General features: G+C 62.0%; 47 protein-coding genes (2 of these 47 running past the window's edge). 31 read left to right on the top strand and 16 right to left on the bottom strand.

Going from position 1 to position 57,671, the window contains the following annotated elements; all coding sequences use genetic code 11:
• From AC1DON_RS07865 to arsN2, 14 genes are all read left to right on the top strand, one after another.
• A protein-coding gene (locus AC1DON_RS07865) for an ATP-binding SpoIIE family protein phosphatase (RefSeq protein WP_476934226.1) crosses the window boundary here: on the top strand, positions 1-855 show its 3' portion. Its footprint begins 150 nt before the window's first position; 855 of the gene's 1,005 nt are visible here — the last part of the coding sequence; its start codon lies off the left edge, out of view; it ends in the stop codon at positions 853-855.
• 4 nt (positions 856-859) lie between these two features.
• On the top strand, positions 860-2,647 hold the full coding sequence (locus AC1DON_RS07860; RefSeq protein ID WP_476934225.1) for an ATP-binding protein: 1,788 nt from the start codon (positions 860-862) through the stop codon (positions 2,645-2,647).
• On the top strand, positions 2,640-4,193 hold the full coding sequence (locus tag AC1DON_RS07855) for a response regulator (RefSeq protein ID WP_476934224.1): 1,554 nt from the start codon (positions 2,640-2,642) through the stop codon (positions 4,191-4,193). The genes AC1DON_RS07860 and AC1DON_RS07855 overlap by 8 nt, the downstream gene beginning before the upstream one ends.
• A gap of 178 nt (positions 4,194-4,371) precedes the next feature.
• Positions 4,372-4,686, top strand: a complete 315-nt coding sequence (locus AC1DON_RS07850) for a hypothetical protein (protein ID WP_476934223.1) — start codon at positions 4,372-4,374, stop codon at positions 4,684-4,686.
• A 46-nt stretch (positions 4,687-4,732) separates the two neighbouring features.
• Positions 4,733-4,921: a hypothetical protein gene (locus AC1DON_RS07845; protein WP_476934222.1), complete on the top strand. Its 189-nt coding sequence runs from the start codon at positions 4,733-4,735 to the stop codon at positions 4,919-4,921.
• A 324-nt stretch (positions 4,922-5,245) separates the two neighbouring features.
• Entirely contained in the window at positions 5,246-6,520 is a 1,275-nt protein-coding gene (locus tag AC1DON_RS07840) for a hypothetical protein (RefSeq protein ID WP_476934221.1), read from the top strand.
• 9 nt (positions 6,521-6,529) lie between these two features.
• Complete coding sequence (locus AC1DON_RS07835; RefSeq protein ID WP_476934220.1) at positions 6,530-8,914, top strand: CHAT domain-containing protein; 2,385 nt, start codon at positions 6,530-6,532, stop codon at positions 8,912-8,914.
• Positions 8,915-8,987: 73 nt separating this feature from the next.
• Positions 8,988-9,662 (top strand): OmpA family protein, encoded by a 675-nt coding sequence (locus tag AC1DON_RS07830; RefSeq protein WP_476934219.1) that lies wholly within the window; start codon positions 8,988-8,990, stop codon positions 9,660-9,662.
• 93 nt (positions 9,663-9,755) lie between these two features.
• A complete protein-coding gene (locus AC1DON_RS07825) occupies positions 9,756-10,379 on the top strand; it encodes a hypothetical protein (protein WP_476934218.1) in 624 nt (207 codons plus the stop codon).
• A 100-nt stretch (positions 10,380-10,479) separates the two neighbouring features.
• On the top strand, positions 10,480-10,809 hold the full coding sequence (locus tag AC1DON_RS07820; protein ID WP_476934217.1) for an ArsR/SmtB family transcription factor: 330 nt from the start codon (positions 10,480-10,482) through the stop codon (positions 10,807-10,809).
• Positions 10,809-11,477, top strand: coding sequence for an aquaporin (locus tag AC1DON_RS07815; RefSeq protein ID WP_476934216.1), 669 nt, complete (start codon positions 10,809-10,811; stop codon positions 11,475-11,477). The genes AC1DON_RS07820 and AC1DON_RS07815 overlap by 1 nt, the downstream gene beginning before the upstream one ends.
• The gene (locus AC1DON_RS07810; RefSeq protein WP_476934215.1) at positions 11,447-11,668 is read left to right on the top strand and encodes a hypothetical protein; all 222 of its coding nucleotides are present in this window, start codon (positions 11,447-11,449) and stop codon (positions 11,666-11,668) included. The genes AC1DON_RS07815 and AC1DON_RS07810 overlap by 31 nt, the downstream gene beginning before the upstream one ends.
• Entirely contained in the window at positions 11,646-12,386 is a 741-nt protein-coding gene (gene arsH / locus AC1DON_RS07805) for an arsenical resistance protein ArsH (RefSeq protein ID WP_476934294.1), read from the top strand. Before AC1DON_RS07810 ends, arsH begins: the two co-directional genes overlap by 23 nt.
• Positions 12,387-12,393: 7 nt before the next feature.
• The gene (arsN2, locus tag AC1DON_RS07800) at positions 12,394-12,837 is read left to right on the top strand and encodes an arsenic resistance N-acetyltransferase ArsN2 (RefSeq protein ID WP_476934214.1); all 444 of its coding nucleotides are present in this window, start codon (positions 12,394-12,396) and stop codon (positions 12,835-12,837) included.
• A gap of 41 nt (positions 12,838-12,878) precedes the next feature.
• Here arsN2 and AC1DON_RS07795 read toward each other — a convergent pair whose 3' ends face one another.
• The gene (locus AC1DON_RS07795) at positions 12,879-14,045 is read right to left on the bottom strand and encodes an alpha/beta hydrolase-fold protein (protein ID WP_476934213.1); all 1,167 of its coding nucleotides are present in this window, start codon (positions 14,043-14,045) and stop codon (positions 12,879-12,881) included.
• A 224-nt stretch (positions 14,046-14,269) separates the two neighbouring features.
• On the opposite strand from AC1DON_RS07795, the gene AC1DON_RS07790 reads away from it, so the two are divergent.
• Positions 14,270-15,448 (top strand): helix-turn-helix domain-containing protein, encoded by a 1,179-nt coding sequence (locus tag AC1DON_RS07790; RefSeq protein WP_476934212.1) that lies wholly within the window; start codon positions 14,270-14,272, stop codon positions 15,446-15,448.
• Positions 15,449-15,531: 83 nt separating this feature from the next.
• A complete protein-coding gene (locus tag AC1DON_RS07785; RefSeq protein ID WP_476934211.1) occupies positions 15,532-16,245 on the top strand; it encodes a DUF4386 domain-containing protein in 714 nt (237 codons plus the stop codon).
• Positions 16,246-16,328: 83 nt separating this feature from the next.
• On the opposite strand, the gene AC1DON_RS07780 is transcribed toward AC1DON_RS07785, so the two are convergent.
• Together AC1DON_RS07780 and AC1DON_RS07775 are read right to left on the bottom strand one after the other, a co-directional pair.
• Positions 16,329-16,865, bottom strand: coding sequence for a MarR family transcriptional regulator (locus AC1DON_RS07780; RefSeq protein WP_476934210.1), 537 nt, complete (start codon positions 16,863-16,865; stop codon positions 16,329-16,331).
• Positions 16,858-18,180: a S41 family peptidase gene (locus tag AC1DON_RS07775; protein ID WP_476934209.1), complete on the bottom strand. Its 1,323-nt coding sequence runs from the start codon at positions 18,178-18,180 to the stop codon at positions 16,858-16,860. Before AC1DON_RS07775 ends, AC1DON_RS07780 begins: the two co-directional genes overlap by 8 nt.
• Positions 18,181-18,418: 238 nt before the next feature.
• On the opposite strand from AC1DON_RS07775, the gene AC1DON_RS07770 reads away from it, so the two are divergent.
• Positions 18,419-19,234, top strand: a complete 816-nt coding sequence (locus tag AC1DON_RS07770) for an NIPSNAP family protein (RefSeq protein WP_476934208.1) — start codon at positions 18,419-18,421, stop codon at positions 19,232-19,234.
• Between the two features lie 115 nt (positions 19,235-19,349).
• Here the strand turns inward: AC1DON_RS07770 and AC1DON_RS07765 are convergent, their stop codons facing one another.
• Positions 19,350-21,725, bottom strand: coding sequence for a glycoside hydrolase family 95 protein (locus AC1DON_RS07765; RefSeq protein WP_476934207.1), 2,376 nt, complete (start codon positions 21,723-21,725; stop codon positions 19,350-19,352).
• 318 nt (positions 21,726-22,043) lie between these two features.
• Here AC1DON_RS07765 and AC1DON_RS07760 point away from each other — a divergent pair, with 318 nt between their 5' ends.
• The 4 genes from AC1DON_RS07760 (at position 22,044) to AC1DON_RS07745 (ending at position 28,671) form a co-directional block, all read left to right on the top strand.
• A complete protein-coding gene (locus AC1DON_RS07760; protein WP_476934206.1) occupies positions 22,044-24,671 on the top strand; it encodes a glycoside hydrolase family 2 protein in 2,628 nt (875 codons plus the stop codon).
• A 205-nt stretch (positions 24,672-24,876) separates the two neighbouring features.
• On the top strand, positions 24,877-26,856 hold the full coding sequence (locus AC1DON_RS07755; protein ID WP_476934205.1) for an alpha-L-arabinofuranosidase C-terminal domain-containing protein: 1,980 nt from the start codon (positions 24,877-24,879) through the stop codon (positions 26,854-26,856).
• 139 nt (positions 26,857-26,995) lie between these two features.
• Complete coding sequence (locus AC1DON_RS07750; RefSeq protein ID WP_476934204.1) at positions 26,996-28,201, top strand: glycoside hydrolase family protein; 1,206 nt, start codon at positions 26,996-26,998, stop codon at positions 28,199-28,201.
• Positions 28,202-28,320: 119 nt separating this feature from the next.
• A complete protein-coding gene (locus AC1DON_RS07745) occupies positions 28,321-28,671 on the top strand; it encodes a DUF1304 domain-containing protein (protein WP_476934203.1) in 351 nt (116 codons plus the stop codon).
• Between the two features lie 272 nt (positions 28,672-28,943).
• Here the strand turns inward: AC1DON_RS07745 and AC1DON_RS07740 are convergent, their stop codons facing one another.
• Positions 28,944-31,175, bottom strand: coding sequence for an alpha/beta hydrolase family protein (locus AC1DON_RS07740; RefSeq protein ID WP_476934202.1), 2,232 nt, complete (start codon positions 31,173-31,175; stop codon positions 28,944-28,946).
• 56 nt (positions 31,176-31,231) lie between these two features.
• Complete coding sequence (gene galA, locus AC1DON_RS07735) at positions 31,232-34,105, bottom strand: beta-galactosidase GalA (protein ID WP_476934201.1); 2,874 nt, start codon at positions 34,103-34,105, stop codon at positions 31,232-31,234.
• 722 nt (positions 34,106-34,827) lie between these two features.
• On the opposite strand from galA, the gene AC1DON_RS07730 reads away from it, so the two are divergent.
• The 3 genes from AC1DON_RS07730 (at position 34,828) to AC1DON_RS07720 (ending at position 40,519) form a co-directional block, all read left to right on the top strand.
• The gene (locus AC1DON_RS07730; RefSeq protein WP_476934200.1) at positions 34,828-37,839 is read left to right on the top strand and encodes a TonB-dependent receptor; all 3,012 of its coding nucleotides are present in this window, start codon (positions 34,828-34,830) and stop codon (positions 37,837-37,839) included.
• Between the two features lie 233 nt (positions 37,840-38,072).
• The gene (locus AC1DON_RS07725; RefSeq protein ID WP_476934199.1) at positions 38,073-39,602 is read left to right on the top strand and encodes a tryptophan halogenase family protein; all 1,530 of its coding nucleotides are present in this window, start codon (positions 38,073-38,075) and stop codon (positions 39,600-39,602) included.
• A gap of 149 nt (positions 39,603-39,751) precedes the next feature.
• On the top strand, positions 39,752-40,519 hold the full coding sequence (locus AC1DON_RS07720) for a response regulator (RefSeq protein ID WP_476934198.1): 768 nt from the start codon (positions 39,752-39,754) through the stop codon (positions 40,517-40,519).
• 83 nt (positions 40,520-40,602) lie between these two features.
• On the opposite strand, the gene AC1DON_RS07715 is transcribed toward AC1DON_RS07720, so the two are convergent.
• A complete protein-coding gene (locus AC1DON_RS07715) occupies positions 40,603-41,034 on the bottom strand; it encodes a hypothetical protein (RefSeq protein ID WP_476934197.1) in 432 nt (143 codons plus the stop codon).
• Positions 41,035-41,152: 118 nt separating this feature from the next.
• Positions 41,153-41,590 carry an EamA family transporter gene (locus AC1DON_RS07710; RefSeq protein ID WP_476934196.1) on the bottom strand — a complete coding sequence of 146 codons (438 nt, stop codon included), beginning with the start codon at positions 41,588-41,590 and terminating at the stop codon, positions 41,153-41,155.
• Positions 41,591-41,737: 147 nt separating this feature from the next.
• On the opposite strand from AC1DON_RS07710, the gene AC1DON_RS07705 reads away from it, so the two are divergent.
• Positions 41,738-42,469: a hypothetical protein gene (locus AC1DON_RS07705; RefSeq protein WP_476934195.1), complete on the top strand. Its 732-nt coding sequence runs from the start codon at positions 41,738-41,740 to the stop codon at positions 42,467-42,469.
• A 24-nt stretch (positions 42,470-42,493) separates the two neighbouring features.
• Here the strand turns inward: AC1DON_RS07705 and AC1DON_RS07700 are convergent, their stop codons facing one another.
• Both AC1DON_RS07700 and AC1DON_RS07695 read right to left on the bottom strand, forming a co-directional pair.
• On the bottom strand, positions 42,494-43,069 hold the full coding sequence (locus AC1DON_RS07700) for a YdeI/OmpD-associated family protein (protein WP_476934194.1): 576 nt from the start codon (positions 43,067-43,069) through the stop codon (positions 42,494-42,496).
• Between the two features lie 363 nt (positions 43,070-43,432).
• On the bottom strand, positions 43,433-43,810 hold the full coding sequence (locus tag AC1DON_RS07695; RefSeq protein WP_476934193.1) for an endonuclease domain-containing protein: 378 nt from the start codon (positions 43,808-43,810) through the stop codon (positions 43,433-43,435).
• Positions 43,811-43,939: 129 nt separating this feature from the next.
• Between AC1DON_RS07695 and AC1DON_RS07690 the strand changes: the two genes are divergently transcribed.
• Positions 43,940-44,146, top strand: a complete 207-nt coding sequence (locus AC1DON_RS07690) for a ParD-like family protein (RefSeq protein ID WP_476934192.1) — start codon at positions 43,940-43,942, stop codon at positions 44,144-44,146.
• Positions 44,143-44,910, top strand: coding sequence for a type I methionyl aminopeptidase (gene map / locus AC1DON_RS07685; protein WP_476934191.1), 768 nt, complete (start codon positions 44,143-44,145; stop codon positions 44,908-44,910). Before AC1DON_RS07690 ends, map begins: the two co-directional genes overlap by 4 nt.
• 226 nt (positions 44,911-45,136) lie before the next feature.
• Here the strand turns inward: map and AC1DON_RS07680 are convergent, their stop codons facing one another.
• Both AC1DON_RS07680 and AC1DON_RS07675 read right to left on the bottom strand, forming a co-directional pair.
• Positions 45,137-45,544: a DUF2000 family protein gene (locus AC1DON_RS07680; protein ID WP_476934190.1), complete on the bottom strand. Its 408-nt coding sequence runs from the start codon at positions 45,542-45,544 to the stop codon at positions 45,137-45,139.
• 67 nt (positions 45,545-45,611) lie between these two features.
• Complete coding sequence (locus AC1DON_RS07675; protein WP_476934189.1) at positions 45,612-46,523, bottom strand: fatty acid desaturase family protein; 912 nt, start codon at positions 46,521-46,523, stop codon at positions 45,612-45,614.
• Positions 46,524-47,356: 833 nt separating this feature from the next.
• On the opposite strand from AC1DON_RS07675, the gene AC1DON_RS07670 reads away from it, so the two are divergent.
• The 4 genes from AC1DON_RS07670 (at position 47,357) to AC1DON_RS07655 (ending at position 54,009) form a co-directional block, all read left to right on the top strand.
• Positions 47,357-50,731 (top strand): hypothetical protein, encoded by a 3,375-nt coding sequence (locus tag AC1DON_RS07670; protein WP_476934188.1) that lies wholly within the window; start codon positions 47,357-47,359, stop codon positions 50,729-50,731.
• 172 nt (positions 50,732-50,903) lie between these two features.
• Positions 50,904-51,494, top strand: coding sequence for a gluconate 2-dehydrogenase subunit 3 family protein (locus tag AC1DON_RS07665; protein ID WP_476934187.1), 591 nt, complete (start codon positions 50,904-50,906; stop codon positions 51,492-51,494).
• Positions 51,495-51,506: 12 nt separating this feature from the next.
• Positions 51,507-53,222, top strand: a complete 1,716-nt coding sequence (locus AC1DON_RS07660) for a GMC oxidoreductase (protein WP_476934186.1) — start codon at positions 51,507-51,509, stop codon at positions 53,220-53,222.
• A 301-nt stretch (positions 53,223-53,523) separates the two neighbouring features.
• Positions 53,524-54,009, top strand: a complete 486-nt coding sequence (locus AC1DON_RS07655) for a hypothetical protein (RefSeq protein WP_476934185.1) — start codon at positions 53,524-53,526, stop codon at positions 54,007-54,009.
• Positions 54,010-54,039: 30 nt separating this feature from the next.
• Here the strand turns inward: AC1DON_RS07655 and AC1DON_RS07650 are convergent, their stop codons facing one another.
• The 4 genes from AC1DON_RS07650 to AC1DON_RS07635 form a co-directional block, all read right to left on the bottom strand.
• Entirely contained in the window at positions 54,040-54,192 is a 153-nt protein-coding gene (locus tag AC1DON_RS07650; RefSeq protein WP_476934184.1) for a hypothetical protein, read from the bottom strand.
• A 136-nt stretch (positions 54,193-54,328) separates the two neighbouring features.
• On the bottom strand, positions 54,329-55,411 hold the full coding sequence (locus tag AC1DON_RS07645) for an alpha/beta hydrolase (RefSeq protein WP_476934183.1): 1,083 nt from the start codon (positions 55,409-55,411) through the stop codon (positions 54,329-54,331).
• A gap of 109 nt (positions 55,412-55,520) precedes the next feature.
• A complete protein-coding gene (locus tag AC1DON_RS07640) occupies positions 55,521-57,107 on the bottom strand; it encodes a GH39 family glycosyl hydrolase (RefSeq protein ID WP_476934182.1) in 1,587 nt (528 codons plus the stop codon).
• A 115-nt stretch (positions 57,108-57,222) separates the two neighbouring features.
• Positions 57,223-57,671, bottom strand: partial view of an acyltransferase family protein gene (locus AC1DON_RS07635; protein ID WP_476934181.1) — the final stretch only. Its footprint extends 682 nt past the window's final position; 449 of the gene's 1,131 nt are visible here — the last part of the coding sequence; its start codon lies off the right edge, out of view — the gene reads right to left on this strand; its stop codon occupies positions 57,223-57,225.

The following is a 57,671-nucleotide window of genomic DNA, read 5'->3' as shown; positions in this document are numbered from 1 at the left end:
CTGGGCGGGAATCTGGTCAAACACGCCGGCGGCGGCACCCTGGTGGTGCGCGTCATCGGCGCGGACGATGCGCCGGGCCTGGAGATCATGTCGATCGACGACGGGCCAGGCATGGACGTGTATAAATGCCTGGAAGACGGCTATTCGACCGCTGGCAGTCCCGGCACTGGATTAGGCGCCGTCAAGCGCCTGGCCGGCAGCCTCGATATCTATTCGTATACAGGTAAGGGGTCAGTCATTGTCTCAGAGCTGTGGCAAGGCGCACGGCCGCAATCCTCATATGACGTCGGCGCGGTCTGCCTGCCGGTCGCGGGCGAGCATACCTGCGGCGACAGCTGGGCGGTAAAGGCCTGGCCGAGCGGGCTCGATATCGTCGTCAGCGACGGCCTGGGCCACGGCCCGATCGCCGCTGAAGCCTCTTATGCCGTGCTCGATATTTTCCACCGGCGCGGTGAACTGCCGCCCGGACCGATGCTCGACGCGATGCACGCGGGCGCCAAGGGGACACGCGGCGCGGCGGTCCTGGCCTGCCGGCTCGATGCGTCGGCCAATGCGCTGTCCTGTGCCGGCATCGGCAATATAGGCGGATACGTCATGGCGTTCCCAAAGCCGCGCGGCATCGTGTCGATGAACGGCATTGTCGGCCATCAGATCCACAAGGTGAAGGAATTCAGCTATGATTGCGGCGGCGATGACCTGATCATCCTGCATTCCGACGGGCTGACGACAAGCTGGAAGCTCGACGACTTCCCGGGCCTGACGTCACGATCGGCGGCCGTCATCGCGGGCGTCATGTACAAGGCCTTCAAACGCGGCCGCGACGACGCCACGGTTGTGGTCGTACGGAGGCGATAGGGTTATGAGCGTATCGCTGCTGAAAGTCGAAATCCGCTACGAACAGGACCTGATCCTGGCGCGCCGCCGCGCCCGCCAGATCGCCCAGCACCTGGGTTTTGCGTCGCAGGACCAGGTCAGGATCGCCACCGCCCTGTCGGAGCTGGTGCGCAACGTCTTCCAGTATACCCCCGGGGGCCGCGTCGAATTCGCCGTCGAAACCACCCCACCCCAGGCCATGGTGATGCGTGTGTCGGACCGCGGCCAGGGTATCAATAATCTCGATGACATCCTGTCCGGCCGCTACGTTTCCAAGACCGGCATGGGCGTTGGCCTTGCCGGCGCGCGCCGGCTGGTCGACCGCTTCGACATCGAAACCGGCGCGCAAGGCACCACGATCGTGCTCGGCTGCGACCTGCCGAAAGGCAGGCCGGTCAATGCCCGCGATATCAGCGCCAGCGTTTCCGAGGCCCTGGCTTCCGAAACGCCGCAGAACCCGTTCGAGGAGATGCAGCGCCAGAACCAGGAACTGCTGGCCGCGCTCGACGAGGTCCAGCGCCAGCAGGTCGCCTTGAGCCAGCTCAACCTCGAACTGGAGGCGACCAACCGCGGCGTCGTTGCCCTGTCGAGCGAACTTGAACAGCGCGCCGACTACCAGAAGCGCGCCTCTGAGCTTAAGACCGAATTCCTGTCGACCATCACCCACGAACTGCGCACGCCACTCAACTCGATCATCAGCATTTCGGGCATTCTCATCGACCGCCTGGACGGCGAACTGACCGACGAACAGGAAAAGCAGATCGTCTTTATCCGCAACAGCGCGCGCGAGCTGTCCGGCATGGTCAATGACGTGCTCGACCTCGCCAAGGTCGAGGCCGGCAAGGTCGTCATCCGGCCGCGCCAGTTCGAGATTTCCGAGATGTTCCGCGTGCTGCGCGGCATGCTGAGGCCCCTGCTCCAGGCTGACCACGCCGTCGAACTGAGCTTTGCCGACTGGACCGACCACGCGCCCTTGATCAGCGACGAAGGCAAGGTGTCGCAGATCCTGCGCAACTTCATTTCGAACGCGCTGAAATACACGACGAAAGGCCGCATTGAGGTGTCGGCCCGCGCGATCGACGCCGACTGGTTCGAATTCGCCGTCACCGACACCGGCATCGGCATCGCGTCGGAAGACCAGGGCCGCATCTTCGACGACTTCACCCAGGTCGAAGGCGACCACCAGATGCGCATCCAGGGCACGGGTCTCGGCCTGCCCCTGTCGCGCCGCCTGGCGGAAATGCTGGGTGGCCAGGTTGTCGTCAAGAGCACGCTGGGCGAAGGGTCCACCTTCGCCCTCATCCTGCCCAGCCGCTATCAGGGTCCCGAAGAGGTCGAATATCGCGCGCCCCAAACCGAGATGACCGGCGTGCGCCACGACCGCATCCTGTTGATCGACGATCACACCCCCGATCGTTACATCCTGCGCAAGGCCATCGAGCGCCACAGCGACGCCATCATCGAAGCTTTCGATGGCGCCAGCGGCCTGAGCGCGGCCTTGGCGTCGCAACCGGTCGCCATCTTCCTCGACCTCGGCCTGCCGGACATCGCGGGCGAGGACGTGCTGAAAGAACTTAAACGCCTGCCGGAAACGCGCGACATCCCCGTCATCGTCAACAGCAGCAAGGCCCTCACCGAAGCCGAAACCTCGGCGTTGCTTACCGACGCCTCTGCTGTCCTGTCCAAAGCGCTGTCGCACCCCGAGCGCCTGCGCTGCATAGCCGAAATTTTCCGCCAGATCGAAACGACAAAGAAGACGCCTGCCAATGTCTGAAACGATCCTGATCATCGACGACACCGAAACCAATCGGTACGCCTTTTCGCGGCTGCTGAAAAAGGCCGGCTACGAGACGCTGCAGGCAAAGACCCTGGGCGAAGGCCAGGCCTTGCTGGACGATCATGCCACCCCTGTCGACCTCGTCATCCTTGACGTCAACCTGCCGGACGGCACGGGCTTCGACATGTGCCTCAGAATCAAGGGGCACGCCGAACACAAATCCACACCTGTGCTGATGACCTCGGCCCTGTTCATCGAAGGCCGCGACCGGGCGCAGGGGCTGGAATGCGGCGCCGACGGCTATCTGACGACGCCGATCGACGGACTGGAATTGGTGGCGACCGTACGCTCACTGTTACGCGTGCGCGACGCCGAGCGGCAGTTGAAAGAGGCGCTGGAAAAGGCCGAACAGGCCAATAACGCCAAGAGCGAATTCCTGGCCAATATGAGCCATGAGATCCGCACGCCGATGAACGCTATTGTCGGCCTGGCGCACCTGCTGGGGCGCACAAAGCTGGACCCGCAACAGAACAGGTTCGTCTCGACCCTGCAACAAAGCGCCGACAGTCTGCTGGCCCTGGTCAACGACCTGCTCGACATCTCCAAGATCGAGGATAACCGCATCGAGTTGGAAGATGTTGTCTTTTCGCCTGGCGAGGTCGTGATGCGCGCCGTCAAGATGCTGAGCCAGCAGGCTTCGGACAAGGGCATCTATCTCGATTTCGCCCCTGAACCCGCCCCCGGTCTGTTCAATGGCGACCCCCAGCGCCTCTATCAGATCCTGCTCAACCTGGTCAGCAATGCGGTCAAGTTTACTGACACGGGCGGCGTCACGATCGCGGTCACACATGCGGCTGAGGCAGATGGGCTGACGCAACTTTCCTTTGTGGTCACTGATACCGGCATCGGCATCTCGGAAGACAATTTTGGCCAGATTTTCGAGAAATTTGTCCAGGCGGACAGCACGACGACCCGCCGCTTCGGAGGCACGGGGCTGGGCCTGCCAATCGCCCAGAGCCTGGCACAGCGCATGGGGGGTGCCGTCACGGTTTCAAGCTCGGTCGGCGAAGGCTCGACCTTCACCCTGTCCTTGCCCTTCGCGCTCGCAAGCGCTGATGGCGACCCCTTGGAGGCTATATCGGAGAAATCGGTCAATACCCAGCGCCACGGCAGGGTGTTGCTGGTCGAAGACAATGCCGCCAATATTCTGGTGGCAACCACCCTGCTCGACAATCTCGGCTATCAGTCACTGACCGCCGCCAACGGCATCGACGCACTGGCGCTGATACAGGGAGGCGGATTCGACCTGGTGCTGATGGACATCCAGATGGAAGGCATTGACGGGTTCGAAACGACGGCGCGCTTCCGCAAGTGGGAGAAGGCGCAAGGCGAAGGTCGGCTGCCTATCATCGCCATGACTGCCTTCAGTATGCAGGGCGACCGTGAAAGATGTCTGCGCGCTGGTATGGACGACTATTTGTCCAAGCCAATCGATTTTGCGGCATTTGAGGGACTATTGAATAAGTACCTGCCGAATTCCTGACAGTCTCTCAACGCTCCCGCCGGGAAAATCATCCCGGGAGGAACGACGCTTGGCGAGCTCCGCTTTTGCCGGTGGACGACCAACCATGACTGACGTTGTCACATTTCCGCTTCTGGCGCTTTCAGTCCGGGTGACGCGATCGATTGCCAGCGATGACGGTTCGCTATAAGATCGCGCAATGCTCCCGCGTCTGCTCAAAGCCGTTTCGATGATCGCAGGCCTGATGGCGCTGCTGCTTTGCATGGCCGCGCCGGCTGTGGCGGGGCCTGACGCGCATCATATGCCCCAGGTCTCCGCGTCGATGCCGGACATGCCGTGCTGTCCCGAGAAGGCTCCGGCGGCTGCCAAGGCGTGCGGCCAGCAATGTCCGCTGCTGGCCGAGGCCGATTTCCGTTTCGAATATGCCGCCCGCGCATTGCCGCTAAGCTTCGCGCTCAGGCAAGATGCGTTCGCCGGGCTTTCCTATCCCCCGCAGGCGCCCCCGCCGCGCTGACACTCCCCAGGATCGAAAACCTCAATCATCTTATGGAGTTATACACATGAAATCTATCATCATCGTCTCGGCACTTGCCCTGTTCGCCGCCGGCGGCGCCTATGCCGCCGCACCGGAAGCGGTCAAGGATGCCGTCAAGTCCTGCTGCGAAGCTATGGAAAAGTGCTGCTGCTGCGACAAGGACAAGGCCGCCGGCAAGACGGACGGTCACGAAGGCCACGCCGGCCACGACTAGGCCGGTTTGAAGTGTGAAGGAAATGCCCGCGCCTCGAAAAGGCGCGGGCATTTTCATGCCGGTCGAAGGCGTGGCGACGAGGGTCTACGCAGGCGCTGCGTACACGCCTGAAGTCAATACCCCCGCCGTACCGGTGCGCCAGGCGGCCCGGAAAGAACGCGCCTTGACATCCCCTGAGTCGCGGGCATAACGTCGTAATCAGGGAATTTTGGCAGGGGACAGTGTCCGTATCTGGGGTAGAATTTGCCCCGCCTGACGCGCCGGCGCTTGACCGGCACGCCCAATGCAATCGCTTTAATTCGTTGTTATTTCAGGAATTTATTCATGAGAAGTTTCATTCGCGCTGCCTGCGGCTCGGCGATCCTATTTGTCGCATTCACCGGCGGGGCGCACGCCCAGGACCTGTACCAGGTTAATTATGGCTACATCGATACGCCCGACGCCTCCCGCAAGACGGTGAGCTTCACCAAGTTCGAGGACCTGGCGGACCTGGCCGAGGGCGAGACTGGCTTCGACGGCTTCGATTACAGCGTCAAACCCGTCCTCACCTATTTCGATTTCCGCGGCGCGACGGGCACCTTCACCTTCGATGAAACGCAAGCTGGCCAGGGCACGCTGGGTGTCAATTTTCCGGGACTGGGCCTCAGCGGACTAAGCTTCACCGGCGTTGACATCGACGACGCGGCCGACAAGTTTCTCGACTACGTCAAGGCCAACGGGTTGAGCTTCGAAAGCCGCCTGGGCCAGTACGCCGCCGGCAATACCGCCGTCGATCCGGTGGCCGGCAACCCGGCCAGCCTGCTGTCGCAGATGGTCAGCATCGACGGTGATACGGCCACCAATATGGGCGGGTTCGGCGACGACGGCGGTGAAGGCGACGGCAGCGCCGCCTCCATCCTGCCGCCGATGACCTCGTTTTCGCCCAGCATCGGCCGTTTCGACACGGGCCGGTATGACGTGACCCGCGTCACCGTGCCGCTCGACACCATCCGCCCCCTCACCTCCGGCGGCATCGCCCTGGGCGTCAGCGGCGTCTTTGCCTATACCGACGCTGCCGGATCGAAGTCCTACCTGGCCAACGGCGGCATCTCGCTGAAGGTGCCGGTGGTCAAGGGACGCCAGGTGAACTGGAGCGTCATCCCCTCGGTCCGTATCGGCGCCACGCTCAGCCCGGACATGAGCAGCGCCGCCATCCTCACCTCGACGGCGGTGTCGAGCGTCCTCAGCTGGCGCAAGAACAGCTTCAAGGCGACGTGGACGGCCAGCGTGGCATCGCTCAAGTCGAATGCCATCGAGGTCGATGACTTCAAGCTCGACTACGACATCGACGTCAAATCATTCCGCAACGGCTTCCGCTTCGAGAACGACCTGCCGATGAACATGTTCGGCCGCAAGGCGACAATCGAGGTCGACCTGGTCAGCAACAAGCTGGACGGCGACAACCTCTACATCAAGACCTACAACGAATATTCGGTCTCTGTCGGCACGCGGCGCATCCAGAAGGGGCTGCAGACCAATTCGGTGCGCTTTGGCCTGACGCTCATCGACGGCGAGAAGGACTACAAGGGCGCCCTGCTCAACTTCGGCTACAACTTTTAGCAGGCCGTCATGAAGCCCTTCGCCCCTTTTATTGCCCTGACGGTCGCGGCCGGCGTGGTCCTTACGGGCTGCGCCGCCGCCCCCATCATCGACCACAGCCTGGCCCAGGCCAAGGTCAAGGCGGCCGGCTTCACCGACGAAGACATCGCGCAGATCGAGGGCGGGCAATATACGCCGCTCATCGTCCGGCTGAAGGCGAAGGGTTACCCCAACCTGACGCCCATCCAGCTGAAATTCCTGTGCAATAGCCTGATCCGCGCCGATGTCGGCGAAGAGGCTGAGCTGTGTCTCGACCAGGCGGTCAAGGCGGGCGCGATGACGGCGGAAACGGTGCGCGAAAAGCGTGCCCTGATCCTGCTGCAACGCGGCGAGTACGAACTGGCCGAAAGCCTGTCGGCGGGCGTTAAAACCCGTTCGGCGCAATATATCCACGCCCTGGCCGCCGTGGCGATCGAGGACTCGAATGGCGTCGCCAGCGGCCCCGGACGCGCCGAGGCGCTGAAGCTGGCCAAGCAATGGCAGAGCGACCCTGAGCCGACCTGGGCCTATCTTTCGGCTAACCTGTTTATCGCCGCCAAGGATTACCGTGCCGCCGAGGACATGCTTTTTCATTCCGAAGCGCTGCTGTCCGAGCGCTACAGCCTCGTCCCCAAAAAGACGATGGGCATGAAGGCCGAGGTCGAGCCCTTCCGGCTGGATCCGTTCGATGAATTCCGCTTCGGCGTCACCGAAATCTCGGTCATCGCGCCAGGCGCTAATGCGCTGGTCGACATTTCGATCGCCAAGGTCCTGATCGCCAAACAGGACTATGCCGGGGCCGAAAAGCACCTGGCGGCCGTGTCGTCCGCGCCGGACACCGCCAATCAGCTGAACCTGAGCTGGATGGTCTACGCCCTGTTGGGCGACACCAAGGCGAAGCAGGGCCGCACCGACGAAGGGCTGGCCTACTACAAAAGGTCCGCCGATGTGATCGAGCGCCTGCGCGGCTCCATCGGTTCCGAAGGCGGGCGCATCGGCTTCCTGCGCGACAAGCAGTATGTCTATCGCGCCGTGGTCGACTATTCGCTGAAGGCCGGGCTGACCGACCAGGCCATCGACTATTCCGAACGCGGCAAGAGCCGGGCCCTGGCCGATCTGGTTAATTCGCGCTCGAAGGTCATTTTCAACAGCCAGCCCCAGGTCGCGACCGTCGTGGCCAGCCTGTCCGAAAACGAAGCCTATGCGCGCATGGCCATGGGCGACGGCAATTCGGCCGAAGTCATCCGCTACCAGGACAGCGCCACGAAGGAAAAGCAGACCCTCCAGGCCCTGTCGCCCAAGGTGTCGGGCCTGATCAGCCCCGCGCCGGTGACGGTCGCCTCGGTCCGCGCCGACCTGAAGCCGAACGAAGCCGTCCTGCTCTATTCGCGCACCAATGACGGCTATGCCCTGTTCTTCGTATCAAAAGCCAGGGTGAAGCAGTACCCGCTCAATTCGACCGCCGTAGAGGCCGGCACGAGCGAATTCATCGACCTGTTCAGCGACATCGGGCAAAAGAACGCCACCGACGACGGCGCGACAATCAAGACCGTGCTGACGCGCGGCGCCGACGTCTCGAGCCGCTTGTACGACAGCCTGATTGCCCCCGCTGCCGCCGATATCAAGGGCATGGACCTGATCATCGTGCCGACCGGCGACCTGTTCTACGTGCCGTTCGGCGGGCTGAAAGGGCCGGATGGCTACCTGATCGAAACCCACGCCGTCGCGGTCATACCCAACCTGACCATCCTGCGGTCGCTGAAAGCCCAGGGCAAGGCCCGCAAGGCGCGCAGCCTGGTGCTGGGGGATCCGACGCTGGCCTTCGCCAATGCGGTTGCCCTGCCGAACGCCAAGGCCGAGGCGACCGACGTCGCGGGCATCCTCAAGACCACGCCGCTGCTCAACGCCGCCGCCTCCGAAGCCAGCTTCAAGCAGCAGGCGCCGGGCACCGACCTGATCCATCTGGCGGCGCACGCCACGTATAACTCCAAGGTGCCGCTCGAATCGGCGGTCCTGCTGGCGGCATCGGGCAGTGAGGACGGGCTGTTGACGGCCGAGGAGCTCTACGGCGTCCAGCTCAACGCCTATCTGGTCGTGCTCAGCGCCTGCGAAACCGCGCGCAGCAAGGTCATGACCGGCGACGAGGTGATGGGGCTGATCCGTGGCTTCATGTTCGCCGGGGCGGACAATATCATCGGCAGCCTGTGGCAGGTCGAGGATACCAGCACGCGCGAACTGATGGGCTATTTCTACCAGGAACTGGCGCGCGGCGCGACACCGGCGGCGGCGCTCAGGGTCGCCCAGCGCAAGATGATCAAGACGAAGAAGTCGAACATGTTCTTCTGGGCGGCGTTCCAGACCTATGGCGGGCTGTAACGCCGGTATTACGAATTGACGGACCACTCGCCCTGGAGGAGAATGGCCGAAACATTACTTGCGGGGTCGAACCATGTCCAAAGCCTATGTGACCGCCAGCTTGCTGACGGTATTGCTTGTCGCCAACAGCGCCGCCCTGGCCCAGACACCTGCCGACAAACCCGGCAAGACGACCACCCAGGACGTCATCTGCGCCATGACGGACACCTGCGCAAGCGACAGCGCGCCGGCGGAACCTGACGCCACGGCGGCTGGCGAAGACGGCGAGATCAAGCTGCGCATGTTCTCGCTCCAGGACCAGTCCAAGGCCCAGAAGACGTCCGCTCCCGCCCCGCAGCTGACCGCAAAGCCCCAAGCCAAAACAAGCACGCCTGCAGTCGTCAAGGCCAAGCCCCGCCCTGCCGGCGCCAAGCGCGCCATCGCCATCAAGGTCAACTTCGACAAGGGATCGGCGGTCATCCCGCAGGAGTCCTTCGAAGAGCTGAACACCTTTGCCACGGCGATGAAGTCGCCCGAGCTTCAGGACAAGACCTTCTGGGTCGATGGCCACACCGACATGTCCGGCGCCCGCAAGACCAATAAGCAGCTGTCGCAAAAGCGTGCGCAGGCGGTGGTCGAGCACCTGGTCTCGGCCGGGGTAACGCCCGACCGCCTCAAGTCACGCGGCTTTGGCCCGGATCAGCCGCTGACCGGCGTGTCGCGCTACGCGGCGCAGAACCGCCGCGTCGAACTGGTGCTGGCGAAATAGCCGGCGGCGCCTCCGCTTCAACGGCAAATTACCGAACAGTAACTTGCCCGGGCGGCAGTCATATGGCGAGATGACGGCCAACGGAGGGGAAACATGCAGGACCATCAGGCCGTCCGCCGGACGCGAGACACGGGCGGCGCCATTGCGGCAATCGCCGGGACGATATGCGTCATCGGCTCCGTGGTGGTCGGCATCCAGCTCATGACCGCCATGAGTGCGGGCAGCCTGGTTGACGCCGGTGGGGACCAGAGGCTGGGACAACATGTGCAGCTTCTGACGGCAGCGGAGGCGCTGAAATTGGCCTCGGCCGTAACCGCTGCGTGGGTGGCGGCGTCGCTCGACCGGCGCTTTAATATCATCGCCGGCAAGGCGCAGCCGATAGCCCTTGCTGTCGGCATCCTGTCCGCTGTCCTGCTGGCGGCGTCCGCCGTCACGGGTCTGGCGCCGCTGCATTTTGGCATCGGCGATCCGGAAAAGATCACCCCGCTGGCGCACGGGCTGGGCCTGGCCTCGGTGGCGCTCAATGGCGTCTGGGCCGGATGGGTCGTCCTGTCGGCCTGGCACAATAAGGTATTGCCGCGCTGGCTGTGTTTCGTCGGCGGAGTGCTGGCGCTCGTGTCGCTGACAGTGCTCGCCCTGCCACCGGCCGGACTTCTGATGGCCGCAGCCGGCGTGGTCTGGTCGACCGGTCTGGCGCTTACCTTCCTGCGCAAGTGATTTCATTTGTCTAGGGGGTAGATCGCATCAAAGTCGTCGTGCAGGGCCAAACAGGTCGAACACGGTTGACGTCGCCATTTATATCGTTATATCGTGATATATGGATAAAAAATCAGCCCTGACCGCGTTCGATGCCCTTAGCCAGGAAACCCGCCTCGATGCGCTGCGCCTGCTGATCCAGGCCGGACCCGAGGGTCTGCCCGCCGGAGAGATAGGCGAGCGGCTGGGGATCAGGCAGAACACCATGTCGGTCAATCTCAAGATCCTGGCCCAGGCGGGGCTGATCACCAGCCTGCGTGACGGGCGGATCATCCGCTATGCCGCCAGTTACAGCGCCGTGCAGGGACTGATACTGTTTCTGATGGAGGACTGCTGCGGCGGCCGCAAGGCGGTATGCCAGCCCGTCCTCGACCAGGTACGGCGCTGCTGATGTACAGTCTCAATCGACGTCTGTTTGCCGAATTCACCGGCACGCTTCTGCTGCTGGCGACCGTCATCGGCTCAGGGATCATGGGCGAGCGCCTGGCGGGCGGGAATGTCGCCATAGCGCTTTTCTGCAATGTGACGGCGATCTGCGCCATGCTGGTCGTACTGATCACCATGCTGGCGCCGGTTTCGGGTGCGCATTTCAACCCGGCTGTGACACTGCTGATCGCCATGAAGCGGCAGTTGCCCGTGCGCCAGGCCGTTGCCTATACCGCCGTGCAGGTCGCGGGGGCGGTTGCCGGGGTCTGGCTGGCCCACGCCATGTTCGGCGAGGTTATCCTGCAGACCTCGCTCAAGGTCCGCGCAGGCCCGGGGCAGTGGCTGTCCGAAGGTGTCGCGACCTTCGGCCTTATCCTGACGATCTTCGCCACGCATCGGACGCGCCCCGATTTCGTGCCGGCGGCGGTCAGCCTCTATATCATGGCCGCCTGCTGGTTCACCGCCTCGGCCTCGTTCGCCAATCCCGCGGTGACGCTGGCCCGATCCTTATCGAACACCTTTGCCGGCATCAGGCCGGTAGACGCGCCGGCCTTTATCGCCGCCCAGTTCGCAGGCGCGCTGCTGGGGCTTTGGGTCTGTACGTGGTTTCTCAAGCCGGAGACGCACGCGTGACGCCTGTCATCGAATCCCCCGGATACCAGCCCTTTGTCGTTGAATATCCGAGCGGCGGGTGGACGCACGAACGGCTGCTGGCCGGACTGACCGCGCGGCAGGCCCTGGGCGAGCCCAAGTCGCCTGCCAGGGAACCGGGCCTCCTGGAAGACGGCAGCGTGATGAATGATGCGGAGGGCAAGCGTGGCTGACGATCTTCCCAATATCGATACCCGGAGTTTTCGGGCCATTGACCGCGAGGCCTTGCTTTCTCCAGTCCGTTCGACCCACATGCCGAGGATCCTGCTGCTCTACGGTTCGGTGCGCAAGCGCGCCTTCAGCCGTCTGGTGACTGAGGAAGCCGCGCGGCTGCTGGAAGCCTTCGGCGCCGAGACGCGCATCTTCAATCCGTCCGGCCTGCCCCTGCCCGACGACGCAGACCCTTCGCACCCCAGGGTGCAGGAACTGCGCGATCTGGTGCAATGGTGCGAAGGCATGGTGTGGTGCTCGCCCGAGCGCCATGGCGCCATGACCGGCATCATGAAGGCGCAGATCGACTGGATACCGCTGGCGCTGGGCGCGATCCGACCGACCCAGGGCAAGACCCTGGCGGTCATGCAGGTCTCCGGCGGCTCACAGTCGTTCAATGCGGTCAATCAGTTGCGCATTCTGGGGCGCTGGATGCGCCTGATTACCATCCCCAACCAGTCGTCGGTCGCGAAGGCCTATGACGAGTTCGACGACAATGACCGCATGAAGCCGTCGAGCTATTACGACCGGATTGCCGACGTCATGGAGGAGCTGGTCAAGTTCACCCTGATGACGCGGGACAGTGCGGACTATCTGGTTGACCGCTATTCCGAACGCAGGGAGGCTGTCCCGAAGCCGGTCGCATGCGTTACGCCGGCCGCGACCTGCAGCAGATGTTGAGGGTGCCATGACTATCGAAGCGATCAGCGCGATGGATGAGGATCTGCATGCAGCCCTGGCTGCCGAAGGCCTGCCGGTGAGCGACCTCGGCGCCGGTCATCAACGGATGTGGCGCTGTGTGATGGACGGCGAAACCGTGGGCTATGGCGGCATTGAGCGCTACGGCGATCATGCGCTTTTGCGGTCTCTGGTCATACTGCCGGATTACAAGGGCCGGGGGCACGGCGCGGCGCTTGCCGGGCGGATCGTCGCCGAAGCCGGTGTCGTGGAGCTGTGGCTGCTGACCAATACGGCGGCGGCGTTTTTCACACGCCTCGGATGGACGGTACGCGACCGCGGCGATGCGCCCCCCGCCATCGCCGCGTCTGCGGAATTCGCCAGCCTGTGCCCGGCAAGCGCGACGTGCATGTCCTTCCGGCGACGGGCCGGTCAGCCTGCCGCCGAAAAGTGAAGGTGTCACAGCGCAGGGCGCAGGCCTAAGCGATCGCCTTATCAATCCCTGAACAATAACGGTGCGAATTCACGCAGGGCGCGCCGCCATGACTGGAACTCGTGCCCCGTATCGGGTGACACGTAGAAGACGCTGTTGAAACCGGATGCTTTCAAAGCCTCGGCTTGCGCCACCACATCGATGCGTTTGGCGCCCGGAGGGCCACCAAAGCGTCCGCCTTCGAGTTCACGGCCGCCAACACCGACGAAGACCAGCTTGATCCTGTCCCTGAAGCCCGGCGTCTTATTGACGTCGTCGACCGAGAAGGTGCCGCCGCTGAACAGGCCGATATGGCTGAACTTGTCGAGGTTCGCCGTGGTGATCATCTTGGTTTCCATGCCGCCCATCGAAAGCCCCGCCATGGCGCGGTGCGGCTGGTCGGCAAGCGTGCGGAAATGGCTGTCAACATAGGGAACCAGCTCGTTCAGCAGAACCGTCTGAAACGGCTTGATATCAAAGCTGGACAGCCCGCCAAAGCCGGTGTCATTGGTCATGCCGTAGGTCATCACGATGATGAACGGCTTCGACTTCCCGGCTGCGATCAAATTGTCCATGATCAGGTTGGCGCGGCCCTGGTTCGGCCACGAGGTTTCGTCCTCGCCCCAGCCGTGCTGCAGGTAGAGCACCGGATATCGCGTGCTGGCATTCTTGTCGTAGCCGGGAGGCGTATAGACAAAGGCGCGGCGCTGCGCGTTTGTGCTGGGCGAGGCAAACAGGATCTGGCTGACGTGGCCGTGGGGCACATCCTTGAGCGCATAGAAATCACCGTCGTGCGCCGGAATCTCGATGCCGCTCGAGGTCTGGAAGCTTAACGCACCCGGGTCGTTGAAGGAACCGCCATCGACGGTCAGGTGATAATAATGAAAGCCCTCGTCTTCCCGTCTGGCCGTCGTGCCCGTCCATGCGCCGTCCGCGCCCTTGGTCAGGACTGTGCCGCCCTTCCCGCCCAGACTGACGCTGACGCTTTTAGCGTCGGGCGCGACGACGCGAAACCGGGCATAGCCTTGTGAATTGACCTGAGGAAATTGCTGACCGGGCTGGTTCAGCGCGGACGGTTTGAAATCCTCGGTGATGGCCGGTGCAGCCGTCTCGGCAGGCGTGGCCGTTTGCGCCGCCACGGGGCCGGCGATGAGGCAGGCGGCAAGGGCCGCAGCTAGGGTGCGTTTCATTTTGATGTCTCCCAATACCTCGCCGTCGTTCGTATCGCGGCGCATTATATTACTCAGACTATTGCAGGAATTTTCAGGGCCTGCAACACGTGTTTGGCAGTTGTTTTTATTAGTGGCAAATCAACACATGGCCTCGCCGCGACTGGCCCGGCCAGTACGTGGCCTTCCCTTCAACAGGGCGCCATGCAACAACATTCGCCGAGCGGTCATGTCCGGGAGGGAAAATGACAACAGGCCATCTTGTCGAGGTGATCGCCGTCGCGATGACCGTCGCCGCGACGCTGTTTGCGGCGGGCCTGCTATGCGTGCAACGGATTGGCCGCAGCGACCAGACCCTGTCCTTCGCGGTCTTCCTGGGCCTCTATGCCCTCACCAAGGCGGACTGGCTGGTCTACCTGGTGGGAGGATACGCCGCGGCGCCGCACCTGGCAGGCCTGCTGTTTCCGTTGAAGACACTACTGGCCCCCGCCTTCTATGTTTATGTGCGATCGGTGACCGCCCCGTCGCCGCAGGGCTTAAGGCCCCGCGATGCCTGGGCGCTATCCGGACCGGTGATGATCTTCGCGATCATGTCGCCCTTCTTCCTCCTGTCGAGCGAAGCCAAGGCCGGACTTCTATCGCTGGAATATCCCGATCCCGCGCTGCGCGACTGGGCGTTCATGGCATGCAAGCTGACGTTTGTTGTCTTCCTTGGCGTGTCGCTCGCTTATCTCGCCGCCGCCTTCCGGCTTGTCCTGACTCACGTATCGCGTCTCCGCGACCTGCTCTCGAACATCGAGGACCGGTCGCTGGACTGGATACGCTGGGCTTTGTTCGTCCTTGGCGGTGCCTGGGCGTGGTACAGCCTGGGCGAAATCTGGGGCATTTCCGGTGGCCGGCCGGCCTGGTACCCTGCGCTCACCGCCTGTTTCGAGCTGATCTGGATTGGCTTCATCGCGTTTTTCGGCCTGCTGCAAAAGCCGGTCTTCGATCCCGTCGCGCCTGCCAGCCCGCCACCGGAAAAAGCCAGCTACGCCCGCTCGCTGCTCGAGGATGAACGCCTCGCCGCGATCGAAGCGCGACTGGCGCAGGCCATGACACAATCCGACCTTTATTCCGATCCGCAACTTTCGCTGCGCCGGCTGTCCGATCGCCTGCGCATATCGGAAGATCATCTGTCGCAGACCTTCAGCCGTCGCATGGGGACGAATTTCTTCGACTACGTGAACTCCTATCGTGTCGTGGCAGCGCAAGGGCGGCTTGCCGGCAGCGACGACGCCATCGTGACCATCGCCTATGATGTCGGCTTCAATGCGCGGTCGACCTTCAACGCTGCGTTCAAGAAACATGCTGGAACCTCTCCAAGCGCGTTTCGCCGCGCGGCAAGGCCAGCGGCGCCCACGCCTGCGCACGAAGCCTCATAGTTTATGTCCGGTCCAACTGGATCGGATGACACAGGCGCGAGGATTTGCTGGGACCGTCATGGGCGCGAAGGAGTGGCCCGGCAATGACATCACTGGCAAATCATACGGCCCGCCTGGCGGGGCTCACCTATCTTCTGGCCTCCCTGACGGGGGCGTTTAACCTGCTCTATGTTCCATCGCAGCTCATCGTCGCCGGCGATCCGGCCATGACGCTCAGCCGGCTCACGGCATCCGGCATGCTGTTCCGCCTGGGCATTGCCAGCGGCATCATCAGCAGCCTCCTGTTCCTCATCCTGCCGGTCATTCTCTACGGACTGCTGAAGGTCCACGGCCGGATCCTGGCCGGGCTCATGGTCGTTTTCGCCACGGTTGGCGTGAGCATGTCCTTTACAGGAATCCAGCACGCCTTGGGCATCGCCACGCTGATCGAAGGCGCCGGGAGCGAACGGCTGGCCGTGCAGGTCGTGGACGCCCTCACCGCCCATCGGCTTGCCGAAACGACGGCGTCGATCTTCTGGGGCATGTGGCTGATGCCGTTAGGCTGGCTGATTATCAAGTCTGGCGCGATACCGCGTCCTATAGGGGTCCTGCTGCTGCTCGGGTGCGCCGGCTATCTGGCCAATGTTCTCATTCCGCTCGTTTTTCCCGGCTACCACGACTCGGCCCTGCCCTACCTCTCGGTGATACCCGGCTCGATCGGTGAGCTGGGCACGTGCCTGTGGCTGTTGATCATGGGCATCCGCACGGAATCACGCGAAGCCGCCGCCCTGGAAAGTCCTGGCAACAACACGCCTTAGTGGGGGGAAATTCCACGGCCTGGAAACAGGATCAGCCGTAAGCAAATGACGTTAAGGCGCGCAGACGGTGGTCGAACACCGCCTCAACTTCGGCCCCGATCAGCTGCTGGCCCGCGTGTCACGCTATGCGCCGCGAAGACGAAGGAATGCATGCGCTGGTCCAGCGGCCGCTCGTTGAGCGCATCGACGGTCCGGTCGACAAGTTGTCTTATGTCACCCACCTCCGCGAACAGCCCTTCATAGGCCGTGCGGAACCGCGCTGTGCACTGTTCGAATTTCGCCAGCTGCCGCACGCCTTCATCCGTGAGAGAGAATATCCGGCGACGGGCATCATTATCGTCGTCCCGGTGCTGTATCAGCCCCAGGCTGACAAGCTTGGGTATCTTCTGCATGACCAGCTGATGCGAATGTCCCAGTTCCCGCGCCATATCCGATGCCGAGGCCGGACCCAGGCTGGCAAGAACAGTCATGAGAGAACACGAGCGAACCGGGATGGTGATCCCCATTTCGGTAAAGGCCGCTTTCGATTGTTCGGCGATCAGCACACTCAGCCGCTCGACGGCGCGGCCGAGAAACACGATGTCATCGATCGCCACCGGATGGGTCACAGGCTCAGTCAAGGCGCTTATACGGCTGGATACTGCCGTCCCTGTTCACGCGCTCCAGCGCTGTTACTTTTCCGCGTTGCGCAGCGAGACGATAGCGGAAGTCCGCCACGCCTTCGACCGCGAACAGGTCCGGGCCGATCGGCTCCAGGGCGACCCTGAGACGGTCGCGCCAGATACAGAACAGCGTGCCGTTCTCCATGACGATCCTGCGCCCCTCATACGTCCCGACGGCTTTTTGCAGCATGACAGCGTCCACCTTTGGGGGCTGGATTTTCGCCGTCAATGCCGGCAGCAGCCAGGTATATTCTTCGCGTCTTGCGCTGTCGGTCTTCGCCAGGTTTTCCAGCGCCAGCCTATGTGCCAGCGGCAGCGCCTCAATGGACGGGCTCTGGATGTCGGGTTCCACCCCCACCCCCTCGAAATCGCCATGATCGACCGGGTCCCGTATCTGACCGATCGGCACCTGGACAAAGAAATCATCATTGACCGGCTTGCGGGCGACCGGATGCGCCCCGCCGGCGGTCCGCTCTCCGATCAGGGTCGCGCGCCCCAGCTTTTTCATCGCGTAGGAAAACCATTCCGCCGAGGAAAACGACGTGGAGCCGGTCAGGATATAGACCGGCTTGTCGACCATGCGCTTGCCGGGCAGACCCGGCAGCACCCATTGGCCGCGTGCGATTGTCTTGCCGTCCTCGTTGTAATTGTAATCGAACAGCAGTTGGTCTTTTTCGCTGGAGAAGAAATAGCTGGCCAGAAACTGCGCCATTTCCAGATACCCGCCGTTATTGTAGCGCAGGTCGATGATGACCGCGTCGGTATTGCCGACAAAACGCATCGCAGCGGCGGCGGTATCGTAGGCAGTCTCCGGGTCGGCAAAATAGTTGAAGCGGATATATCCGATATTGCCTTTCAGGCGACTGACCTCGTCAAAGCCGAAATTCACCGCTTCCATTTTGGCCAGTTCGTCTTTGCGCATCCTGGCCTTGATCGACGGGTCGGCCGACGCGCGATAATCAGCGACCCACTCAGGATCGACGCCCACCGAGAAGTGCAGGTCGCCGCTGACCTTGACCAGGTCCTCGGTCAGCTTTCGGGCAAGCTCGGCCTTGGTAGCGGCCGCGTCATAATCCCCCTTTTCCAGATGCGCCTGAAGGACCGGCGCAATTTTCCGTGCCACGTCCGGAAACGCATAGTTCGCCGTCAAGGTGCTGTTGAGCGACGCGACAACCGCAGCCTTTTCGTCGCGCGTAAGGGATGGAGTACCCGCCAAGGCGCCCGCCGCCCAGAAGAGCGACAGGGCTGAAAGCAGCGGTAGGTAATTTCGCATTCTGACGATTCTCCGGCCTGTGACAAAGATATTACAACATATTGTACAATATATTGCAATCATACTCTGCCCGGCGTCGTAAAGCGGGATGTCCGCTCCCCCGCGGCCCGTTCCGGCGCGACGAGCGGCTGAGGCGCATACATGTCGATCCGGCGCTGCTGACGCATTTTGTCATAGGCGACACGGAGATTTCCACATATCGTCCCGGCCAACACAGGCTGAATCACAGGTGGGAACCATGACAATCCTTGCCCAGACACGTCCCGGCGCGCTCTTCCGCCGCGCCGCCGCGATTATCGCCGTTGCCGTAACCGCCTTTTTCGCCGCCTGCGCAGCCATCGGCGAAACCGCTCCGCCGCCGCAGGTCGGCCTTTACGAGCTGCGCATCTACACGGCGGCCGAAGGCAAGATGCCGGACCTCGACGCCCGCTTCCGCGACCACACGATTGGCCTGTTCCGCAAGCACGGCATGAAACCGATCGCCTTCTTCCATCCGGACAAGGCCGATGATCACCGGATCGTCTACCTCATGGGCTATACGGACCGCGCGGCCCGCGACGCCGCATGGAAAGCCTTCGCTGCCGATCCGGAATGGGCCAAGGTCTCCCGCGCCAGCGAGGCCAAGGGCCCGATCGTCGCCAAGGTCGAGAGCCAGTTCCTGGTGCCGACCGACTACTCACCGGCCCTTGACCTGACGTCCGCAACGTCGCCGCGCTATTTCGAGCTCCGGACCTACACCACCAATCCCGGCAAGCTGGAAAACCTTCACACCCGCTTCCGCGACCACACACTGAAACTGTTCGCGAAGCACGGCATGACCAACCTGCTTTACTGGCGCCCCACAGCCGGCCAGCCGGGCATGGAGAACAAGCTGGTCTACCTGCTGGCCTTTCCCGACAAGGCAGCGCGCAACCCTGCCTGGGCGGCCTTCGTCGCTGACGAGGATTGGAAACAGGTCGCCGCCGACAGCCAGAAGGACGGCCAGATCCTGGCCTCTGACGGCGGGATTGTCTCCGTCGAGATGACGCCTACGGACTATTCCCCGCTGAAATAAGCGATATGGCGAAAGGTGACGGCGGTCTTTGCTTTGAATATCGCGATAAAACAGAACTTAAATCGGAATGAGTCCGTCTCAAATCATTCCGATCTAACGCACCGCGGCTCAAACATCACAGCGTGTAGACAGCGCCCGATTTCAGGGTCACCGCGTTGACGCAGTCCTGGACCGCCTTTCCGGAGCGGATGGACAGAGCCTGCCCCTTTGGCGGCACGATACGCACCGACATGTCTTTGGCGGGCCTGAGGACCAGCCGGGTGATCCTGTGGTCCACCCAGTCCATATCTATGATCAGGCCGCCCCTGGCGCGCATGCCTGTAATGCGGCCCCTGCCCCACGCGGCGGGCAGCGCCGGCAGAAGCCGGATCTGTCCGTTATGCGACTGCATGAGCATTTCGACCATGGCGGCCGTTGCGCCCATGTTTCCGTCCATCTGGAAGATCGCGCCCGATCCCATCGGATGCGTGTCGAAATAGTTGGGCGCCGTCGATTCCCGGAAGAGCTTTTCGAGCATGGCCAGCGCGTCATCGCCGTGGCCGAGACGCGCCCGGAACATAGTCAGCCAGGCCGCGCTCCAGCCGGTCTGGCCGCCACCGTGACGCAGGCGCTCCTGCAAGGTCTTCGCGGCGGCAGCGGCGTATTCCGGCGTGGTCAGCGGATCGATCAGGTTGTACGGATGCAGGGCGAACAGGTGCGATATGTGCCGATGCCCCGGCTCGACCTCTTCAAACGGTTCGGACCATTCCAGAATGCGGCCGTCGGCGCCGATCCTGATCGTGTCCAGTCTGTCCAGGGCGCTCCGGCATGCCTGGCCAAGCTCGGGCGCAATGCCAAGCAAGGTTGCTGCCTCGGCGCAATGGGTGAGCACCATGTGGGCAATGGTCTGCGACATGGTGCAGCCCATCGTGACATAGCCGGCACCGCCATCGGCGATGCGGTAGGCGTTCTCAGGCGACGTGGCCGGCCCGGACACAAGACGGCCGGTCTTTGGGTGCTCGACAAGGTAATCGAGCGTGAACTCGGCGCAGGCCTTCAGGTACGGCCAGGCGCGTTCCTTCAGAAAAACGCGGTCCTGGCTATATTCGTAGTGCTCCCAGAAATGCAGGCCAAGCCAGGCCATGCCCTCGGGCCACAGCCCCCATTGCGTCTGTCCGTCTTGGGCGACGTGGCCCCACGGATTGCTGGTATAGTGCCCGCACATCCCCTTGGCGCCATAGACCGTGCGGGCGTTGCGGACACCGAAGGGCGCAAGCCGCTCTGCATAGGCCAGAAGCGGCTCGTGCAGTTCGCCCATGCCGCAGACCTCGGCCGGCCAGTACATCATCTGGATGTTGATATTGATGTGGTAGTCCGAACTCCACGGCGGCTCGAAGCCATCGCACCACAGGCCCTGCAGGTTTGCGGGCAAGGATCCTGGGCGCGAACCCGAGATCATCAGATAGCGGCCAAGATGGAAGTAGGCTTCGGTGATGGCGTTGTCGGCCTGGCCGGCCCTCAGGCGATCCAGCCGCGCATCGGCGGCCATGTCTGCGGCGGCAGGGTCGAGCGCGAAGTCCATCCGGTCGAAAAAGCGGCGGTGCGCCCGTTCCTGCCTAGCCAGCAGGGTTTTCCAGGGTGTGCGCGCGACGGCTGTGATTGCAGATGCCGATTGCTCGCTAGGATCAGCCCTGAACAGGTCAGTCGCGGCGGCAAGGCAAAGCACAACGCTTTTCGCGCCTTCCACCCGGTATCCGTCGTCCAGGACCGTCACATGGCCGCCATCCGCGCGGCAGGTCAGGTCGGCGGCGAACGCGGTCCCGTAAGGCATGGGCTTGCCGCTCATGTGGACCCGGCCCGGCTTTGACGATACGGCGGCGTCCCGCGTCCGTTCCAGCCTTACGCGGAAGCTGAGACCGCTCATGGCCGTCGTCTCAAGGCTGATATAGACAAGGTTGTCGGCGTGAGACGCAATAACCGTCCGCTTGAAGCTGTCGCCATTGATGCGATAGCCGACCTCGACACGGCCCGTCGCCATGTCCAGTTGCCGGCTATAGTCGTCGACGGCCTCATGGCCATCGAAGTCGAAAAGCAGATCGCCCAGCATCTGGTAGGACCCGAAATCCGCGGACTGCATGGGGACGATCATCTTGTCCTGGGCCAGCTGATTGGCCTCAGCGTAGCGCCCTTCGAACAAAAGCCTCCGGACCTCGGGAAGCGCCGCCAGCGCCGCCTTCGGATCGTCGTCGACCGGGCGGCCGGACCACAGCTCAATATGGTTGAGTTGCAGGCGTTCGGATTTCACACCGCCGAAAACCATGGCGCCAAGACGGCCGTTTCCGACCGGCAGCGCCTCAAGCCACGCCTTTGCCGGCGCGTTGAACCGCAGGCGCGTGGTTGGACGGGATCCGCCGGCGGCTTCGCCTTTAGCCGCCCAGGCATAGTCCGCAAGCCAGGGCAAGACGCTCAACGCAAGCGAGCCAGTGATTATTGAGCGACGGGAAATTGTCATGACGTTCTCGAAGCGGGCATGTTCGCCCTTGTTCAGCCCTGTCCCGCATTTTGATATTGATTGCGGGTATTTTTATATATAAATATCAATTTATATATGGATATATCTAGGCGTAGCGTGACGCGTCTGTCAAGTCGCGGCCAAGTCGCGGCAAGAGGGACGACCGCACCCGTCTCCCAACCGCCACGATATTTATTGCCATATGTGGAATATGATTTTATTCACGGTACTAACTTGAAGGGCGACCGGGTCGCGCTTGCGGTGACGCAGGTGAATTGCCACCGTCCTTCTCAAAAAAAACAAGCCATGGAGGATGCGGTGCAAAGCCATAACCGGACCGTAATAGCTGCTGTTGCCCTGGCGCTGCTGGCGCTTGACGCAAGCGCCGCGACACCCCCGGCCAAGGCAGGCGCTGGGCGGGTGGCCGAAGCCCCCGGCCGGACACGCACCAATTTCAACGCCGACTGGCGGTTCCACCTGGGCAGCAGCGACAATGCCGAAAATCCCGCCTTCGATGACGGCGGCTGGGAATCGGTCGGCCTGCCGCACAGCTTCAGCATGCCCTATTTCCGCGCGGCGGATTTCTACACCGGCGATGGCTGGTACCGGAAAACCCTGGTGCTGCCCGAAAAGCCCTCGGATCAACGGCTCTCGCTTGAATTCGAAGGTGCGTTCCAGGACGCCCGCGTCTACGTCAACGGCGTGGAGCTGGCCCATCATCGTGGCGGTTACACGGGCTTTCCCGTCGATATAACGTCAGCCGTCAAGCCGGGCCGCAATGTCATCGCCGTCAAGGTCAACAATGACTGGGAGCCGACCCTCGCCCCTCGCGCCGGTGAGCACGTTTTCAGCGGTGGTCTCTACCGCGACGTCTGGCTGGTTAAGACCAGCGCCGTGCACGTTCCGTGGACGGGCACGCGGGTAACGACGCCCGACCTGTCGGCAACCTCGGGCAAGGTCAATGTCGAGACGGAGGTCAGCAATACCGGCGCGCAACCCGCCAATGTGACGGTGGAAACGCGCATCGTTGACGCCAAGGGCGCGACCGTCGCCGTGCTCCCCAGGGACACGCTGCAACTGGCCCCCGGCGAGATGAAGATCGCCCGCCAGCTATCGGCGCCGATCGCCAAGCCGGCCCTGTGGTCGCCTGCCAGCCCGGCGCTTTACCGCGCGGTGACCCGCCTGCTGGTCGACGGCAAGCTGCGCGACCAGTTCGACACCGAATTCGGCTTCCGCTGGTTCGAATGGACGGCCAATCAGGGCTTTTTCCTGAACGGCAAACACCACTATTTCCGCGGCGCCAATGTCCACCAGGACCAGGCCGGATGGGGCGACGCCGTCACCAATGGCGCGATCGAACGCGACATCCGCATGATCAAGGACGCCGGCTTTGACTTCATCCGGGGCTCGCACTATCCGCACGACCCGCACTTCGCCGAAACGACCGACCGGATGGGCATGCTCTTTTTGTCGGAAGCGCCGTTCTGGGGCACGGCCGGGTTCAGAAACCCGTGGGGCGCGCCGGCCTATCCGTCCGATCCTGCGCATTTCGCCGCCTTCGACGCCAGCGTCAAGCAGCAGCTGGCCGAGATGATCCGCATCAACCGCAACAGCCCGTCCATCGTCGCCTGGGGCATGGACAACGAACCGTTTTTCACCACCAAGGAGAGCCTGCCCGAAGTGCGCCGGCTGCTGAAGGAACTGGTCGCCCTGTCGCACGAACTGGACCCCTCGCGGCCGGCCTCGATCAACGGCGCGCAACGCGGTGAGATCGATAAGCTTGGCGACATCGCCGGCTATAATGGCGACGGCGCCAGCCTTTTCCCCGATCCCGGCATTCCGAACTTCGTCGCCGAATACGGGGTGACGATGGCAGACCGGCCGGGCGCCTATGCGCCGGGCTGGGATGACCTGCCCAACACCAAGGGCGCGGACAAAACGAAGGAAGGCTCGTGGCGGCTGCCGTGGCGCTCCGGCGAGGTCATCTGGGCCGGGTTCGACCACGGCTCGATCGCCGGCAAACGGTTCGGCGGCATGGGAATGATTGACTATTTCCGCCTGCCCAAGCGGCAGTACTACTGGTACCGCAACGCCTATGCGCACGTCCCTCCCCCCGCCTGGGCAGTCGAGGGCACGCCCGCAGCCCTGCGGATGACCACCAGTGCGCCGGTGATCCGCCGCGCCGACGGCACGGACGACGTCCAGGTCATTATCAGCGTCGTTGATGCACAAGGACGGCGCGTCACCAACAGCCCGCCGGTCCGGCTGGCCATCGAATCCGGCCCTGGCGAGTTGCCGACCGGACGCGCGATCGAATTCTCACCCGACACCGATATCGTCATCCGCGACGGCGAAGCGGCCATCGCCATGCGCAGTTGGCAATCAGGCGTTACCCGTCTGCGCGCCACGTCGCCCGGCCTCAAGGACGCCGTCACCGAGGTCCGCACGCTCACAGGTCCCGCCTTCAAACCCGGCAAGACGCAACTCGCCGCCGACCGGCCTTACACGCCCTACGTCAAACCGTTCAAGGAACGTCCAGGAGACACGGTGTTCGGGCTGAACAACCCAACCTTCTCGAGTTCGAATGCGCCGGACCACAGCTCACGGCTGGTCAATGACGGCGATCCGGCAACATACTGGGCGCCGGCGGCCGACGATAAGACGCTCAGCGTGACCGTCGATATGGAACGCTTCGTGGAGGTCCACCGGCTGAAAGTGGTCTTCCCGCAGGCCGCCCCTTACGGCTTCGTCGCGGAGATACAGGACCGGCAAGGCAACTGGCAGAAGCTGGCCGAACAGATTCCGGGCATGGATGCCAGCCAGACGCGCGATCTTGAAACCGAAGCGAAGGAAGGCCGGAATGTCCGCCTGAAGCTCTGGCCCTCCGGCGAAGGCGTGGTCGGCGTGTCCGAGATCCAGATCACCGGCACATTGCGCGCGGATTAGCGGTCATGGCGACAGCAATCGGTGCCGCTCAGAATGATAAGGCCCCGATTTTGCCTATCCCTCTCCTCGGCGAATTAATTTTATTAGCAATTTATTATTTTACTTGTAAATTGGAGGATTGACCAATATCCATGAATGCGAAGCCGTATCTGTTGGTCGGGGCAATGCCCTGTCGTCAAATATATCCAGGTTAAAAGAGCCGAACATGAAGCTAACGTCCTTAAGTCTCGCGAGCTTCGCACTGGCCTTATCGTGCCTTCCGCACACGGCAGTCAGCCAGCAGGCGAAACCTGTCCCGACGATCAGCATCGCTGCCGACAAGGTGAAGGCCCGCATGAGTCCGACGCTTTATGGACTCATGACCGAGGAGATCAATTTCGCCTACGAAGGTGGTCTCTATGGCGAGCTTATCCGCAACCGCTCCTTCAAGGGCGAAGGCGGATTTGCCTATAACATAGACGAACCAGTCTACTGGACGCCTCTGGGGGACGTGGAGATCGCACTCGACAAGGGGCAACCGCTCAACAGCGCTTTGAACCTGAGTCTGCTCCTGAATGTGAAAACGGCTTCGGAAGCCAGTCCCGCCGGCGTTTCCAATCCGGGCTACTGGGGGATTCCGGTCAGGCCGAACAGGACCTATAAGGCTTCCTTTTTCGCCAAGGCAGAAGGTACAAGCGGCCCCGTCACCATCGCCCTGGCAGGTAAGACCGGCGCCGTTGCCGCCTCCGCACGCGTGACAGGCATTACGGGTGAATGGAAGCGGTTCGAGGTAACGCTGGTGACTGGCCCAGTTACAGCGTCGAAGGACAATGTTTTTACCCTGACCACGACAGGGCCTGCGAAAATCTGGCTGCAACAGGTTTCGCTCTTTGGCGACACGTTCAACGACCGGCCAAACGGTAACCGGCGTGACCTGATGGAAATGATGGCGGGCCTGAAGCCGACATTTCTACGCTTCCCGGGCGGGAACTATCTGGAGGGGGACTATTTCCCTCAACGGTTCGAATGGAAAAAGACGATCGGTCCCGTCGAAACGCGTCCTGGCCACCGCAGCCCATGGAACTACTGGTCGACCGACGGCATGGGGCTGATGGAATTTCTCTTGTGGTGCGAGGACCTGAAGGTCGAACCGGTGCTTGGCGTTTTCGCCGGCTATGCGTTGCAGGGCGAGCATGTCTCGTCGCCTGAGGAACTTGCGCCCTATGTCCAAGAAGCGCTTGACCAGATCGAATATATTACTGGCGACGTGACGACGAAATGGGGCGCCAAACGCGCCGAAGACGGACATCCCGCACCGTTTGCACTCAGGTATGTCGAGATCGGCAATGAAGACTTTTTTGATAAGTCCGGTTCGTATGACAAGCGTTTCTCGACCTTCTACAAGGCCATAAAGGCGAAGCATCCGCATCTTCAGCTGATATCGAGCATGGGCGCGGAATCGACGCCGTCGCAACGGCCGGACCTGGTGGATGAGCACACCTACGCCTGGGGCGAGGCCCAGATGTACGAGCACATCAACGACTACGACAACCGGCCACGTACCGACCCCAAGGTGTTTGTCGGTGAATGGGCCACGCACAATGGCTGGCCCATGCCAAGCATGAAAGCGGCAATCGCCGATGCTGCCTATCTGACCGGACTGGAACGCAACTCGGATCATGTGGTGATGTCGGCTTATGCGCCCCTGCTGGCCAACCTCAGCCAAGTCGGCGGCCACAGCCGCGACAACTCGCTGCAATGGGCAACCAACCTGATCGGCTATGACGCGCTGACCGCGTTTGCCACACCGTCCTACCACGTCCAGAAAATGTTCGCCGAAACGAAGGGCGACGTGGTTCTGGAAACGGCCGGCACGGATATTCCGCAATGGACGGTCGACAACAAGACCTTTGCGTCCCTGTACTGGGTTGCGACACGCAACGAGAAAAACCGTCATCTTCAAATCAAGCTGGTCAATCGCAGCGCTTCCAGCCAACCGGTGACACTGAAGCTGTCGGGCCTTAAGTCGGTAGCCGCCTCCGGCGTCCTGACGGTGCTGAGCGCCGACGATCCCGACGCGGCCAATTCGCTGGAAAAGCCTGACAGGATCGCGCCTCGAATGGAAAAACTTTCCGGCCTGTCGCGCGACTTTACAGTGACGCTGCCGGCCTGGTCCGTTTCGGTTCTGGATTTTGCCGCGCGATAGGCCGGCGCAACTGGCATAAAGATCGTGGCTCACCCCTTCAGGTCCAGAGCCATTATTGCCATATATGGAATTAACTTGCGCTCGGGAAAATGCCGAAATAGGAGTCGTCTGACGGGACTCAGCACAGAGGGTGAGCGGCATGACGGACGACACAGCATCGGCAACCGGAACCTCGGGGCTTAATCGCCGAACGCTCCTAACCGCAATGGCCGGCATAGCGCTGGCAGGCCCAGCCGCCGCCCAGCTGGTCGAGGATGTGCCGGTCGTCGGCAAGAAGCCGTTCATCGCCTATTTCAAGCCGTCGCCGGTCATCCAGCCCCTGAGCAAGACAATCTGGGGCGCCGAAACCGTCGGCCCTCGCGATCCGGCGAACGGCCTCGAAGACCACGGGCTGACGCAGTGGAACTATTGGGATGGATCGATCCTGAAAGGCAAGGACGGCAAATACCGCATGTTCGCCAGCCGCTGGGACCAGGCCGGCGGCCACGGGGAGTGGTGGAATTCCAAGGCCCTCGTCGGCGTCAGCACGTCCCTGTTCGGCCCCTACGAAGACAAGGGCCTGTTGTGGCCGCACGACCAGAATGGCAAGGGGCACAATGTCATTGCGCTTCAGATGCCCGACGGACGCTATGCCGTGGTGGTGAGCGAGACGCGTCAGGGCAAGGGCGATGTCTTCACCTCGGCGTCGATCGACGGGCCCTGGGAACTGCTGGGCAGTATCACTGTCGACCAGAGCAAGGTGCGCTCACTGCTTGATCCGGGTGAAGTCCAGGCGCCGGACAGCGCCGAACCCCGACCGTGGCGCGCATCCAATGTCGGGATGATCCTGCGGCCGGACGGCAGGTACCAGCTTGTCGAACGATCGGGCCAGATCCTGATCAGCAAGAGCGGCATTCTCGGTCCTTACGAGCCGCAGGGACCCGCCATCTACCGCGACCTGAAAGGCCTGCCGCAGCGGTCGCTCGGCAAGCTCGAGGATCCGGTGATCTGGTTCAGCGGCGGCTGGTACCACGTCCTGGTGAACCATTGGGATGAGCGCCGCGCCTATCACCTGATCTCGCGCAACGGCATCGACGGCTGGATCGTCCAGGGCCTGGCCTATGAGCCGAACGCCGACTTCATCCGCTATACCAACGGCACGGTCAATCACTGGAACAAGCTGGAACGGCCCGGCGTGGTCATGGAAAACGGCCACGTCGTCGCCCTGACCTTTGCCGTGATCGATGTGCCCAAGGACGACGAAAAGGGCAATGACCGCCACGGCAGCAAGGTGATCGTCGTACCTTTCGACGGCGCGGCCATGGATCGCGACCTGGCCAGGGTGGATCAGGCGCGCGGTGGCTGAATTCCCACGCCGGTTCGCATGGCGGCCGGGGGCACGATTTTTGCCAATCCGGAGAATCTGGATTATCAGTTCCATGTCGCCCTGGTGTCCCAGGCGCGGCCAACTGAAGGGGTAGAGATATGAGCCTTGCCGATCTGGCGATCCTTTTCGTGGCCGCCCTGCATTTTGCTTTTCTGGTGCTTGAGATGTTCCTGTGGAACACGCCCTTCGGCCGCAAGACGTTCGGGTTGACGCCTGAGTTCGCGGCGCAGTCGGCGACACTGGCGGCCAACCAGGGGCTCTATAACGGCCTGCTGGCGGCCGGGCTGGTCCTGTCGGTCGTGCTCCACGACTTTCACGCAAAGCTGTACCTGCTGGGCTTTGTCATCATTGCCGGGCTCTATGGCGGCTTCACGGTCAAGAAGTCAATCCTGGTCATCCAGGCGCTGCCGGCGGTGATCGCGCTGGTGCTGGTCCACATTGTCCCCTGAGCCCGCAGGGTTATCGCATATAGCTTGCAACATATTGAATTCACTTCTCTTCTCCCCGCTTGAGGGGAGAAGGTGGCCCGTTAGGGCCGGATGAGGGGTTATACTGTCGTTTCAGCGCGCGTATCTTCTGACGCTTTACCCCTCACCTTGGCGCTGCGCGCCTTTCCTCTCCCCTTTACATGGGGAGAGGAGAAATAGAACCAGCACGTCAAAGTCATATGCGATAGCCCTGCCTGAGCCCGGGCGGTCGGCATTTCCGCCACTTGAACCGCCTAGTTCTCCGCCGGATTATTGACCGCCAGGAAGGCCGTGACGGCCTGGAGTATTTTCAGCCGCGCCGCTTCACCGTCCGCCGCATGGTCCTCGCGCGTCAGCTCGACGTAATCGACAGGCTTGCCTGCCGACTTCAGGCCGTCACGTAAGCCACGGCTTTGGCCGGCAGGTACGGGACCGCGTCCTTCCTGACCGATCAGCAGGACCGGCGCGGAGATGGCCGATGCCGCGACGGACGGCGTATTGGCGTCGATCGCCTTTTCGAGGTTGCGCATGCTCATCGGGTTATCGACGAACGTCCTCGGCCACTTCGGCGATGGCGACAGGGTGGTGAACGCGTCGCCATCCTGTATTGGGGCGAAGGTCTTGCGCCAGGCCAGGTATCCCTTGACGTCCGTAATGCCATCGATGGCTGCCGCACACCGCACGCGTCCCGTCTCGGCCAGCTTCAGGGCAGCATAGCCACCAAACGCCGTTCCGGCCGCACACACACGTTGCGGATCGACCATGCCCTGGCGCACTAGCGTCGCGACGCCATCGCCAAGGTCGGACTGGAGCGTGGCGCTCCAGTGTGCGCCACCGCTCCGGTAATTGGGCTGGAATACGAGATATCCGCGTGAGGCCAGCGCCTGCGTCAGGCCGTCGAAATCGATACTGGCCTGGCCGCCCGGGCTGTCCTGCGGCAGGACGACCAGCGGCAAGTTCTTGTAGGCCGGCTTGGGCGGCAGGGTGAGCACGCCCTTGAGGGACGTCCCGTCGGACGCCGTGTAGGAGAAGACCTCCTGTCTGGCGATCCAGCTGGTCGGTATTTGCGGGAAATCCTCGCCGACCGGCGCGCTCTTGCCCCTGGCGAAATCGAGCAGGTAATAGGTACCGGTCTCCTCATCGCCAACGACGCGGATCAGGGCCTTCTTCAAATCGTCTGTGACCGATACGACCTCGATGGACTGCCCGGCCGACGCGGCCAGCGCCCGCTCATAGACCTTGCGCAGGCGCGGCTCGCGGATATCGTAGGCCGGTGTTTCCAGGTGCGCGGCAAAGCCCGCCAGACGTCCCGAACGAGGGTCAAAGACAGGGCGCTCCGAGCCGGCGTCGCTGGCCTCAAGCGGCCCGGACAACGTGCCTTTGGCATCGAGCGTGTAATAGTGGAACCGGCGTGGCGCGTCCTTGGCGTCATTGCCGTGCGTATCGCTGTCCAGGATCACGATCGACGCGCCATCCGCCGCCAGGCCGACCAGAACCGGGGCGAACGTGTCCTTCGCCCTGACGATGTCGCGGCTGAGAACCGGCTTCCATTTGCCGTTGACCTTCATCTCTACGCGGTAATGCCCTTCGAGGAAGTCGTAGAGAGTGCGCGCCGCGATCGTCCCGTCCGGCCTGTATAGCCAGTCGTCGACGTAGATGGCCTCGCGTTCAATGTCACCGCCGCCGTCATCGACCAGCTTGGCGTGGCCGGTGGCCGGATCGACCGTCCACAGAAAGACGCGCTGGGCGGGCTGGCTGCCGACGGATTGCGTGCGCATTTCCATGAACGGGCCGAGCAATTGTGCCTTGCCGTCGATGACCACGCGAGACGGTAGTCCCAGCGCCTGACTTGGCGCGTCGCCAATGTGCGCGCCTATCGGCGCTGACTCGCCCGTCAGCATGTTGACGGACGTTATCGCATTTTCACCGCGCACGCCGAAATAGATGCACCTGGGCGGCTGGTTAGCCATCATCAGCATCTGGACCTGCGCCGCATCTGCGCCAGACACCTTTGTCGCGTCGGCGCCCGCCGGGGAACTGGGGACAGGGGCAATGTCGCGACCGTTGAGTGGCTGGGGGCTGCCTTGCGTCGCCGAACCCGCACAAGTGCCACGGGTTACCGCCCGGGAATCCGAGACCAGTACATGGGTATCGTCGGCCCAACTGATCGCGCTCACATTGCCGCCGCTGAGTTTCTGGTAGGCGTGCTGCCGGTTGGAGAAACCGTAACTGACCAGAATATCCACCCCACCTACACGTGTCGTGAATGCAATCTGAGACCCGTCCGGAGACAAGGCAATTTCCTGGAAATGCGGCGGCCTGGCGTAAAGTTCAAGCGGCGGCGGCGCATCGACAGGCTTGGCACGCTTCGTTCCGCGGACAACGACTTCCGGCCCCGGAGTTTCGGCGCGGGCGGAGGCATGGCCGGCTGCGGCGGCCGCCGCCAGCATGGTCGTAATTGTCAGAATTCTCTTCAACAGGGACAATCGATCCTCCCGCAAGCGTCAAAAATTACAAGTTCGATCCAGGGCCCGCGCCAGCCTTACGGCCGGATGCGAACCACATCCGTGAAACCAAAGGCCTGTCCGGCCTTGGTTTCGAAAACCAGGCTCAGCCAGTGTTTGCCGTCGCCGGCGGGGAAAGCCGCGCTCAGTGGCCCGCTGCCGGCATCGGTTTTTTCGGCGACCTTCCGGCCGTCGATATAGAGGCTGCACGGACCCAGCAGGCCCAGGCAATCGAGCGTACCGCCGTGTTTACGCACCTTCGCGAACGCCTCGACTTCGGCGGCGCACAGCACGAAGCCGTCCTTGGCCGCAGGCGCGAACGGCACGCCCGCCCGGAACCAGCCCCAGGAGTTCATGTCGTTGTCCTTCGGGCGTAAATTGGGGTCGATGGCTGCCGCCTGATCCGGCGCCCGCCGCCAGTTCTCGGTGGTCTGCACGCTTTCCGAAACCGCCTGGTAGGGCCAGGGTGCGGCTGCAACTACGTCGACCTGCACGACGGCGGCCTTCAGGCCGGGCGCGCTGGCGGTCAGTTTCAGCTTTCCGGCCTGCCCCTCGCGCGTCTGGACGATCACCTGCGCCAGCCCGTTGAACAGGGCGCGAGTGTTGCCTTTTTCGCTTGTGGTATCGTTGGGATTGCCGTTCCCCAGCCCGATGATGTCTCCGCCGTCGACGGCGAAGGTGATCTGGTGCTGGGCCACCGGCACATGGCGGCCCTTGGCATCCACGGCTTCGACCGTGAAGGGCTGGGCGTCAAGGCCGTCGCCGCGCATCGTGCTGCGATAAGGGGTCAGTTTCAGACGGACGGGCGCGCCGGTCGTTTCGACCTCGAAGGTCTTGACGACCTTGCCGCCGCGATAGCCCACAGCCTTCAGCTTCCCTGGGGCGTAGGCGGCGGTCCAGCGGTTCATCTCGTAGATGTCGCCCTTCTGCTTCCCGAGCGATTTTCCGTTCAGGAAGACTTCGACCTCATCCATATTGTGAAGCGCCATGATCAGGATGTCCTGGCCCTCGCGGCCGGGCCAGGTCCAGTGCGGCGCGAGTTGCAGGACGGGTTCGTCGCGCCACTGCGCCTGGCGAAGCCAGAAGGCGGTCTTGGCAAAACCGCACAGATCCATGATGCCGAAGAAGGATGAGTTGGACGGCCACTGGTGCGGCGTCGGCTCGCCGTGGTAGTCGAAGCCGGTCCAGACAAAGGCTCCGGCCACGAACGGCCGTTCGGCGATCGCCTTCCATCCGACACGGTGCGTCGTGCCCCACGACGAGGCGTCGTCGTCGTAGGACGCGATGATGTTTTTCTCCGGAATGGTCTTGTACTCACCGCGCGTCATGAACGCCGAGCAGTCCTCCGACGAGGTGATCGGCAGCTTCGGATGCGCCTTGTGGAAGTCGTCATAGGCCTGGTACTGGTAGTTGAAGCCAACGACATCCACCGTCTGGGAGACGTTGACCGGCGTGAACAGCCCGTCATTCATGGCGGCGGTGACCGGCCGGGTCGTGTCCAGCGCCTTGACCCGGGCGGCCATGCGGCGAACCATCTGGTAGCCTTGTTCCGTCCCCTGCATCGGTTCTTCGTTGAACACCGACCACAGGATGATCGACGGATGGTTGCGGTCGCGGCGCACCAGCCATTCCAGCTCCGCCATGTGATCCGGAGACGGATTGAAGACGCGGTTCTCATCCATGACCAGGAAGCCCAGCCGGTCGCACATCGCGTAGAAGGACCGGTCCTGGGCGTTGTGTGAGCACCGGATGGCGTTGCAGCCCAGTTCCTTGAGGCGGTTGAGGCGATATTCCAGAACGCCGTCCGGCACCGCCACGCCTACGCCGGCGTGGTCCTGGTGGATGCACACGCCCTTGAGCTTTACCGAGCGTCCATTGAGGTGAAAGCCGGTGTCGGGGTCGAATAACTGGGTGCGGAAGCCGGCGGGCGTCGTCGCCTCGTCCACGACCTGGCCGTTGCGGATGACCTGGGTGCGGACGCTGTAGAGGCTTGGGGTCTCGATACTCCACAGTTTGGGCGCCCTGACCGCCATCTGCCCGGTGACGACGGCATCCTTGAGCGGCGCTACACTGGCGCTCATCCTTGCCTCGGTGACCGTGGCGCCGCTGTCGTCCAGGAGGGCCGAAACGATCTCGATCTCCTGCGGGGTCTCGCCGGAATTATACAGCGTGACTTCCACGGGAATCCGCCATTGCCCACCGTCTTCGACCGGGTGGGCGAAAACGCCGTCGGTGACGATATGGACGGGGTTGCGCTTGACGATCCAGGTATTGCGATAGACGCCGGCGCCTTCGTACCACCATCCCTGCATCGTGTCGGCGTCGGCGCGGATGACCAGTGAATTCAGGGATTCGCCGTAGGTCACGAACGGGGTGATGTCGATATAGATCGAATTATAGCCCGACCAGTTCCGGTTGACGAGCGTGCCGTTCAGCCAGACCGTGGCGTGGGTCGAGATGCCGTCCAGCTGCAATTCGATATGCTTGCCGCGGTCACTCTCCTCGAACCTGAGCAGGTTCCGGTACCAGCCAATGCCGCGTTTGCGATAGCCCTGCGCCAGGTTCTCATTCGGTTCGGGCAACTGAAAGCTGGCGAAATCGTGCGGCAGGCTTACGGCCTTCCATTCGGTGTCGTCATAGGTCGGCGCAGCGGCGCCCCAGGCGGAGCCCGCCTTGGCATTGGCATAGGACCAGCCGTGACCCAGGATCTTGGGGAACGGCACGTCGCCCTCAAGGAAGCGCCAGCCCTTGTTAAGGGAAAGGACTTCCCGGACCGACGTCCTGTCGTTGCGCGCCGGTCCAGGCGCGTCGTGTGTTTCGGCCGGCGCCGCACGGGCCACGGAGGCCGGGAGGCTCAACGGCAAAACGCCAAGCAAACTCACGGTTTTCAAAAGGTCGCGTCGGCCCAGCATGTCTCACCCCTGAAGCGTTTTCGTCATAACACCCGCTGTGTTCGACAGCCTTTCAGGTGCTGCACGAAATCCATTCAGCATGGCTCCACGACGTCATGTCTCTTCTATTAGCCGCTACGGATTTATATGCAAAATGAATTTTTATATATAGTGTAGCGACTCGTGAAGCCGGGCGCCGGGTCTGTGGCCTTCCATCCGGACGGATCGCGGACCGACTCGACACGGTCGCAAGCGCTACAGCGGGTGGATGACAGCGCAGGTCAACGGGGCAAGATAATGCAGTCACAAAAAATTTTAGACGCTTTATGAGGCATTTCCGCAACATGTCGAAAACCGCTTCCGCCGGAACGGCCCCTCCAAACCCGGGAAGTCTGTGGCAGTTGTCCTTGTTATATAAAACAAATTGCCATTAATGAAAATTCAAATCGTTTATCGGGATGGTTTTCAAAGGCCTCGTTTTGGGCCGCCCACTCAATGAAATTTAAATTTCAAATATTGGTCATATTGACATATTCATTCCATTTAGCTCAATTCCATATGTGAAAGCAGCTTTCAAAGAGTCGCCGGACTGGTCCCCGCCTCTGTCCCCCAAACTGCTCACACGCAAAGTCTCGGTCGCCACCCCCCCCTTCGGCACTTGGCTCGATTTGAAATATCCGGACCGGCACGGGGCGAGCTGGTCGGATGCAAATGGAAGGAAAGCAGTTAGATCAATGAAAAACATGCTGAATAAAACGGCAAAACGTACAAGCGGCTGGAAACTGGCACTCCTCAGCGGATCGATGCTGGTCGCAGGCATGCATACCGCCGCCTACGCCCAGGACGCCGCGCCGGCGGCTGATGACTCGGTTGTCGTCGTGACAAGCTTCAAGAAGAGCTATGCCGACGCCGTACGGTCGAAGAAGCAGAACATCGAAATCACCGACGGCATTTCGTCCGACGGTCTGGGCCGCTTCCCGGACCTGAACGTCGGTGAGGCGTTGCAACGCATCCCCGGCGTCCAGATCAACCGCGAAGCCGAAGGCCGCAACGCGACGATCAACCTGCGCGGCATGCCGGGCTCCTATGCCCGCACGACGCTGAACGGCGTTGCCTTCGCCGCGCCGCCGTCGCTGGCCAACGACCAGGGCTCGCCGCTGGGCGCGTTCAATTCGGACATCTTCTCGGCGTTCGTCATCGAAAAGTCGCCCATGGCCAATGCCCAGTCGGGCGGCCTCAGTGGCAATGTCGACATGCAGATCGCACCGGCCCTGTCACGCCTGGACGGCGGCTCGATCAAGGCGTCGTACGAGTATAACGAACTGGGCGGCAGCGTCGCGCCGGCCATGACGCTGGGCTACAACAAGCACCTCAGCTCCAACCTGGCCGTCTTTGGCACCGTGGCGTACAAGAAGGAAGACTTCCGCCGCGACACCCTGCGCTACAACGGCTACAGCCGCCTGACGCCCGGCCTGACAGGCCTGAGCGCGGCCAATTTCGCCTCGGCCTATGGCCAGTATTATTCGGCGACGCCCTGCCCGACCACAGCATCGTTCTGCCGGTCGCTTTCGGACGTCCTGGGCACCTCGACCTATAATACCAGCACGACCGGTACAAAGGGCAACAGCGGCGTTTACGCGCTGGATGCCATCCGCCAGTACACCCGCGAAAACAAGGGCGACCTGGTGACGGCCACCGCCGGCATCGAATGGAAGCCGAACGATAATACGAAGATGGGTATCATCGGCTACTACACGGACCGCAACCTGCCGAAGACGACGCAGTACTTCCTGATCAACGCGGTCTGGGACGGCGCCGGCACGATCACGCCGTCAGGCTCGCCTGAGCAGATGTCGGACGGGCGCTGGCTGTACGAAACGGCCGCCTACAACAACTTCCCGGCCAAGTCATCGACGCGCCTCTATTCGCAGCATCAGCAGGCCCAGGGCTTCGTCGCCAACCTCGACTGGAACAACGAAGACTGGAAGGTCAACTTCGTCGTCGCCGGCTCGAAGGGCTCCAACTCGTCGCTCGAAACCGAACTGGACCTCCAGACCAACCCGGTCACCGGCGGAACCAACGGCATTTCGGGCACGCTGACCACGGGCTTTGGCGAACTGGACGGCTTCACCTACAATGTCACGCCGACGCCGCAGAACGCCTTGTTCAACAACGGCTGGGCCTGGCAGGGCGCCAATGGCGATCCGGAAGGCTATCTGCGCTCGAACGGGCTCTACTACCTCAACATCTCCGGCTCCGAAAGCTTCGCCGACCAGACGGTCACCTCGGCCCAGGTCGATATCGAACGCAATCTCGACTTCGGCCCCATCACGGCGATCAAGGGCGGCCTGCGTCTCGAAAAGAACGAGTTCAAGTCGCACGGCTTCCGCAACATGGCCTATGGCGCCCAGTTGCAGAACATCACCAGCGACATGCTTATCACGCCGGACTTTGTCGATGATTTCATGAACGGCGATGCGAATATCAGCAAGAACTGGCAGGTCATCGACGCCGAGCGCTTCATCGCGGCCGTCACGCCGGTTGACGTCTATACGCCGTCAGGCGGCGGGCTGACGACGCGCGGCTTCAACGTCTTCTATCAGGACGGCGCGTTCGCCGACAACAACTACACCACGCAGAACGACCTCACCCAGGCCTATATCCAGGTGAAGTACGACACCGAAGTCCTGGGCCACCGTCTGCGCGGTAATATCGGCACCCGCTATGAAGCCACCGACAACACAATCGATTCCCTCGACCTGTACCGTCCGTTCACCGGCATCGCCGGCTCGCTGTCGGACTTCAAGTGGCAGCGTATCGAGAACAAGTATAACTACTGGCTGCCGTCGGCGATCTTCGCGCTGGACCTGAAAGAGGACCTGATCCTGCGCGGCGCCTATTACAAGACCTATGTCCGGCCGCAGGACCGCCAGTTCTCGCCGGTCACCCGCATCGGTGAGCGCGTGCTGAACTCATCGCAGACGACCTCGTCCATGTCGGTCTACAATGCCTCGGTCCGCATCGGTAACAACAAGCTGCAGCCGTACCTCGCCGACTCCGTCGACTTCTCGCTGGAATGGTACAACCGCCCGGGCGGCCTGCTGGCCCTCGCCTACTTCCGCAAGGTCATCACCGGCCGCATCGTCGGCAGCTCGGATCCGGCCATCCTGTGTCCGGCCGACGGATCGACCTGGGGCTTCGGCGCCCTGTCGTGGGACGGCCAGTACTGCACGGCCACCAGCCTGGCGACGTCGAACAGCACGACGCGGATTTCCGCCTCGGGCAACTATAACCTCGACAGCGACACCACGGTCGAAGGGTTGGAATTCAACATTCAGCAGAACCTGGATTTCCTCCCCGGCTTCTGGAAGAACTTCGGTGGCAATTTCAACTACGCCTATACCGACTCCAAGAGCCCGGCCATCGCGCCGTTCCCAGGTATCTCCAAGCACACAGCGAACCTGATCGGCTATTACGAGACGCCGAAATATGGTATCCGCGCGGTCTACAACTACCGCACGGACTACCCGCTGAACGCCAATGGCACCTATACCGGCGGCGCACGCTCGGTGAAGGCGCGCGGGCAGCTCGACCTGTCGGCTTCCTATAACATCACCGACCGGTTCACCCTGTCGCTGGACGCCTACAACATCACCAATGAGAAGCGTTACGAGTACGAGAACGATCTGCGCGTCGTGCGCTGGATCGACTACGACGGCCGCAGCTTCACCCTGACGGCAAGAGGTAGCTTCTAGGCAAAAACTTGGATCGGAATGATGCGTCGACTTAAATCATTCCGATCTAACCCACCCGGGGCGGGTTTCTTTCCCTGAGAACCCGCCTGACGCCACGTCACAACGTACCAGACACATCGTGCATTCTCCTGTGACACTCCCTGCCTGATCCGCCAGACGTGGCAACTGTGGCCTGACATTCGTCCAAATGTCAGGCCACCTTTTTTTTACCCGTTCAACACCGGAGCACCAAGATGGCCACGCCCTCCGTCAAAGCTGTTCGCAAGGTCGTCATCGCCGGCGGAGGCACCGCCGGATGGATGTGCGCGGCCTGGCTGTCGAAGATCCTGCGCGACGATATCGAGGAGATCGTCCTGGTCGAAAGCGAGGAGATCGGCACGGTCGGAGTTGGCGAAGCGACGACCCCCTATCTGCGGATCTTCAATCATCATCTCGGCATCGACGAAAATGCCTTCATCCGGTCGACCCAGGGCACCTTCAAGCTCGGCATCGAGTTCGTGAACTGGGGCAAGCTTGGCCACACCTATCACCATGCGTTCGGCGCCAATGGCCGCGAGTTCGGCTCCCTGCCCTTTCATGCCCTGTGGCTGCGCGACGTGCTGGACAATGACGGACCCGACGATCTCGGCCTCTACAATCTGCAATCCATGGCGTCCCGGCACGGCAAATTCATGCGTCCCGAGGGCCAGAACTCACCCCTGGCCGGTATCGAATACGCCTTTCACTTCGACGCGGCCCTCTATGCCCTGACCTTGCGCCGCGACGCCGAGGCCCGCGGCGTCAAACGCATCGAAGGCCGGATCGACACGGTGGAACTGTCCGATACGGGCAGCATCAGCGCCCTTCATCTCAATGAGGCGCGCCGGATCGACGGCGACCTGTTCATCGACTGTACGGGATTTCGCGCCCTGCTGCTGGGTGAGACGCTCAAGGTCGGCTTCGAGGACTGGACCCACTGGCTGCCCTGCGACCGGGCCTATGCCGCGCCGACCGTGCGCACCGGCGCGCCCGCGCCCTATACCCGCTCCACGGCCATGACCGCCGGCTGGCAATGGCGCATCCCCCTGCAGCACCGCGACGGCAATGGCCTCGTCTTCGCCAGTGCCTTCCAGAGCGAAACCGACGCGCTCGATGCCTTTGCCGGCAACCTGCCGGCCGACCGCCTGATGGACCCCAAGCTCCTGCGCTTCACGACCGGACGGCGCAAAACCTTCTGGCACAAGAACTGCGTCGCCATCGGACTGGCGGCGGGTTTCCTGGAGCCGCTGGAATCGACGTCGATCATGCTGATCCAGAACGGCATCGCCCGGCTGCAATACTACTTCCCCGACGCAGGTTTCGACCAGCCGGACATCGATGCCTACAACCAGGCCATGACGCGGGAATACGAGGATATCCGCGACTTCCTGATCCTGCATTATAACGCCGGAACGCGCGACGACTCCGAATTCTGGCGCTACTGCACGGCCATGCCGGTGCCCGACACCCTCAGGCACCGCATGGACCTGTTCCAAAGCCGGGGACGGATACCCGAGGAGCGCGGCGAGCAATTCCGGCTGCACAGCTGGCTGGCGGTCATGTGGGGCCAGGGCCTGCGGCCTCGGGCGCCGGACCCGTTGACGCTCAGTATCGACGGAAAGGCCGTGTCGGCCTGGCTTGGCGACACCCGCGACGTAATCGCCAAGTGCTGCGACCTCATGCCCAGCCACGAAGATTTCATTCGCCGGAACTGTGCCGCCGCGTCACCCGATCCATCCCGGTAGCACATTGCCGTACCGCCAGGCGTGGAAAATGCAAACGTTTGTTACATTAACCTCGCCGAAACGCTCAGCCTCTAGGCTAAGCCCAGACTGGGACTACTCAGCGCTGAACCGCGTGCTGCCGGACCCGATACCATTTCAGGGAGGCCGCAGTGTCCGAAGGTCTGGCGCTTATTATCGAAGACAGCTTCACCCAGTCGCAGATTATCGGCCGCATGCTGACCGATCAGGACTGGAGCACAGTCCACGCCCGCTCACTCGAAGAAGGCCTGCAGGCCATCATCAGACACAAGCCCGGGCTCGTTTTCGTCGACGTCTTCCTGGGTGAGGACAACAGCCTGACCGCCCTGCCCCAGATCCGGCAACTGGCCAGCGATGCGTCGATCGCCGTCATGACGGCCGGCAACCGGCAGGAGGACATCAACGCCACGCTCGACCAGGCGCGCCGCGCCCGCGCCGACTACGTCCTGCAGAAGCCGTTTTCGCGCAAGCAGATCAGCGCCATCGTCGCGGCCGCCGAACAGGACTACGCCACCGGTGCGCGCCGCCGCCACGCCCTGGTCGTCGAGGACAGCCCGACGGTGCTGAAGCTGACCACGCAGATGCTGGAGGATAGCGGCTTCCGCGTCAGCGCGGCGCAGTCGATGGAAGAGGCACTGACCAACGTCGATATCGGCCATATCGACCTGGCCGTCTGCGATATCTTCATGCCGGGCATCGGCGGGCTGGAAGGCATCAAGCGCATCAAGAAAAGCTGGCCGTCGGTCCGGGTACTGGCCATGTCGGCCGGCCTCGGCGAGCGGATCACGTCCGAGCGTGCGGTCTCCGCCGCACTCCAGGCCGGGGCCGACGCCGAAATCAGCAAGCCGTTCACCGCGATCGCCTTCGCCAATGCCGTCGCCGGCCTTATGGTGGCCTGACGCCATCCGATACCTCCTGACCCGGCTGTTTCCGGCAGGCCGGGCGGCGTTATATGTCTCGTTTTCAGCAAAAAACGCCCACCTCAGGCCGGCGCATAAACTTCCCGAATTTCGGAAATTAGTTCCCTGCCCGCCGCATCGTCGTCGCGCTTCCCCGTCCCGCCCGGCCGTGGCCTGGTGGCGGAACGGACGGCACGCGCGGCCCTGCGCGCCACAAGCCTGCCGGCTAACCCGGCACTGATCGCCTTGATCCGGCTTGCCATCGCCACCCAGCGGATACGCGTGGCATTCAGCCCCGCCAGCAAAGCCAGTTCAGCCACAAGCGTTACGTCAAGACCGGCTGCCAGAACCGCAATTTCCGGCCCGACCATGAGCAGGCCCACGGTCACAACCGCCACAGCCAGGCCGATCAGCGCCCGCCGCCAGGTCAGCCCGGCAACCCACCGCGTCACTGGCGCGAACAGCCAGCCACCCAGCCAGCGGCCGATCGCGGTGTCCGGGCAGAGCCTGGCCACGCAAAGAAAAATGCTCAGGATTATGAATACCACCAGCCCCTCCAAAATACACAGGCGCCGTATCTGGGGTCGCCCACGCGCTTTGCAATAGCATTGGGCGGACTTGGGCGGGCTTTGATCAGGCCCGCCAGGCCACCAGCACCGCCCCAGCGGCGATAAGGCCGATCCCCAGCCAGCCGGTAACGGACAGCTTCTCGCCCAGGAACACAACGGCAAAGACCGCGACCAGCACGACGCTCAGCTTGTCGACCGGCGCCACCTGCGCGGCGTCGCCGATCTTCAGGGCATGGAAATAACAGAACCACGACACGCCGGTCGCCAGGCCGGACAGGCCGAGAAACAGCCACGTCCTGGGCAGGATCGACGACCACGGCTGCCAGCTGCCGGTCGCGGTCACGAAAAGAATGCCGGCGGCCAGGACGACGCCGGTGCGGATCAGCGTGGCCAGGTTCGAATTGATGCCCGCGACGCCGATCTTGGCGAAGATCGCCGTCAGCGCGGCAAATACGGCTGATAACAATGCCCAGGCGGGCCAGCTGTTCAACAGGGTCTTCATGTCCGGCCCTCGTCGGCGATGCGGGAAGCGATAGCTATGGCTGGACACAATGGCGCGGCCACGTCAATCGCCTTGCGATGCGCTGACCGGGTGGAGTTGACGCCGCGCCCGCCTTGGGGCACCAATACCCGCCTCTGGGGGGAAGATATGAAACGCATCATTATCAATCTGTTGGCGGTTGCCGCCGGCCTGTGGGCGACCGCAGCGGTGGCGACGCCACCCGACATCACGCCCGGCAAGGCCAAGGGCAAGGGCGTCGTCATCATCCAGTTGGACCGCAGCTCCGACGTCCTGCCCATGGGTACCCTGTGGAAGCTGCGCGCCGCCTGGTTCGACAAGGCTGTTCAACAGCCCTATGTCGAAGGCGACGCCGACGGCAGCGCGCGCAACGATACGGCCTTCAGCATTTATACGACGGATACAGGCAGGCGTTACCTGATCGCGCGCGCCAATGCCGGGCGGTCGATCCTGACCCAGGTCGAATACCAGATAAACTGGAAGATGTGCCTCAACGCCGGCAGCTACAGCTTCAATGTGCCTGAGGATCGCTATACCTATCTGGGGCGCCTCGATCCACGCTGGGCCCTGAGGCGGATCGACGGCGCGATAGTGAGTGGCCTGCTGGTCAACTATCAGGACCGGCGGACACTGATGAACGGGCAACTCGACGGCTTTGTCCCGGCGGGCGACGCTGCCGAACTAGCCCAGGTCGAGAAGGACATCTCGGCCCTGTACGAAAAGGCGGTGACGGTCACCGCCGGTGACACGACGCCCCAGACCTTCGCCCTCTCGCAGCCCCACGCCGCGGCGAACAAGGCGTGCTGGGCTTGGTCGTCGAAGGACACAAGGCCCGAAGGGTTCAACGGCTTTCGGGAATAGGCCTTCTTTTGTTTGTCGCGTTCGTTATTTCCACGCCTCGCCGCGCGCCAGGGCGTCGAACATCTTCGTCATCAGCGCCTGGCGCGTCTCTTCCTTCTTCACCGTCGTCAGGCGGTGGTACATGCTGTAGCGCTGGGCCTTTTTCAGGCCGTCGAACGTTGCCTGGGCCGTCGTGTCGGCGCTGATCCGCGCGAGAAAGATTTCCGGGAACGCCATGCCCGAGCTGGCCGAATAGGCAGCGTCCCAGCGCCCGTCGGCCCTGGCGGCCTCGACGTGGATGAGGCCTGAGGGCTGCATCCGGCCTTCAGCAATCAGGCGGCCGACGTGGTCGCAATTGATCTTCGACCAGATGGACTTGCCCTTGCGCGGCGTAAAGCGCTGGTACCACGAAGTGTCGTCATTGGACTTCTTGATCCCGTCGATCCAGCCCCAGGCCAGCGCTTCGACGACGGCCTCGGCCCAGGTCAGCGACGGCACACCCGAGGCCTTCTTGTAGAGCTGCATCCACAGCTCGGGCTCCGAAGCATGGTTGCTTGAGAGCCATGCGCCGAAATCAGCGGGCGTGGCAAAGGCGCGGACGCGGGTGGGATCGACTTCCATGCGGGGAACCTTTCGGGGATTCGTCTTTATCTTATACTTCGCCGACTGGCCGGGACGGCGCAATATTATGCCGCATGGATTCTACCTTATACCTCCCTGGCTTTGCCGGGGAGGGGGACCGCACGAGGCAGTGGGGTCGGCGATAGCCGATACACTGGCGAGATGTGGTGGTGGGGTTTCTTTCTAAAAGTACGCCCTCGGGTCTGCTGAACCTTTTCTTGAGGTTCGCCTGGTTGATTGGACAGAATATTGGGAAGGAAGTAAGAAACCCCACCACCACATCTCGCTCGCCATTGCCTTCGCAATGCTTCGCTCGTGCGGTCCCCCTCCCCGGCAAAGCCAGGGAGGTGTAAGAAAGGCGCATCACCTTCTCCCGATCTTCTCCGCGCGGTCGATTGCCTGCAGCCACACCCCCTCGGCGACGCCCTCCACGTCCCGGTACACCTCGGCAGCCGGAATGCGATAGACCTCGAGCCCCTGCCCCCGCAGCCATGTGTCTCGCACCGCGTCCTTCGCCGCCCGCGCATCCTCGCCATGAATGGCACCATCCACCTCGACCACCAGCCTTGCCTTGAAGCAGTAAAAGTCGAGGATGTATGCCCCCAGGGCATGTTGCCGCCGGAAGACAAGTCCATCGGCGCGGCGCGGCTTCAGCCGCTCCCACAAAAGCCATTCCGGCCCCGTGAGCGCCTTGCGCATAGTACGAGCCAGCGCGATTTTCCGCTTTGGCGGTTGGGTCATGAGGCTGGGTTTAACAGGAAACAAGAAACCCCGCCACGCGATCTCCAAAATCAGGACTAAGGATGGTCCTTGCCGCCCCGCTATACGAATGATATATGATTCATATATACTTCATATAGGACATCTCCCATGGGCATAGTGAACATCGACGAAGACCTGCACGACCAGTTGCGCCGCGCCAGCAAGGTGTCGTGCCGCTCGATCAACGCCCAGGCCGAATACTGGATCAAGATCGGCCGGCTGTGCGAAAGCCACCCCACCCTGACCTTCCCCGAGATCATCGAACGCGAAATGCGCGCCGCCGGGGTCGCCGCGCCGCCCCTCAGCCAGATATGATAAAAACGCCCGAAGAGGTCGCGCTCATGGCTGAGTCCGGCCGCCGCCTGGCCTCGGTCTTCGCGCGGATCGACGCCACGCCCCTGCTGGGCAAATCGACGCTTGAGATCAACGACATGGTCGAGCGCTATATCGTCGATGACCTCAAGGCCCGCCCCGCCAGCAAGGGCCAGTATGGCTACGGCTTCGTCCTCAATGCGTCGCGCAATGACGTCGTCTGCCACGGCGTCCCGTCCGCCGACGATATCCTCAGCGACGGCGATATCGTCAATTTCGACATCACGCTGGAAACGCACGGCTTCATCGCCGACTCCAGCAAGATGTACGGTATAGGTACCGTCAATGAAGGCGCGAAGCGGCTGATGCGCACGACCTATGAGGCCATGTGGCACGGCATAGGCGCCGTGCGGCCAGGCGCGAAACTGGGCGATATCGGCTTTGCCATCGAACGCCACGCCAAGCGTCACGGCTACAGCGTCGTGCGCGACTATTGCGGCCACGGCATCGGCCGCGAGATGCACGAAGCCCCCAACATCCTGCACTTTGGCAAGCCCGGTACCGGCCTCACACTGCGCGAGGGCATGGTCTTCACCATCGAGCCGATGCTCAATCGCGGCCGCCGGCAGGTGCGAACGCTGGACGACGAATGGACGGTGGTGACGGAGGACGGGTCGCTGTCGGCGCAGTGGGAACACACGGTCGCGGTGACATCATCCGGCGTTTCCGTACTGACGCTCAGAACCGAGGAAAAGGCGCCCAGATGAAGTAGAAGGCCGGCCAGGGGCGCAATTTGAGGAAGCGACCTGACCGGCCAACGCCTTATGCCCGAAGAACAGGCATGGCGGCATTGTCGTGGGTCGCACGTAAAAACGGAATGTGTTTAAAGGCTTATGCTTATCAATGTGATAACATGCCTAGGGAGGCCCCGGCGCCCCGCCCCGGCGAATGCACCAGGACGGAGCGGACACGGGTAACCATGCGTAGTCGGCGTCACGCCCTGAAAAGCGAGCATTTCTTCGTCAGGTCGCGAAGCGTATCGCCGTCGCCAAATATTCCGATCGCGACGATATCCAGATCTTGTCCGGTCTTGTCGCGAACCGCAGCTTCCTGGTCCGCCGGCAGACCGTCCTTCATGTCGATGCAAAAGACGTTATAGTTTAGCGCTTGCGCCTGGGCAGCGCTGTATATCTGCCGGATCTGGGTCGCATTGCGTGCTGTCAACACGATCAGCGGATGGTCCGTCATGCTGGCCACGAACACGTCGTCTGCGTCCCGGAACGACCGCATCTCGCGGCTCGGGGGTGGTGCAAGGTCGCTTAATCCAACGCAGACGTGCCCAAGAGCGTTGAGCTGGGTGGAAAGCGGGTGGCCGGGGTTGAGTACTATTGAAAATTTCATGTTGTTTAGTCCTAGCTTGAGGAAAAAGCGCCGCCGTCCCGGGACGGCGGCCAGGTTTAAGGGATCGTTAGGCCTGCGCCTTGCGAAGCAGAGCAGGCAACTGACTGATGATCGAGGGCTCGCCATTCTTGCCCTTGGTAAGCAGCCCGCCGGTCAAAGCTTCCGAACGGGCGTACTCAGGATCCTTCATCAGGACCTCGTGGGCCTTCTTCAGAAGCCAGAACGGGATGCCCGGGCGTTCATGATGCACGCGGTGCAGCCACTCAGCGTGAATACCGAAAAAGAAGCGCTCAATGGCGCTGCCTTTACGGTTGCGCGTCATTTCCAGATGTGCCTTTTCGAGCCACACCAGCGGGAAGTGCTCAGCCGTCTCGATCAGCCAGCCCACCGCCTGGAAGACGGTCAGGTACGGAATGATCCAGATGACGAGGAATTCCAGCCACCAGTGATTGACGGTGACAAGGATGGTCACACCAAACCAGAAGGCCAGAAATCCTGCCAGTTCGACGTGCTGCTTGTGGAACAGGCTGAGGCCCGGGGTCGGGATCAGACGATGCCGCAGCAGGTAAGGCAGTTGCGGCAGGGTCTTGACGCCCAGCAGGAGCAGGATGAGATGCTTCCAGATGAAGGTCCGCGGGTTTTCGTCGGGGAGCCCCTGAAGCACGTACTGCTCGGTGTCCGGGTCACGAACCTCGTCGCCAAGGTGACGATGGTGGTCCATATGCGAGACGCGGTAGCGGGTCTCGAGTTGCAGGATCGGCCAGGCGGAAAAGACCGTGCCGATCACCATGCCAAGGTGCTTGTTCTTGGTCAGGGTGTTGTGGCTGACCTCGTGGACCAGGGTCGCCAGCCCCCGCATGCGGGTGCCGATGACCAGCCAGGAGACCGGCCAGATGATGATCGCCGACATAAGGTCGGTGTGCAGGGGCAGCAGCGAAATGCCTGCGGCGATCGTGATGATCAGCCAGTCTTCGATCACAGCGAGGATCCCGAAAAGATTGCTGCGAAGATGGCTGAAGGCTTGAAGTTGGGCGCTGATGGGACGGCCAAAGATATGACGACCTCGTCGGTCATCTGATTTGTCTTGCATTATTGCACCTGTGTGAGATGCAGCAGGCCTCGATGCCTTTTATGAGAACCTGCTGCGCGACGATTGCGAAAATGTCAGCCAGGCCGGTGGTAATGGGTTTGGCTGATATGAAACCCGCTCTCGGCGGGCGGCTATCGACGGGCGGTCCCCGGATGTGGGGCGCGACAGGTTGTCGCCGCATGCAATAACGGCATGGACAACTTATGCGCGCCGTGTCACTAAGGCCACGGCGCCTCACCTCGTGTGACCGTCGATTGCGATCCCCTGTATGTGGCCGGTGGTACGTCGACATGCAGGGGATACTCGCATTCGGCAAGCCGAGCGGAGGCGAAAGTCCGGAATTGTGCCATCGGTATCGCATGTCGAGTTTCCCTGTATACGATATTGATACCGATACCTTCGGTAAATAACAGACAGGAAGCGCAGCGAGCGCCCACGATCTTTTGTCCACAGGCCCGGCTAATCCGGGGGGTATGGGTCGTTAATAGCTTCTTTGTCCTCATAACGCTGTGCGCCGAAGAAGCCTCTGATATAGTTAATTTTTCAACCCTGCGGGGATGCGAATATCGTTAATCCGATGGATAAACGAATGCACGGCGAGCCCCCCGTATTTGCCCTCCGTCGCCTATATATTGCCAGGGTATCCCCATTAATTCTTGACTTATAAGGGCAATTCGTCGACGGATCATCCGTAAGCTGAAAAACGGGGCAGGCACAACGTAATGGCGCACGGGAACGCTAACCAGAAACCAAAATCCAAGAATACAAGTCAGAGAAAAAAACGCGATTGGGAAGAGCTTGACACGGAATGGACCGACCTTCAGACCCGTGGCGCAACTGAACTGCCGATTTATCTCAAGAACCGCGCAGTGCAGTGCGAAAGTGGCCTGAACCGGCCAGGCTTCAAGAAGCGTTGCGAGGAAATTCTGGCGTGCAAGCCTTTCCTGACCGACAACGCGATAAGTGAAGCCTTATCGTCGACTGCGAAGAACAGTAGGGGTAATCAGCTGTTTCTCAGCTTCGCCACCGCGATGTGGCGGTCAGACATGCCGGAATTGTCTTTAGACGACTACGAAAACGGCCATTATTCAGGTCCGACGGCCGTAAGGGATTTTATCTCCGACCTGCGCCGGATTCGCGACGATCTGAGCGGCCTGCCGCAACAGATCTGGCCAGAAATCCCGTCGCGCCTCGACAACCTCAAACGTAAGGTGGACGCGTTTCTGCAGGATGCCAGCAGCCGCCTGATGACCATCGACTCCGCAGAGGGCTATTTTGCCTGCTCAGGACAATTCAACACGCTGCTGCTGAACGAGTTATCCCGTAAGACAGGCTCGCTACCGATTTTCTATGCTTCCGTGGGTCGCCCGGGATCACTGATATTCCCACCTGCCCGCAAAGACGCAGATGCCCCGCCCGTGGCGCTCGGCGGCCAGGCGGCTGACTGGCGCAAACGCATGGATTTACCGACTCTGGTCAACAGGCTGCTGTGCTTCATCATGGGTGAAGCGGCTCCGCGCAAGCCCGCCAGCAACAGCCTCAACCTTTGGGAAAACATTCTTCTGCTTCGAAAGGCGCTATCGGACCGACCAGCCCTGCTGGTCTTCGACGGCTATACCGCGATGGGCACATGGCTGCCCGCCCTGCGTTCGGTGTTGACTGGCGATCCGCTCTCCGTTCTGCTTCCGCACCTTATGGAAGACTGGCCGGAAGTCGGCAAGGAGCGCGACGTCAGTTTGCCGGAGCGGAAAACAAAAATCATAGTCTTTTCGGATCAACATCCGGCAGAATTCGAGCGCTTCAATCCGCGCCGGGAAGAATGGCCAGGCAAGCTTCCTGCCAAGATAGTCGGAGAGACCTTTCTGCATCAGGTTTCCACGCAAATGTTCAGGTGGAAAAATAGAGACAGCAATGATCTCTATCGCCGCATGAAGGAGACGTCTCAGTCGAACCAGACGGCCATCACCAACGAAGACGTCTGGGCCGTGCTTCAGACCCAGATCGTCCGGGGCGGCGAAAAACCGAGTGTCGAAAAAAACTTGGGTGCGGCGGTCCACAATCTGCTGGACCTCCTTGACAAGGAAAAACAGGGGAACGCCCTGCTCATTCTTACCCTGACCGCCTTGTCGCCAGGGGGACTCCGATACACCACCCTGTGGAATATCATACGGCAGTGGCGAAAAGCGGAGCATTACGAGGCATCGCTCGATACACAGCCATCCGAGCAACGAACACCGTATAACCTGTTTGAGAGCGCGGAAGGCCCCGACGGTCTTCCTTTGAAGGCGGTCGCCTCGATTGCGCGCTTGCTGCGTCCGCTTCTCATGGAGGTTCGGGACGATTTCATAGCCGGTCTCGATGACTCGTTCCGCCGGTGGGAATATCTTGACCCGCCCGACAAGCCTGCTGAAGGGCTAAACACCCGATTGCGCCAGGTCGATTTCCGTTCACGCGTGTTGCGAGAACAGGTCATCGCCGTGATGAATACGCGCGTCCCCGAACACGTTCTGGCGCGGCTGCATCGTTTACTGGCCGAAGAGCTGCTGCGGCAGCATACCGTGGCACTGCGGCATCGCGTGAGTAACGACCCCCTACCGCTCGATGCCCTGCGTGCGATAAGCCAGTTTCTGTCTCATGGCTGGCTAAGCCTTGTGGCCGGCCCGGAAAAAGAAGATCAGGGCCTCAAGCCCTTGGGACGCCACCTGCCTGTCGATCCAAAAGAGGTCTATATCCACCTCTACACGACCTTCTTCCGGCAACTTGCGGCCGGTTCGCTCCATAGCGAATTTGCCGCCCGCATCGTCGCCGTGGAGAACCTGCAACTGGATCTCCTTCAGGTGGCGATGAACATCGACCGGCATCAGAAGCGAGATGGCCTGCCCTTTTCCTACCGCCGGGACAACACGTTCCAGCTGGACATAACCTCACTCCTCGACCCGGAAAAGCCGCAAGAACTGCGCCTGCTGCTGGACCAGTTGATCTCGTACGGACGGCTAGCCCTGCATCAGAACCGCTTTGAGGAATTGGATGAAGTCATAGAACTGGCACAGTCAAACATCGAAGGGAGAGACAACGAGGACTGCCTGGCCCTGGGCCACAAGATTGAATATCTGAAACTTCAATCCAAACGGTTGAAGCAGCGGACGGCGGACACAGCGGTCGTAGAAACGCTTGCCGAAACGGAATTCGAATCGCGCGATGCGATAACGAAGGCGATCGACAAAGCGGTCGAGGTAGTTCTGTCGGCGGCCTCTGCGAAGAATCGTGACAGAATCCTGGAAAGCTTCACCGAAGAAGTGGCCGTCAGCCTGTGTTCCGGCACAGCGCTTCCTGAAGTACTGCGGCACCGCGCCGAACTCATCGCCGTCCATGCGGATCTGTTGTGGGTTCATGAAGAGATCAATCGTCCCGAAGATCCACACCAAATCATTGACCTGCTTAAATCCTTCATCGGCTTCCGGATCGCAGAACATGTCCGTAAACGTGCGTTTGAGGCCTCACTGGGTCAGTCCATAGCCGCGGCGGATGCACACCAGGTACGCTCCTTTGTGAGAGTGGCGCTTCGTCTTGCCGGCCGTATCAGGTTGTCTGACGCAGCAAAGCACCTCGAATTTCCGCCCCATGACTATTTCGTACGCGAGGCGCGCCGCCAGAACGATATGCAGACCTGGTTCTATGGCATCTCGCACTCCGACCGGGCGAGCATACATATGCTGGAGGCACTTTTTTACCGGTTCGAGGCTGATGGCCAGCCCGAACTGGCAGCGCAAGCATTGGTGGAAGCCGAACGCTGGATGCTGCCGTCTATCGATCGTCCGCGCGCCAGAAAACGCCTACTTTTCGAGCGTATACAGGTCGCGATGGCCATGGCACGGAACAGTCTGAATAAGGCCCTGGAAACCGATCGCGGCAAACGCGATGAATTTGAGACTGTCAGCAAAAAGACAAGACGATATCTGAAGATCGCCTTTGCTGACCTGCAACTGCTGGAAACACAGAAGCCCGACGAATATTGGAAGCGGATGCAGGCTGACGTCTCGGACGATCTCGACCGGCTAAAAACGGATATCAATGACATCCTGGGCGCGGTATCCTGAGGCTGGCTAACGGCCGAAACAATATTCGCCCTGGTTTGCTTCGACACAGATATGCCTGCTCCGCGCGAAACTCACCCCGCCCCTTGCGCTTCGGGCGAACCATGTCAGTATAGTATGACAATATTGCATAAGCGGGACCCGACCCCTGCGCCAAATGCATCAGGAGCATATCATGGAAACGCGCCGCCAGGTCCTCACCGGCCTGATCTTCAGCTTGGGCGGAGCCGCCGCCCTTACCGCCTTCGAAGCCGAAGCCGCCCGCCCGAAGCGAAAGGCCCAAAAGACGGCCGCCCCCGCCGCCCCCGCCAAGGCCACCTTCTACACCAAGGGTGAACTGGCGACCGTCACCTTCCTGGCCAACGGCATCATCCCGCGCACCGACACGCCGGGTGCCCTGGATGCCGGCGTCCCTGCCTATATGGACCACCTCTACGCCACCTGGGCGTCTCAAAAGACGCAAGCCGACCACCGCGCCCAACTGGCCGAGATCACCGCGCACCTCGACCGGCTGACCGGCGTCCAGTCCGTCGACGCCGGCAATTATGACAAACAAAGGATCAAGGCGCTGGAAGCCCTCGATGCGGCGGCTTTCGGACCAGAGGGAAATGCCTACTGGCCTTATCGCAACGTCAAGTCGCTGATCGCCACGGTCTATTACCTGTCCGAACCCGGCGCGACGCAGGAACTGCATTACGAACTGGTCCCCGGCCGCTGGATCGCCTCGGCGCCGATCGCCGAAATCGGCCGCACCTGGGCTATGTAAGGAGTTATGACCATGAACCAATTCGATGCCATTGTCATAGGCTCGGGCATGAGCGGCGGCTGGGTCGCCAAGGAACTCTCGGAAAAAGGCCTCAAGGTCCTGGTGCTGGAACGCGGCCGCGAACTGAGCGTCGAGAAGGACTATACCGACATGCTGTCGCCGTGGGAGCTGCCCAATCTCGACCGCATAAACGAGGACGAGCTGAAAAAGTCCTATCCGATGCAGTCGCAGTCAGTCGGCTATGCGCTGCATGAAACCACCAAGCATTTCTGGGTCAAGGAGGACGAACAGCCCTATGAGACCCCGGCCGATGCGCCGTTCGAATGGGTGCGCGGCTATCATTCCGGCGGCAAGTCGCTTTTGTGGTCGCGCCAGTCCTACCGCTTCGGCCCGCAGGATTTCGAATCGAACAAGAAGGACGGTCACGGCGTCGACTGGCCGATCCGCTACGAAGACCTGGCGCCGTGGTACGACCATGTCGAACGCTTCGCCGGCATTTCGGGCAATGCGGACGGCATCCCCTCCCTGCCTGACGGCGTCTTCCAGCCGGCCTTCGAGTTGACCCTGCCGGAAAAGGCGTTTGCCGAGCGCGTCAACAAGGCCTTTCCGACGCGCCGGGTCATCGCCGCACGCGTCGCCCACCTGACCCAGCCCACCCAGGAACAGATGGATCTGGGCCGCGGCCCGTGCCAGGTGCGCAACCACTGCCACCGCGGCTGTTCTTACGGTGCCTACTTCTCGTCGGTATCGGCAACGCTTCCGGCGGCGCGCAATACCGGCAATATGACGCTCATCAGCCACGCGATCGTCCATTCGATCGAGTATGACCCCAAGACCAAGCGTGCCTCGGGCGTGCGCGTCATCGACGCCAACACGCGCGAAACCAAGACCTATACGGCAAAGATCATCTTCCTCAATGCCTCGACCGTCGCTTCGACGATGATCATGCTGAACTCGAAGTCGGCAAGCTTCCCGACCGGCCTGGCCAACAGCTCGGGCGTTCTGGGCCAGAACCTTATGGACCATTTCGGTGGTGCGGGCGCCTGGGGCGAGATGCCGGAATTCGACGCCTATTACCACGCTGGCCGGCGTCCGGGCGGCATCTACGTGCCGAACTTCGCCAATATCACCGAACACGACAAGCCTTACCTGCGCGGCTACGGCTTCCAGGGCGGATCGTCCCGGCGCGGCTGGACCGGCAATCGGCCGGGCCTGGGCCAGGCGTTCAAGGAGGCCAACCGCACGCCGGCCTCATGGAATATCGGCATCAACGCCTTTGGCGACATGCTGCCGGACCCCCGCAACACAATCAGCCTGCACGCCAGCAAGGTCGACAAGTGGGGCCTGCCGCTGGCGGTCATCGACTGCCGTCTGCGTGAGAACGAACTGAAGCTGATGCAGGCGGCGTCGAAGGATGCCTACGACATGCTGAAAGCGGCGGGCGCGGTCAATATCAGCTCCAGCGAGGACAATGGCGGCGTGACGTTTGCGTCGCTGACCTCACCGGGCAACAAGATCCACGAGATGGGCACGGCGCGCATGGGCAGAGATCCGCGAACGTCCTTGCTCAACGGCTGGTGCCAGTCGCACGACGTACCGAACCTGTTTATCAGCGACGGCGCGTGCATGCCGTCGTCCGCCGTGCAGAACCCGTCCCTGACCTATATGGCGCTGTCGGCGCGAGCGGCCAACCACGCGGCGGAACTGGTGAAGACAGGGGTGTTGTAGGGCGGTCGATTCGGGTTTTGGCGCGAAGAGGAAAGTAAGAAAGGTTTGACCACGAGAGCGCCGCCGGGAGTATATTCCCGGCGGCGCTTACCTGGTCAATCCTACTTCCGCTCATCGCGCACAGAGGACGCAGTCGGGACCGAAGCAAGCGCATGAAACGGCTATGGTATCCCCGCATGAAGACCCCAAAAGCATGAAGCGTCCAAGCTATATCAGCCTTGTCACGATCATCTTCGCATTGACAGGGACGCAGCCCGTCGCGCGAGCCGAACCGGCCTCGCCCCCTACCCCACCTCAGGCTTTGGTCGAGAGCCTCTACGCGCAAGTCGTCGCCCGGCACCCGCTTGGCGTGCCGTACGGCAAGGACAAGGACGTTTTTGCCCCCTATCTCAGCAAGGCACTGCACGATAGGTTCGATCTCAACACCGCATGTTTTGCCGACTGGAGTCGGCGGCATCCGGACCGGAACCTGAAGCCTCCCATGGGTATTTTTGAATCCGGGGCCTTCTCGGGCGACGACGAAAAAGCCGAACCAAAGGCTTTTCATATCGACAGAACCGAGCCGGGTAAAAACGGCACGGCGCAGGTTTACGTCAGGCTTGTCTGGGGAGACCCGCCCGATGAACCCTGGGTATGGTATGTCGCAGCGGTCGTAATTCGTGAAAATGATCGCCCCGTCGTGGACGACATTCTTTATCTGGCAAACAAAAAAGGCGTCATCGACTCCCGCCTGTCCGAGCGTCTGTCCGCGCAGTGTGACGGCGGCAGGTATTCCGGCGCTTCGTGACAGTCCTGAGTGTGCTGCGTCCCACTCTATTCAGCCCGTTACTTCTCCGCCGCAACCACAACAGGCGGCAGGTGCGGTACAGTCTTGCCGGGACGGTTCCGAAGCGCAGACCGAGGCGACGCCCTTCAGCAGGATCGAATCCGAACCGTAGGTGATGGTCGTGCCGGCCGAAGACGTCGTCATTACCTAGTGGTCGATGGGCGCTGCATCGCCGGCGCGTTCCGCAATGGGGCGCGCGTGACGCAGCAGTGAGACAAGCACCTTGCCGGGCTCCTCGGTCATCACTTCGTGGCCGGAGTTTTCGAACCAGACGAAGGCCTCAGTCTTTTGCCGTCAAGGGCAGCACCTGGTTGACGAGCGTGACCAGAAACCGGCCGGACTCTTCCTGATAGGCCATGTGGGCGGAGTCCTCGAACCAGACCAGGGTCTTTTTCGGCGCCTTTACCGTCGCGAACCACTGATCGAGCAGGACGGCCGAAGTGCCGGTGTCGTGGCGCCCCTGGAGGAAGACGACAGGCAGCCTGAACGTGGCATCGCGGCGCAGGTCGACCTCCCCCAGTTCGGTCCACAGGTTCTGGATGCTGTAGCCCTGCGCCACATCGCGCGCCTTCAGTTCCTCGTCGCTGTAGTCGGGGCTGAACGGGTTCAGTTCGCCTTCATGGCCGACATTGTTAGCCCAGTAATAGCCGCCGTAGTGCGCCAGCCACCGTCGCTCGGTGCCGAGGTTCCGGATGGTGTTCTCCGGATGCGCGGTGTCGGGAAACGGTGCGATCCGTTCCAGGTCGGCGATGGCTTCGGCATTGTTGTCGGCGCGCGCGGCCTTGAGCGTCGCTTCATAGCCCATGGCCTCGTTTTCCTGGGCCGAAACGAACTGGCCGGTGCCGACATAGGCGTAGAACCAGTCGGGATGCTTCTGCGCCAGCTTGACGCCGACGATCGAGCCCCACGAAAAGCCGACGAGGACGATCTTGCGCCGGTTATAGGTCTTGCGCAGGTAGGCAGCCATTTCCTCCGCGTCGGCCACCATGCGATCGATCGTCATGGTCGGGCGGACGGCTTCCGGATCGTTGGCCAGATAGGTCTTGCCGCCGCCACGCTGATCCCACTGGACGACGGTGAAATATTCCCGCCAGTCGCGCATGTAGTAATAGCTGGACGGCAGCGAGGTGAAGCCCGGTCCGCCGTGGATAAACAGGAGGATCGGGGCGTCGGCGTGCCGGCCACGGATCGACACCCACTGCTTTATGCCGCCGATTTCGACGAATTCGTCCTTCTGGATGGCGTCTTCGCTGCGGATCTTATCGACATTGCGGAAGACCGCGCGCGGATCGGCGTGCGCCTGCAAACCAAGGCTGGCCGGCAGCAGCAGGGCCGCGAGAAATGCTGCAATCATCTTGGTCATGGTTCAGGTCCGTACGATGGGTCTACAGACATGAGGCACCGGCTACCGCATACGGATGCAATATGGACAAGATTTAATCCGGCCGCGGTTTTCGCGGCCGGACTGCGGGTCATTTCACCGGCGTCAGGACAAATTCGAAGATGTCATTGGCCCTGAGCGCCACGTCACGCGTGAACCGTCCGTTCTTCACCGAAACATTGCCCGTAAAGGTGGGCGCGCCGGTGCTGACGGCGTTCAGCTCGCTGACCTGCTTGCGGGTCAGCTGCTTCGGCGATCCCATCCCGACATAGGCCGTGAAGGCATCGTTCTGCTTGTAGCCGATCTGGTAGACGTCCAGCCGGTACTTGCCGTCCTTCATGCCCGCGATCTCCAGCGCCAGGCGACCCTTGTCGGTCGTCGGCTGTTCCAGCTTGTAGAAGGACTGGTCGGTCTGGCCCTTGGGCGGCACCACCGGCGAATAGTCCCAGACCAGGGCCTGGACCGAGCCGTCCTTCGACTTCGTGACCCAGGACGCCGCGTCATTGCTTTCGACGTCGGTGTCGCCCAGACGCTTCAGGAACTTGAAGGCATGGAAGGACGGCTTCTTGATGCCCTGCAGGTTCAGCATGCCGAAGCCGCCGTGGAAGGGCGTGAAGCGCGGGCCGTTTTCCTCGAAGATATCCGTAAAGGTCCAGTAGGACAGCGAATCGACGTGCGGCGTGGCGCGCTTGACCACGTTCATGATGAAGCTGGCCTGGTGATACTGGTCGTGCATGTAATCGGTCGGCGTGTAGGACGAACTCCACTCGGTGAAGTGCAACTCCTTGTCACGCAACGGCCCTGCGTCCAGCAGCTCGCGCGAATGACGCATCCGACCGGCGACGCGTTCGGGGTTCGGATCGATGATCGTGCCGGCGGTACCGTCTTCGTCGAGGAAGCCCTGTTCAACGCCATAGGCATGCAAGGCGATAAAGTCGATCGGCGCCGGGTTCTCGATGATCCACTTCTCGAAGGCCTGTTCGGACGCATAGGGCACCGCCGTGGCCGGGCCGCCGATGCGGCACTTGGCGCACTCGGCACGGATCGCTTCGGAGGTCGTCTTGTAGAGCTTGAAGTACTCTTCGAGCGGATGCGGGAAGAAGCCGCGAATATCGGGCTCGTTCCAGACTTCATAGTACCACTTGGTGATCTCTTCCTCGCCGTAGCGTTCCTTCCAGTGCACCATCAGGGCGCGCATCAGGCCGGCCCATTTGGCGTGGTCCTTTGGCAGCGAGGTATTGCCCTTCCACCAGAAGACGGTCGTCTTGCCCTCCGCCAGCTTGGTCGGCATGAAGGTCAGCTCGACGAACGGGCGGATCTTCTTAGCCAGCAGCGCGTCGTAGAGGGCGTCGACATACTGGAAATTGTAGATCGGATTGCCCTGCTTGTCCTCGTCATAGACGGCCATCTCGTCATTGAGCAGGCCATGCATGCGCAGGTAGTTGAAGCCGATCTCCTCCTGGACGACATCGAGCTGGCCCTGGAAGTCGGCCCGCATCGCTTCGGCGGCGCGCCCGGCGCCGACAACCTCCAGCGGCACGTTCGAGTGCGCGCCGATCTCGCGCGACACATCGGCCTTGACGACGCGAACCGTGTCGTCGGCCAGTGCAGGCGTGGCTGCCAGCACTATTGCGAGAGTCGAGAATACGAAGCCTTTGAGGCCTGGACGCATGTGCATGTTTAGTCTCCCAAAGCAGGCGGCGGCCTGCCATTTATTTTTATTAGTGATAAATGGAGGACAAAATGCCGCTACGTCAACTGTCTTGTCGGACTATTCGCAGGAAAGTTTGCGGTTACCGCCCAAGCACCCGCTGCGCCAGCCAGCGCCGGGCCGGTTCGTCGTAGAGTTTAAGACAGGCCCAGGCGACCACGACCGCTGCCACGAAAACACCGGCGCCGACCAAAGCGCCCTGCTCCGCCGGGATTTTCCTGTCCACCACCCAGCCGGTATAGATGTAGATCAAAGGATAGTGGGTGATGTAGAGCGGGTACGACAGGTCGCCGAAGAACTTCGCGATGCGCACCGAAACGCCGGTTGCAGCCATTTCCCCTGCCCCGATGGCGACGATCAGCGGGAACAGCAGGATCACGCAGGCCGCGTCATAGATCCCGTTCTGCCACAGGTTTTCCGTGCCGCCGAAGCGCGGCAGGCTGAGGGCGGCGACCAGCAGCAGGCTGCACACCGCAAAGCCGTTCGGCACCTTGATGCGCTTGCCCAGCCGCATCAAAAGCACGCCCGCGA

The sequence above is a fragment of the Asticcacaulis sp. P4_H10 genome (genome assembly GCF_056400965.1).
Note: the sequence above shows the minus strand (reverse complement) of the source record. Positions and strands in the feature narration are given on the sequence as shown.

Coding starts and splice junctions, on each gene's coding strand:
- AC1DON_RS07775 (WP_476934209.1), bottom strand. CDS start 18,180: ATGCGAAATTACCTACCGCTGCTTTCAGCCCTGTCGCTCTTCTGGGCG.
- AC1DON_RS07670 (WP_476934188.1), top strand. CDS start 47,357: ATGGCGCACGGGAACGCTAACCAGAAACCAAAATCCAAGAATACAAGT.
- AC1DON_RS07705 (WP_476934195.1), top strand. CDS start 41,738: ATGAAACGCATCATTATCAATCTGTTGGCGGTTGCCGCCGGCCTGTGG.
- AC1DON_RS07645 (WP_476934183.1), bottom strand. CDS start 55,411: ATGACCAAGATGATTGCAGCATTTCTCGCGGCCCTGCTGCTGCCGGCC.
- AC1DON_RS07855 (WP_476934224.1), top strand. CDS start 2,640: ATGTCTGAAACGATCCTGATCATCGACGACACCGAAACCAATCGGTAC.
- AC1DON_RS07785 (WP_476934211.1), top strand. CDS start 15,532: ATGACATCACTGGCAAATCATACGGCCCGCCTGGCGGGGCTCACCTAT.
- AC1DON_RS07820 (WP_476934217.1), top strand. CDS start 10,480: ATGGATAAAAAATCAGCCCTGACCGCGTTCGATGCCCTTAGCCAGGAA.
- AC1DON_RS07750 (WP_476934204.1), top strand. CDS start 26,996: ATGACGGACGACACAGCATCGGCAACCGGAACCTCGGGGCTTAATCGC.
- galA (WP_476934201.1), bottom strand. CDS start 34,105: ATGCTGGGCCGACGCGACCTTTTGAAAACCGTGAGTTTGCTTGGCGTT.
- arsN2 (WP_476934214.1), top strand. CDS start 12,394: ATGACTATCGAAGCGATCAGCGCGATGGATGAGGATCTGCATGCAGCC.
- AC1DON_RS07745 (WP_476934203.1), top strand. CDS start 28,321: ATGAGCCTTGCCGATCTGGCGATCCTTTTCGTGGCCGCCCTGCATTTT.
- AC1DON_RS07700 (WP_476934194.1), bottom strand. CDS start 43,069: ATGGAAGTCGATCCCACCCGCGTCCGCGCCTTTGCCACGCCCGCTGAT.
- AC1DON_RS07850 (WP_476934223.1), top strand. CDS start 4,372: ATGCTCCCGCGTCTGCTCAAAGCCGTTTCGATGATCGCAGGCCTGATG.
- arsH (WP_476934294.1), top strand. CDS start 11,646: ATGCGGAGGGCAAGCGTGGCTGACGATCTTCCCAATATCGATACCCGG.
- AC1DON_RS07755 (WP_476934205.1), top strand. CDS start 24,877: ATGAAGCTAACGTCCTTAAGTCTCGCGAGCTTCGCACTGGCCTTATCG.
- AC1DON_RS07840 (WP_476934221.1), top strand. CDS start 5,246: ATGAGAAGTTTCATTCGCGCTGCCTGCGGCTCGGCGATCCTATTTGTC.
- AC1DON_RS07770 (WP_476934208.1), top strand. CDS start 18,419: ATGACAATCCTTGCCCAGACACGTCCCGGCGCGCTCTTCCGCCGCGCC.
- AC1DON_RS07665 (WP_476934187.1), top strand. CDS start 50,904: ATGGAAACGCGCCGCCAGGTCCTCACCGGCCTGATCTTCAGCTTGGGC.
- AC1DON_RS07690 (WP_476934192.1), top strand. CDS start 43,940: ATGGGCATAGTGAACATCGACGAAGACCTGCACGACCAGTTGCGCCGC.
- AC1DON_RS07845 (WP_476934222.1), top strand. CDS start 4,733: ATGAAATCTATCATCATCGTCTCGGCACTTGCCCTGTTCGCCGCCGGC.
- AC1DON_RS07695 (WP_476934193.1), bottom strand. CDS start 43,810: ATGACCCAACCGCCAAAGCGGAAAATCGCGCTGGCTCGTACTATGCGC.
- AC1DON_RS07830 (WP_476934219.1), top strand. CDS start 8,988: ATGTCCAAAGCCTATGTGACCGCCAGCTTGCTGACGGTATTGCTTGTC.
- AC1DON_RS07790 (WP_476934212.1), top strand. CDS start 14,270: ATGACAACAGGCCATCTTGTCGAGGTGATCGCCGTCGCGATGACCGTC.
- map (WP_476934191.1), top strand. CDS start 44,143: ATGATAAAAACGCCCGAAGAGGTCGCGCTCATGGCTGAGTCCGGCCGC.
- AC1DON_RS07765 (WP_476934207.1), bottom strand. CDS start 21,725: ATGACAATTTCCCGTCGCTCAATAATCACTGGCTCGCTTGCGTTGAGC.
- AC1DON_RS07680 (WP_476934190.1), bottom strand. CDS start 45,544: ATGAAATTTTCAATAGTACTCAACCCCGGCCACCCGCTTTCCACCCAG.
- AC1DON_RS07725 (WP_476934199.1), top strand. CDS start 38,073: ATGGCCACGCCCTCCGTCAAAGCTGTTCGCAAGGTCGTCATCGCCGGC.
- AC1DON_RS07825 (WP_476934218.1), top strand. CDS start 9,756: ATGCAGGACCATCAGGCCGTCCGCCGGACGCGAGACACGGGCGGCGCC.
- AC1DON_RS07860 (WP_476934225.1), top strand. CDS start 860: ATGAGCGTATCGCTGCTGAAAGTCGAAATCCGCTACGAACAGGACCTG.
- AC1DON_RS07815 (WP_476934216.1), top strand. CDS start 10,809: ATGTACAGTCTCAATCGACGTCTGTTTGCCGAATTCACCGGCACGCTT.
- AC1DON_RS07835 (WP_476934220.1), top strand. CDS start 6,530: ATGAAGCCCTTCGCCCCTTTTATTGCCCTGACGGTCGCGGCCGGCGTG.
- AC1DON_RS07730 (WP_476934200.1), top strand. CDS start 34,828: ATGCTGAATAAAACGGCAAAACGTACAAGCGGCTGGAAACTGGCACTC.
- AC1DON_RS07650 (WP_476934184.1), bottom strand. CDS start 54,192: ATGACGACGTCTTCGGCCGGCACGACCATCACCTACGGTTCGGATTCG.
- AC1DON_RS07640 (WP_476934182.1), bottom strand. CDS start 57,107: ATGCACATGCGTCCAGGCCTCAAAGGCTTCGTATTCTCGACTCTCGCA.
- AC1DON_RS07710 (WP_476934196.1), bottom strand. CDS start 41,590: ATGAAGACCCTGTTGAACAGCTGGCCCGCCTGGGCATTGTTATCAGCC.
- AC1DON_RS07795 (WP_476934213.1), bottom strand. CDS start 14,045: ATGAAACGCACCCTAGCTGCGGCCCTTGCCGCCTGCCTCATCGCCGGC.
- AC1DON_RS07660 (WP_476934186.1), top strand. CDS start 51,507: ATGAACCAATTCGATGCCATTGTCATAGGCTCGGGCATGAGCGGCGGC.